Source organism: Paenibacillus sp. EC2-1 (assembly GCF_049311625.1).
In the GTDB taxonomy this organism is placed as follows: domain Bacteria; phylum Bacillota; class Bacilli; order Paenibacillales; family Paenibacillaceae; genus Paenibacillus_AQ.
In genome coordinates, this window is the sequence record NZ_CP186006.1 from 4855001 (window position 1) to 4912671 (window position 57671).

40 protein-coding genes and 1 rRNA gene (2 of these 41 running past the window's edge) are annotated in these 57671 nt (G+C 43.6%); 7 read left to right on the plus strand and 34 right to left on the minus strand.

Annotated features, from left to right (window positions below; translation table 11 throughout):
• Positions 1-23 (minus strand): 16S ribosomal RNA (locus ACK8P5_RS22950) (it extends 1531 nt beyond the left edge of the window).
• Between the two features lie 446 nt (positions 24-469).
• On the opposite strand from ACK8P5_RS22950, the gene ACK8P5_RS22955 reads away from it, so the two are divergent.
• The gene (locus ACK8P5_RS22955; protein ID WP_422658493.1) at positions 470-1729 is read left to right on the plus strand and encodes an MFS transporter; all 1260 of its coding nucleotides are present in this window, start codon (positions 470-472) and stop codon (positions 1727-1729) included.
• 79 nt (positions 1730-1808) lie between these two features.
• Here ACK8P5_RS22955 and ligA read toward each other — a convergent pair whose 3' ends face one another.
• From ligA to ACK8P5_RS23050, 19 genes are all read right to left on the minus strand, one after another.
• Positions 1809-3824 carry an NAD-dependent DNA ligase LigA gene (gene ligA, locus ACK8P5_RS22960; RefSeq protein ID WP_422658494.1) on the minus strand — a complete coding sequence of 672 codons (2016 nt, stop codon included), beginning with the start codon at positions 3822-3824 and terminating at the stop codon, positions 1809-1811.
• A gap of 36 nt (positions 3825-3860) precedes the next feature.
• Positions 3861-6185, minus strand: a complete 2325-nt coding sequence (gene pcrA, locus ACK8P5_RS22965) for a DNA helicase PcrA (RefSeq protein ID WP_422658495.1) — start codon at positions 6183-6185, stop codon at positions 3861-3863.
• Positions 6186-6362: 177 nt separating this feature from the next.
• Positions 6363-7058: a heptaprenylglyceryl phosphate synthase gene (locus ACK8P5_RS22970; protein WP_422658496.1), complete on the minus strand. Its 696-nt coding sequence runs from the start codon at positions 7056-7058 to the stop codon at positions 6363-6365.
• Positions 7059-7283: 225 nt separating this feature from the next.
• Positions 7284-8153, minus strand: a complete 870-nt coding sequence (locus tag ACK8P5_RS22975; RefSeq protein WP_422658497.1) for a phosphatidylinositol-specific phospholipase C/glycerophosphodiester phosphodiesterase family protein — start codon at positions 8151-8153, stop codon at positions 7284-7286.
• A gap of 216 nt (positions 8154-8369) precedes the next feature.
• A complete protein-coding gene (locus ACK8P5_RS22980; RefSeq protein ID WP_422658498.1) occupies positions 8370-11672 on the minus strand; it encodes an S-layer homology domain-containing protein in 3303 nt (1100 codons plus the stop codon).
• Between the two features lie 339 nt (positions 11673-12011).
• The gene (locus tag ACK8P5_RS22985) at positions 12012-13412 is read right to left on the minus strand and encodes an undecaprenyl-phosphate glucose phosphotransferase (RefSeq protein WP_422658499.1); all 1401 of its coding nucleotides are present in this window, start codon (positions 13410-13412) and stop codon (positions 12012-12014) included.
• A complete protein-coding gene (locus ACK8P5_RS22990; protein ID WP_422658500.1) occupies positions 13409-14320 on the minus strand; it encodes a glycosyltransferase family 2 protein in 912 nt (303 codons plus the stop codon). The genes ACK8P5_RS22985 and ACK8P5_RS22990 overlap by 4 nt, the downstream gene beginning before the upstream one ends.
• Positions 14321-14449: 129 nt before the next feature.
• The gene (locus ACK8P5_RS22995) at positions 14450-15379 is read right to left on the minus strand and encodes a glycosyltransferase family 2 protein (RefSeq protein ID WP_422658501.1); all 930 of its coding nucleotides are present in this window, start codon (positions 15377-15379) and stop codon (positions 14450-14452) included.
• 79 nt (positions 15380-15458) lie between these two features.
• Positions 15459-16343, minus strand: a complete 885-nt coding sequence (gene rfbD / locus ACK8P5_RS23000; RefSeq protein ID WP_422658502.1) for a dTDP-4-dehydrorhamnose reductase — start codon at positions 16341-16343, stop codon at positions 15459-15461.
• Positions 16340-17362 (minus strand): dTDP-glucose 4,6-dehydratase, encoded by a 1023-nt coding sequence (gene rfbB / locus ACK8P5_RS23005; RefSeq protein WP_422658503.1) that lies wholly within the window; start codon positions 17360-17362, stop codon positions 16340-16342. Before rfbB ends, rfbD begins: the two co-directional genes overlap by 4 nt.
• 15 nt (positions 17363-17377) lie before the next feature.
• Entirely contained in the window at positions 17378-17926 is a 549-nt protein-coding gene (rfbC, locus tag ACK8P5_RS23010) for a dTDP-4-dehydrorhamnose 3,5-epimerase (RefSeq protein WP_422658504.1), read from the minus strand.
• Positions 17927-17942: 16 nt separating this feature from the next.
• On the minus strand, positions 17943-18686 hold the full coding sequence (locus ACK8P5_RS23015; RefSeq protein WP_422658505.1) for a sugar phosphate nucleotidyltransferase: 744 nt from the start codon (positions 18684-18686) through the stop codon (positions 17943-17945).
• Positions 18687-18891: 205 nt separating this feature from the next.
• A complete protein-coding gene (locus tag ACK8P5_RS23020; RefSeq protein WP_422658506.1) occupies positions 18892-20076 on the minus strand; it encodes a glycosyltransferase family 61 protein in 1185 nt (394 codons plus the stop codon).
• 11 nt (positions 20077-20087) lie between these two features.
• The gene (locus ACK8P5_RS23025) at positions 20088-21395 is read right to left on the minus strand and encodes an ABC transporter ATP-binding protein (protein ID WP_422658507.1); all 1308 of its coding nucleotides are present in this window, start codon (positions 21393-21395) and stop codon (positions 20088-20090) included.
• Positions 21396-21410: 15 nt separating this feature from the next.
• Positions 21411-22190: an ABC transporter permease gene (locus ACK8P5_RS23030; RefSeq protein WP_422658508.1), complete on the minus strand. Its 780-nt coding sequence runs from the start codon at positions 22188-22190 to the stop codon at positions 21411-21413.
• A 31-nt stretch (positions 22191-22221) separates the two neighbouring features.
• The gene (locus ACK8P5_RS23035) at positions 22222-24081 is read right to left on the minus strand and encodes a class I SAM-dependent methyltransferase (protein ID WP_422658509.1); all 1860 of its coding nucleotides are present in this window, start codon (positions 24079-24081) and stop codon (positions 22222-22224) included.
• Positions 24060-25691 (minus strand): glycosyltransferase 61 family protein, encoded by a 1632-nt coding sequence (locus tag ACK8P5_RS23040; RefSeq protein ID WP_422658510.1) that lies wholly within the window; start codon positions 25689-25691, stop codon positions 24060-24062. The genes ACK8P5_RS23035 and ACK8P5_RS23040 overlap by 22 nt, the downstream gene beginning before the upstream one ends.
• Positions 25692-25700: 9 nt before the next feature.
• Positions 25701-26645 carry an NAD-dependent epimerase/dehydratase family protein gene (locus tag ACK8P5_RS23045; RefSeq protein WP_422658511.1) on the minus strand — a complete coding sequence of 315 codons (945 nt, stop codon included), beginning with the start codon at positions 26643-26645 and terminating at the stop codon, positions 25701-25703.
• The gene (locus ACK8P5_RS23050) at positions 26642-29680 is read right to left on the minus strand and encodes a glycosyltransferase (RefSeq protein WP_422658512.1); all 3039 of its coding nucleotides are present in this window, start codon (positions 29678-29680) and stop codon (positions 26642-26644) included. The genes ACK8P5_RS23045 and ACK8P5_RS23050 overlap by 4 nt, the downstream gene beginning before the upstream one ends.
• A 787-nt stretch (positions 29681-30467) precedes the next feature.
• Here ACK8P5_RS23050 and ACK8P5_RS23055 point away from each other — a divergent pair.
• Entirely contained in the window at positions 30468-32927 is a 2460-nt protein-coding gene (locus ACK8P5_RS23055; protein ID WP_422658513.1) for an O-antigen ligase family protein, read from the plus strand.
• A 76-nt stretch (positions 32928-33003) separates the two neighbouring features.
• Here ACK8P5_RS23055 and ACK8P5_RS23060 read toward each other — a convergent pair whose 3' ends face one another.
• The 3 genes from ACK8P5_RS23060 to ACK8P5_RS23070 form a co-directional block, all read right to left on the minus strand.
• Positions 33004-33747, minus strand: a complete 744-nt coding sequence (locus ACK8P5_RS23060; protein WP_422658514.1) for a sugar phosphate nucleotidyltransferase — start codon at positions 33745-33747, stop codon at positions 33004-33006.
• Positions 33748-33982: 235 nt separating this feature from the next.
• Positions 33983-34858 (minus strand): UTP--glucose-1-phosphate uridylyltransferase GalU, encoded by an 876-nt coding sequence (gene galU, locus ACK8P5_RS23065; RefSeq protein WP_422658515.1) that lies wholly within the window; start codon positions 34856-34858, stop codon positions 33983-33985.
• Between the two features lie 91 nt (positions 34859-34949).
• Positions 34950-35654 carry a CPBP family intramembrane glutamic endopeptidase gene (locus ACK8P5_RS23070; protein ID WP_422658516.1) on the minus strand — a complete coding sequence of 235 codons (705 nt, stop codon included), beginning with the start codon at positions 35652-35654 and terminating at the stop codon, positions 34950-34952.
• 90 nt (positions 35655-35744) lie between these two features.
• Between ACK8P5_RS23070 and ACK8P5_RS23075 the strand changes: the two genes are divergently transcribed.
• Complete coding sequence (locus tag ACK8P5_RS23075) at positions 35745-36515, plus strand: MerR family transcriptional regulator (protein ID WP_422658517.1); 771 nt, start codon at positions 35745-35747, stop codon at positions 36513-36515.
• A gap of 102 nt (positions 36516-36617) precedes the next feature.
• Here ACK8P5_RS23075 and ACK8P5_RS23080 read toward each other — a convergent pair whose 3' ends face one another.
• The 7 genes from ACK8P5_RS23080 to uvrB form a co-directional block, all read right to left on the minus strand.
• Positions 36618-39131 carry a DUF3656 domain-containing U32 family peptidase gene (locus ACK8P5_RS23080; RefSeq protein WP_422658518.1) on the minus strand — a complete coding sequence of 838 codons (2514 nt, stop codon included), beginning with the start codon at positions 39129-39131 and terminating at the stop codon, positions 36618-36620.
• Between the two features lie 566 nt (positions 39132-39697).
• Positions 39698-40786, minus strand: a complete 1089-nt coding sequence (locus ACK8P5_RS23085; protein ID WP_422658519.1) for a DNA alkylation repair protein — start codon at positions 40784-40786, stop codon at positions 39698-39700.
• Positions 40787-40954: 168 nt separating this feature from the next.
• A complete protein-coding gene (locus ACK8P5_RS23090; RefSeq protein WP_422658520.1) occupies positions 40955-42880 on the minus strand; it encodes a stalk domain-containing protein in 1926 nt (641 codons plus the stop codon).
• The gene (locus tag ACK8P5_RS23095; RefSeq protein ID WP_422661555.1) at positions 42880-43908 is read right to left on the minus strand and encodes a S1C family serine protease; all 1029 of its coding nucleotides are present in this window, start codon (positions 43906-43908) and stop codon (positions 42880-42882) included. The genes ACK8P5_RS23090 and ACK8P5_RS23095 overlap by 1 nt, the downstream gene beginning before the upstream one ends.
• A gap of 276 nt (positions 43909-44184) precedes the next feature.
• Positions 44185-44397: a hypothetical protein gene (locus ACK8P5_RS23100; RefSeq protein WP_422658521.1), complete on the minus strand. Its 213-nt coding sequence runs from the start codon at positions 44395-44397 to the stop codon at positions 44185-44187.
• Between the two features lie 368 nt (positions 44398-44765).
• A complete protein-coding gene (uvrA, locus tag ACK8P5_RS23105) occupies positions 44766-47651 on the minus strand; it encodes an excinuclease ABC subunit UvrA (protein ID WP_422658522.1) in 2886 nt (961 codons plus the stop codon).
• An 89-nt stretch (positions 47652-47740) separates the two neighbouring features.
• Positions 47741-49732, minus strand: a complete 1992-nt coding sequence (gene uvrB, locus ACK8P5_RS23110) for an excinuclease ABC subunit UvrB (protein ID WP_422658523.1) — start codon at positions 49730-49732, stop codon at positions 47741-47743.
• A 199-nt stretch (positions 49733-49931) separates the two neighbouring features.
• Between uvrB and ACK8P5_RS23115 the strand changes: the two genes are divergently transcribed.
• Complete coding sequence (locus tag ACK8P5_RS23115) at positions 49932-50729, plus strand: flagellar motor protein (RefSeq protein ID WP_422658524.1); 798 nt, start codon at positions 49932-49934, stop codon at positions 50727-50729.
• Positions 50713-51507 carry a flagellar motor protein MotB gene (locus ACK8P5_RS23120; protein WP_422658525.1) on the plus strand — a complete coding sequence of 265 codons (795 nt, stop codon included), beginning with the start codon at positions 50713-50715 and terminating at the stop codon, positions 51505-51507. Before ACK8P5_RS23115 ends, ACK8P5_RS23120 begins: the two co-directional genes overlap by 17 nt.
• An 87-nt stretch (positions 51508-51594) precedes the next feature.
• Here the strand turns inward: ACK8P5_RS23120 and ACK8P5_RS23125 are convergent, their stop codons facing one another.
• The 3 genes from ACK8P5_RS23125 to ACK8P5_RS23135 are packed head-to-tail and all read right to left on the minus strand — an operon-like array spanning position 51595 to position 54883.
• Positions 51595-52752, minus strand: a complete 1158-nt coding sequence (locus ACK8P5_RS23125; RefSeq protein ID WP_422658526.1) for an ABC transporter permease — start codon at positions 52750-52752, stop codon at positions 51595-51597.
• Positions 52745-53908: an ABC transporter permease gene (locus ACK8P5_RS23130; RefSeq protein ID WP_422661556.1), complete on the minus strand. Its 1164-nt coding sequence runs from the start codon at positions 53906-53908 to the stop codon at positions 52745-52747. Before ACK8P5_RS23130 ends, ACK8P5_RS23125 begins: the two co-directional genes overlap by 8 nt.
• Before the next feature lie 39 nt (positions 53909-53947).
• Positions 53948-54883 (minus strand): ABC transporter ATP-binding protein, encoded by a 936-nt coding sequence (locus ACK8P5_RS23135; RefSeq protein WP_422658527.1) that lies wholly within the window; start codon positions 54881-54883, stop codon positions 53948-53950.
• Between the two features lie 196 nt (positions 54884-55079).
• Here ACK8P5_RS23135 and ACK8P5_RS23140 point away from each other — a divergent pair, with 196 nt between their 5' ends.
• The gene (locus ACK8P5_RS23140; protein ID WP_422658528.1) at positions 55080-56249 is read left to right on the plus strand and encodes a sensor histidine kinase; all 1170 of its coding nucleotides are present in this window, start codon (positions 55080-55082) and stop codon (positions 56247-56249) included.
• 51 nt (positions 56250-56300) lie between these two features.
• Positions 56301-56975 carry a response regulator gene (locus ACK8P5_RS23145; RefSeq protein ID WP_422658529.1) on the plus strand — a complete coding sequence of 225 codons (675 nt, stop codon included), beginning with the start codon at positions 56301-56303 and terminating at the stop codon, positions 56973-56975.
• An 83-nt stretch (positions 56976-57058) separates the two neighbouring features.
• On the opposite strand, the gene ACK8P5_RS23150 is transcribed toward ACK8P5_RS23145, so the two are convergent.
• On the minus strand, positions 57059-57671 hold the 3' portion of the coding sequence (locus tag ACK8P5_RS23150) for a DUF3221 domain-containing protein (protein ID WP_422658530.1). Its footprint extends 500 nt past the window's final position; the window shows 613 of its 1113 coding nt (coding positions 501-1113); its start codon lies beyond the right edge, outside the window; it ends in the stop codon at positions 57059-57061.

A 57671-nucleotide genomic window follows, 5' to 3' on the forward strand; every position in this document is an offset into this window, starting at 1 on the left:
GCCAGGATCAAACTCTCCATTAAAGTTAATGAAAAGAGCGATTTGCTCATTGTTGAAGCTAACGTTACTTAATTTGACGTGTTTCATTCGTTCAGTTTTCAAGGAACTTGTCCGCTCTTCGTCGTTAACCTCTCAACGTCTCAGCAGCGTAGGTGTTTATTATATCAAGTGTCTAACTTGCTGTCAACACTTTTTTTCGACAACTTTCGACGCGTTGTAAACTTAGTTGTTTAGTTGGCGTCCGAAGCGACAAGAAATAATATACCATGCTTCTAGTTACTTATCAAGCTTTTTTTGAAAATTAATTTATATCATCATATTGTTACTTCCTATAGCACTTATCATTCACAGTATTACTCTAATAATAACTTTCCTAATCACCGCTGAAATGAATTGATTTCCAAACCAAAAGGTTTTAATGTAAATTCATCAATAAATACATAGTTACAAATAGAGAGGGGATTCTACAATGTCGGACAAACCGCTACGCCTTCGGAGGCCCGTCTCATCCACCAAGCCTTCACCTGGCAGCGGTACGGAACAAGCTACAGTGTACCGAATATTGCTGGCGATCAGCTTTGTTCATCTATTCAATGATTCGATTCAATCTGTAATACCTGCTATTTTTCCTATCCTAAAAGATAACCTTCTGCTCACCTTTACACAGATTGGCTGGATATCATTCGCCATTAATTTTACATCATCCATTATACAGCCTGTGATCGGATACGCAGCAGACAAACGACCAACACCAATACTTCTCCCCATCGGTATGTGCTTTACCTTTGCAGGTGTGTTTATTCTTGCTTACGCAGATAACTATATCCTCGTGCTCTTCTCAGTTGTATTGATTGGCCTTGGTTCTGCGACGTTCCATCCTGAAGGTATGCGTGTAGCTCATATGGCTGCAGGCATGAAAAAAGGGTTATCTCAGTCGATTTTTCAGGTAGGAGGAAACGCTGGCCAATCTCTTGCGCCTCTACTGACCCGCTTTGTGTTCGTTCCTTACGGCCAAATTGGTGCACTAAGCTTCACTGTTGTAGCTGCAGCCGGCGTTATCGTGCAGACATATGTTGCCCGGTGGTATCAAAGTATGCTGGATTCAGGGTATACGTTCAAAAAGAGAGCCGTAGCACGGATGATGGATCCCGCTCAACGCAAAAGCATTCGAAACGCCACACTTATTCTGGTTACCATCGTATTTGTGCGATCATGGTATGGCGCAGCCATCAGCAGCTATTATGCGTTCTATTTAATGGATGCCTATCAAATCTCGATTGATAACGCGCAGATCTACATCTTTTTGTTCTTGGCAGCAGGGGCTCTCGGAACTTTCTTTGGCGGTCCACTAGCTGACCGATTCGGACGCCGTAATCTGATTATGCTATCCATGATCGGTACAGCGCCGATTGCGATCGTTCTTCCTTTCGCCTCTCCTTTTTGGGCTGGAGTACTACTTGCGGTGGGCGGATTCATTCTTCTCTCCAGCTTCTCCGTTACGGTAGTATACGCTCAAATGCTGTATCCAGGTAACATCGGTACCGTGTCCGGCCTGATTACAGGCTTCGCTTTCGGTATGGGAGGCATAGGTTCACTGGCGCTTGGCAGTCTCGGCGATGCTTGGGGTATTGAAAATGTAATGATTGCCGTAGGCTTCCTTCCACTGCTCGGACTTCTTGCTTTGCTTCTGCCGAGTGATGCACAGATTGAAAAATGGTCTAGCGAATAGTAACCAAAAGCTTGATCAAAAAGAGCCTGAATCGAAATGATTCAAGCTCTTTTGCATGCCGACTTCTATATAAGACGGTTTATTCCTCGTTCAACAAGCGTACAAACTCTTCTTCATCCTCAATAACCTGGATTCCGAGCTGCTGTGCTTTGGCCAGCTTACTGCCCGCTTTTTCTCCGGCAATGACGAGATCTGTTTTCTTCGACACACTACCTGTTACCTTAGCACCGAGAAGCTCCAAACGCTCTGTTGCTTCCTCACGTGTGAGTAAGTGAAGTGTGCCCGTAAGGACGACTGTTTTGCCGCTAAAAAAGGAATCTGTACTTACAGGACGCGGCGCTTCGGGTGCTTTGGCCTGAACACCTAGCGATAGCATTCTTTCGATGCTCGCCTGTGCGAATGGATCTGCAAAATATCCAGCAATACTCTCCGCCACAATCCCACCGACATCCGGTAGACCTACCAATTCCTCAGCAGGTGCTGCCATCACAAGATGGAGATCGCGGTAGTGATCTGCCAGCATTTTGGTCGTAGATTTGCCGGTGTTCGGTATACCTAATGCGAAAAGGAATGATGCGAGATCCCGCTCCTTACTCTTCTCAATGGCATCCAGCAGATTCTGAGCTTTTTTTTCACCAAAGCGTTCCAGCTTCACCAAACTATCAAACGACAAGGTATATAGATCTGCCGGTTCACGCACATTCAGTTCCTCATACAGTTGGTTCGCTGTCTTGTCGCTGAAGGTCTCGATGTCCATCGCATCACGGGACGCAAAATGCGTAATCCGTGCAATGATCTGCGGCTTACAACCTGTCTTGTTGTTGCAGAATAAATGTGCACCACGTTGTTCCAGCGGAAAACCACAGGAAGGACACTGCTCTGGATATACAATTTCCTCACCATCATTCTCTTCCGTTACCTTACCGAGAATCTCAGGGATTACATCGTTCGAGCGACGTATGAACACGCGTGTGCCTAGTGCGAACTTAAGATTTTTGCGTTCAATGTCACCGATATTGTTCAGCGTACAGTTCTGTACCGTTACCCCGGCCAGTTCAACCGCTTCTACTCTAGCCAAAGGTGTAATTTTGCCGGTTCGTCCCACATTCCAAGTTACAGATTCAAGGATCGTTGTTGTCTCCTCGGCCTCGAATTTATAAGCCACCGCCCAGCGAGGGAATTTATCGGTATAGCCCAGCGCCTCACGTATCCTCATATCCGTCACCTTCAGGACTGCTCCATCAATCAAGTAATCGAGCTCCGAACGACGTGCTTCTATATCAGCCAGTTGCTCCATTACATCATCAAATTTCTCGAAATAGAAAATATAAGGATTTACTTTGAACCGATTGTCACGTAAAAAGTCCATCATTTCCTTGTGATTATCAAATGTGATGTCATCAGAATATCCAACATTATAAAAATACGCATTCAGCTTCCGCTCTGCCGTCACCTTCGGATTCAAGTTACGGAGCGCTCCCGCCGCAGCATTACGGGCATTCTTGAGTGGCTCGACAGCTGTCTTATTGTAGTTCTCCAATACGGACAGGTTCATAATGCCTTCACCCTGCACTTCTATCGTTCCTTCTGAGTAAGGAATCGTCAAAGGCACGGATTTAATTGTCTTCACTTGGGCCAGTATGCCTTCTCCAACTGCACCGTTGCCCCGGGTTGATGCTTGAATCAGCTTACCATCTCGGTAAGTCAGATTCAGAGTCAATCCATCAAACTTGAGTTCAAGTGCATAACAAGGTACCGGCAGGGGATTGCCTGGATTTTTTGTATTGTAGTCGTTAACTAGTCTGACCACACGATCATGCCATGTTCGAAGCTGCTCGATGTTCTGAGCTTTGTCGAGACTCCAGAGCGGAGCCAAATGGCGGTGTGGCGTAAAGCCCTTCAAAATATCTCCTCCTACCCGCTGTGTAGGAGAGTCCGGAAGTGCGAATCCAGTCTCCTTCTCCAGCGCTACTAACTGATCATAAAGAGCATCGTATTCTTTGTCGCTCACAAGCGGCTGATCGAGCGTGTAGTAGTGGTAGTTATAATTGTTCAGCTCCGCAATGAGCTTCTCCATTGTTTCCTTAAAATCCATGCAGGGACAATCCTCCTTTAATCAAATAGGCCGTAACTATTCCACCTTTGTAATGGGAGCAAAACCAGCTAACAAACGTTTAATACCTACCGGAGCTGGGAACGCGATCTGTAGTTCCATATCGTTGCCCGTTCCTTTTACAGAAACAATCGTTCCGGTTCCCCACTTCCCGTGAGCAACCTTATCCCCTGCACTAAATCCATCTGTACTTCCTGCAGATGTACCCTGACGGGATGGCGTTCCTGTTGACACCGTTACACGACTCTTCTGTGAAGTAGCAGCAGAAGCAGTGGAACCCCCAAGGGATAGATCTTTAGCTCGTCCACCCCCGAAGTTACTTCCGCCTCCACCAAAGCCACGTCCAGCATAAGAGCCGCCTACATTACCTCCACGGCGATAACGATCTTGAGCCATTTGGGTATCTTCTTTCAGCTCGTCCGGTATTTCTTCTAAGAAACGTGAAGGTTGATTAGCCGTCGTCCGACCGAATAGAGTCCGCATTCGGGCACAGGAGAGATACAACTGTTTCTCCGCACGTGTAATCCCTACATAGGCCAAACGGCGCTCCTCTTCCAATTCTTCGTTATCCGAGAAAGCACGGCTATGCGGGAATACGCCTTCCTCCATACCGATGATAAATACAACTGGAAATTCCAGACCTTTGGCGCTGTGCATCGTCATCAGCACGACTGCATCACTGCGATCCTCTTCATCATCGTTCATCGAATCGATGTCGGCTATGAGCGCTAGATCCGTAAGGAACGAAACGAGTGATTTGTCGTCGTTATTTTTCTCAAATTCCATCGTAACGGACAAGAATTCTTCGATGTTCTCTAGACGGGATCTTGATTCAAGCGTATTCTCGGTCTGCAGCTCTGTTCGATACTGCGACATTTCAAGTACTTTCTCCGTCAGTTCGGTTACAGATAGGAATTCAACCATCTTGCTCAGGGCAGCGATCATATCGTAGAACTCGACTAAAGCATTACGTGTACGACCTGCAAATCCGAGGTCATCGACAAACCGGAGCACGCCGAAAATAGATGTTCCTTTTTCAGCAGCTGCCGCTGCAAGCTTACCAACCGTTGTATCCCCGATACTCCGCTTCGGTACATTAATAATCCGAGTCAGACTAATATCATCATCCGGGTTCGAGATGAGCCGCAGATAGGCAAGAATATCTTTAATCTCTTTACGATCATAGAACTTAATCCCGCCAACAATCTGATAGGGGATATCCGATTTAATCAAGATTTCCTCTATAACACGAGACTGCGCATTGGTACGATACAAAATCGCGTGGTCTTGATAGGACTTGCCTGTCTTTACGCTTTTGGAAATTTCAGAGGTAACAAAATATCCTTCATCATGCTCGGAATCTCCGCGGAATACCTTGATCTTCTCCCCTTCGCCTTGTTCGGTCCACAAATTCTTGGGCTTACGGCCTGTATTTAGGGCAATAACCTTGTTCGCGGCATTCAATATATTCGAAGTAGAACGGTAATTCTGCTCAAGCAAAATTGTCCGTGCTTCTGGATAGTCTTCCTCAAAGTTCAAAATGTTACTGATATCCGCACCACGCCAGCGATAGATAGACTGATCACTGTCACCTACTACGCAAATGCGATGATGGCTATCTGCCAGCATACGGCAGAGCATGTATTGGGCACGGTTCGTATCTTGATACTCATCAACATGAATGTACTGGAATTTACGCTGGTAGAAATCAAGCACTTCCGGTACTTCCTTAAACAATTGGATCGTTGTCATGATCAAGTCATCAAAATCAAGCGAGTTATTACTCTTTAGACGTTTCTGGTACTCCTTGTACACTTGGGCCACAAGAGTCTCAAAATAATCTCCCGCCTTCTGTTCATACTGCTGTGGAGAGACCAGTTCGTTCTTAGCTGCACTCATCGTTGCTTGAATGGCTTTTGGCTCAAATTTCTTGGTATCGATGTTCAGATGCTTCATAACATTACGAATAACAGAAAGCTGATCGGTTGAATCCAAAATACTAAAATTAGAAGTAAAGCCAATCCGGTCAATGTCTTTACGAAGGATTCGAACGCACATCGAGTGGAAGGTGGAAACCCATATGTCTCTCCCTTCAGGTCCAACAAGCTTCGATACCCGCTCCTGCATTTCACGGGCTGCTTTGTTCGTAAATGTGATCGCTAGAATCCCCCATGGCGGAGCTTTACGTGTGGCGATTAAATAGGCGATACGGTGTGTGAGCACGCGCGTCTTACCGGATCCTGCTCCGGCCATAATGAGCAGCGGTCCGTCAGTCGCCTCGACCGCCTTCCGCTGCTCAGGGTTGAGGCGCTGGACGGCCTCGTGTATATTAATGGGCTGCATAGGTTCAGTTGCCTCCTATTTTGTGTAGAGTGGTATTACTTTTAAATAATTACAAACGATAAGAACTTTAGTAGCTTCAACTAAGTCATGAATTGAATTCTACTTCTATAGTAGAAAAAGGACTGAAAACAACTTAAACGGCTCAGGTAATTGTGCCTCAGCTACTCTTTAATATGGTTAACCTTTCACAGCCTTAACGGTCTCGAGGGCTTGAGACAAATCATCATAAATGATATTGCCTACGACAATGGTGTCCGAAACAGAAGCTGCTTCTGCTGCTTGTTCAACCGTCGTAATTCCACCACCATAAAAGAGTTGGGATTGATCTAATGATCTACGAACTGCACGAGTCGTTCCCATATCACCAAATGTACCGCTGTATTCCAAGTAAACAACCGGTAAATTCATCAGCTTGTCCGCAATCTGTGCGTAGGCCACTGCTGACGCTTCACTGATCTGTGCCTCAGCTCGGGTTAGCTTCGCAACTGTGGCATCGGGGTTCAAGACAATGTAACCTTCTGCCACTACAAGATCCCAAGGGATCATATATCCATAGCGCTCAATTCCTTGATGGTGACGTTCAAGAATCCATGTCGGATCCGGTGTGTTGAGCACCATAGGAATCATATAGAGATCAAAACCAGGGACAACTGCCTCAAGATCAGAAATCTCCTGCACACAAGGCAATTCATAACGACGTACTCGCGAGAGAAGGTCAACTGTATTCTCGTAAGTTACTCCTGTGGAGCCACCAATCATAATCGCATCTGTTCCCGACATACATAACTTATCCAGTGCATCGTCACTGATATCTTTCTCGGGATCGAGCTTAAACACATGCCTCCAGGGCTTTATCATGTCTTTCAACGTCATTCCTCCACGTTAACGGTCTACTACTAAATTAAGTCTATGATAGCCGCGGTAGCAAGTCAATTTGTGTTCGCATAAAATACGAACATTTTTATTGGTAATGGAGTAAAATCCAAATCATACTTCCTGAGGATATGAGCATCTACCTATCATTCTCATTGAATTAGAAATGTCCGCCCTACTTTTCTGCTAAATGAAAGTAGAGCGGACATTTAAAATTGAGTTTCCTTACCGTTTCAAGGTATAGCGCAAGCTATTAGCTTCTAGTTCCGGCTGCGTTATATCATCTGAATAAACACCATACACGCCCCATTTTTCATAATTGTTAACGGTGGACATGTCATTAATCGTATGTACATAAGTGGCGACATCCATTCGATTTAACTTCGCTATAAAATTAGGATTCACACGATATTCGGGCATGGTAACGGCATCGATATTATTCTCTTTTACAAATTGGGCGATATGATTAGTTGAATCTTGAGTTGCATATATCGTATAGATAATCGATTCAAATGGATACACATTCTTCACCATAGCAAGCATCGGTTCATTGTAAATCTGGACGACTACCCGATCCAACAGACTCAAATCACGTTGTTTCGCAGCAGCGACTAGTTCAGTAAACAGATGCCGAATATCCTCATCCTTCTGCTCCTTCGTGTCGGTCACAATGTATATATCCGGATATCTCTCCATCAGATCCAGAACCTTGTCGACATCCATCGGCTGATACTTATCCTGAATGGGTGTATTAATGAATTCGTCACGAGTGAGCCGTGCAGCTTGTTTATCCTCAGGCAACTTAGCATTCTGACCAAGCTGTTCTGTCATGCTCTTGGTCCACTCGTGGCGGGCGACTACCTTCCTGTCAGCACTGAGCATAAAATCAATCTCGAAAACACGTGAACCCTTCTTGTAGTTCTCAACCATGGCGTCATATGTATTGGTATAGTACTGATCTTCGATACTTCCTGTCGCATGCGCAATCAGGCGATAAGCTGTAAAGCCCTTGCGCTCGGGTTCTTCCTCGTACTGTGTATAAAGAATTACAACAATCGTGGTGAATAACATAAGTGCTGCGGCAATTCTTTTCATGATGTCCTCACCTTCCAGTCTTAGATGTCTTACACTATTGAAGTTCTGGGTTACACCTTTTTAATACTAATTAAGTCTGTGATAGATGTGTGAATCAAATAGGTGCATATAAGGGGGACTGTTTGCGATTGGTATAACGCGGTTGGAATAAAAAGAACCCCATGCTTTCATCGAATGAAAGTACGGGGCCTCGTTAAAAAGTAGTGTCTTAATGTGTTATATATATTCGATTAACAATGCAGCCAATTGATTCAAGGCTAATATCTGTTCTTCTTTGCTGCCGGTTTTCGCTTGATCTGCAGCTGCACGCGCAATGATAAGGTTTTCCGGCCTAGCGTCTTTAATTACTTCATCCGCAAACGCTATAGCCTCATCCAATAGTTGAGCAAGAGTCGGAACAATGATTGTAATGGTGTGCGACACAGAAGAAAGTGATCCACGTTCCAGTTTCACTGTTGCCGTATAACTCAGAGCAACATCACCGTCATTATATTTTACAAGTTTAATAGAATTGTTATCTGTAGCTAAATATACACTGTCTGTCACATTTGTTGGAGTATTGAGTTCCAAACTCTCGATAATAACGTTTGTATCGTTCAGTAAGGTGTTGTCGCGATCAGTTAAGTACACGGCATCTCCAACGGTTGTAATGTAGGAAACAGTTGAACTTGATAACAGCTTACCCTCTTCTTCTGAAAGCAAGGCAGCCTCAAGATCCTGCTTAATGTCCACATTATCATATAACGTTTCTATTACCTCATCACTGTACACATCGATGATTTCGGTCTTCAATGTATAGAGCCCCGCTTGTTTGAACTTCAAATCAAATTGTAGATCAAGGTCTGACACATTAAATCCGTTATCTACTGAACCGTAAACAGCTTCAATCGCGTTTGCTTTGGTAGTGAATGGGATCCGCACCCCTTCGGATGTTTTCATCTCAATGAGATCTGAATTTTCAAGTCCATCTAAGCTAAAGCGGAGATATACTTGATCTTCGGTATTGTAATAGCCAGATTGAACTCGAAGTTGTTGAGATTGATCTACCAGATAATTCCCCTCTATATATGACGAGAAATCATACTCTATCGAAGGAGGTAAATTTGACTGCGGCTCATCCTCCACTAATTGGTTATGATCTGTAAAGTTAAGCTCTGCACCGTCAACTTCCATATCAAACACATACCAGTAGAGTTCATTGCCGCTACCTGTAGGAATATGATAAGTTTTCACTGGAGAAGCGTTGCTACCGTTATAGATCTCAACTTTTGCTGATGAATTGCGCAGGGTCTCTGTTCCGTCATAACCGTTCCTAGAATAGTTATGGATATAGAACTGGTACTTACCATCAACCCTTTTACGAATGGTTGTAGTTTCTGGTCCGTAGGAATCTACATCATCATGATCCAGATCAGCGTAGAGTTCGCCTCGGTAGTAATGTTGACGATCACCAAAATAAGTATGGAATGAACGTCCATCAACTGTCGGTCCGAGCAAGTGAGAATCCTCATCACGAGGATGTTCTCCCCATGTTAGAACGATACGTATCTCGTCGCTAGCAGGTATTTTGATTGCAGTTGCATCTTCCGCCTGATTAAAGCTATCACTTAAAGAAACACCTACTACATAGGTCGTGATAAATCCTGTTTTGGTTAGTTGTCCTGTGTAAATTCCAGCAGGGAGATTTACATTATATCGTCCATCCCTATTGGTTAATACTGTAGCTACGATACTTCCTGTCGTATTACCTAACCCTCTGCGGAACTCAATCTTCATCCCTTCAACTGGGAGATCATCTACATCCGTAATCGTACCTTCAAAACCTTCAAGCTTAACATTTCCGGTTAATGCAGTTGTAAATTTGGTTGTGCCAGGTGCAGGAGCTACTTTAAGCACAAAGTTCTTCCCATAATGCTCTTTCAGTGGAATCTCATTAAATGTTAGTGACTTAAGTGAGTTGTTAAAAGAAATTCCTTCAAGAGTGTAAACCGCATCTCCAACCGTCGCAGATACATTCAGGTCACTCAACTCCAAAGCTGGAACAGCATTTGCGAATTGGAGTATAGCTTGTCCGTTAGTCAATTGAATCCGATCTATCACAGGTTGAGGTGGATTTATGTCTGAGCCTCCATTGTTATTTGATCCAGAAGAAGAACCGGAAGACGTGCCTCCACCCATGTTTACAGTAATATTATCACCAAGAACAAGATTACCTGGGCGCTGTGAGAAAGAAACCCCCGTGGCGTTGACCTGCGCGCTACCAATGCTTCCTTGTCCACTAACATTCGCAGATGCATTGAGAATAAGTGAAAGGATGGACGCCGCAGCCCCGACATTTAGGTTCGTACCTGAAGCATTACTTCCCACATTCAATTGCCCTACAGAACCCGATGCCAGTTTCACATTTAAAGAAGCTGCTGTCACATCGACAGTTTCAAACTTACCGGCCAGAGATACATTGGAACCCGCTGGAATAAGTTCTGACAGTAAAAGATCTTTAAAACCTTCACCTGTTAAACCTGTTTCCTCCAGAATAGCACCCGATTGTAGTGTAATCTGCGACACGGAACTGCTACCTTCCGTGACGATTCGGACACTTCCGTCTTTTTTGTTCACAATGACTGTTATTAATACAGAGTCAACAACATGAATACTGTTCTTGCCTCCGCCTTTAACCGTCGTGCGGCCTTTAACCGTCACTCCATTCAGTGTAACGTCACCTTCACCGACACCTTCTCCAATAATAAGATCACCTTCGATGATCATGTTCTTCAAAGTGATGTCCGGAGCGTTTATATATACTGAGCCAGAAACCTTTTCTGTTCCTGAGGATGAACCATATGTACCTGCCTTATCATAGTTAGTAACTTCCTTGGATTTAAGCTGATCAATTGCCCGATCCAACACAGTGACCGCTTCCGCCCGTGAAGCACCTGCTGAAGGTCTAAACTTACCCTTACTACCCTTCATGAGACCGCTCGATGAAACAGCACCAATCGCCCCCTTGCTCCATGTTGGACTGTTAACCGTATCTAAAAAGTCAGAAGCAGGGTCTCTTGGCTTAAGCTCCATTAGTGAGCTCAGTATTACCGCAAGTTCCTGACGTGTTACATTCCCGTCCGGTTTAAACGTTTTGTTACTATATCCCTTCATATACCCCTGAGATGCTGCTATAGACAAATCATCGTAATACCATGCCGACTTCTTAACATCACTGTAAGAAATCGATACTTTGTTTTCAAACTGGAAGGAGCGATTAATAAGTGCCGCCAACTCAGCTCTTGTAATAAGAGCATCCGGATTGATATTTCCTAATGAATCCCCTGTAATAAAGCCTTGTTCCTTCCATTTCTGAAGCGTTTCCCCCGCCCAGTGGCTAGCGATGACATTCGAGGAATGGCTCTTCTTTATTTCTCCCTTAACTTCTGAGGCGTATATACCTCCGAGTGGTGACAGCATAAGGGACAGTCCCAATGCGGTACTAATTACCTGTTTGTAGAATCTTGTTCCTTTACCCAACAGTTCTTCTCTCCTTTATTATGTGAGTTTCGATGTATTTGAGACTACGAGATTGTGAGACTATAAGACTATATATACTCACGAATCATAGTCTACAAGATCTAATACTACCGTTTCCAGTAAATAACACAAGTCCTATTTTTAAATAGAAACGAAAACATTGCCCTTTTATAGTTTCTTTTCTCATCGTTTCCTGTGATTTGTTGCTTTAGTATGTATAACAAGTGTTGTATCAACACAATGTTCGACTAATAAAAAAGATCAGCCAGAAACTCTGGCTGATCTTTTCATAACTACTTATTTATACTTATAAAAATATAAGCTTAGTTAAAATCCAGTTCAGTAAGCATTTTTAAAGCCATTACGAATGGTACGAAAAATGATTTTAATATCAAATAGGATCGACCAATTCTCTATGTAAAAGATATCATACTTGATTCGCTCTTCTATGGAAGTATCTCCCCTAAGGCCGTTACTCTGCGCCCAGCCCGTTATGCCAGGACGAACATGGTGCTTGACCATATACTTTGGAATCTCTTCACGGAACTGTTCTACGTAAAATGGGCGCTCCGGTCGAGGACCCACCACGCTCATATGACCAAAAAGCACGTTGAAAAACTGTGGCAGTTCGTCGAGACTGGTTTTTCGTAAGAAGGAGCCAAATTTGGTCCGGCGAGGGTCATTGGCGACCGTCCAGCCTGTATCTTCCACCCCCTCAGGTAACAGCTTCATGGAGCGAAATTTAAACATGTAGAAATTACGGCGGTTCAGTCCAACTCTCTCCTGCTTAAATATTACCGGTCCCGGGGACGTAAACTTCACCCCAAGATAGATACACACCATCACTGGCAAAGTAATTATGATTGCTACTAGCGAAAAAACAATATCGAACATTCGTTTAAACAGGCGGTTACCCACGAGATCCAGCGGAATATCGCGTACGTTAATCATCGGCATACCTGCGAAGTTATCAAACATCGGCCGGGCCGGCAAAAAGTCGAAGAAATCTGGAATGATGAGCGTCCGGACACCTGCTTTTTCACAGGTTGCAATAATTTCAGGGTATTTGTCGTGGGCGTTAAGCGGTAATGCCAGGACAACCTCATCAATCATCAATCGATTCAGCACTACATCCAAATCATCCACCGTGCCGACAATTGGTTTATAGCGTTTAGTGTCATCATCTTCCCACTGCTGGTAATCGTCGAGAAAGCCAATGACCTCATAACCGAGTTCAGGGTACTGTTTCAGGTTATTGTAAAAAGTTTTGCCTAATGTACCAGCACCAACGATTAGAATAAACTGCCGATTAAACCCTTTTTCACGAAAATGCTTAAGTGTCTTCTTCAGAAAGTAGCGGTATAGAATGATGCTCACAACGTTTAACACCATATAAATCGCCAGATACGCACGGGATATATTTACTTCTTTCACGAAGAACATCAAACTGAGTAATATGAACATACCAATGAAATGGGTCTGGAATATCTTTAGAAATTCATCAGCAAAACGTTTCTTCCGTTTGGGAGAATAGAGGGTTAACATAATCCCTACAATGATAGCTACTCCTCCGTAAATGAGACTCCACATCGCATAGGATTCAATAGGCAATGGCTTCTCATATGGAAACCAACCACTTTCGAACTTAACCCACCATGCCATAAGAAAAGATATCTGTACAAATATGAAGTCGGTCAACATGTATAGTTTAGTGAGAAAACCTTGATTTTTGCGGATCATAATTTCACCTCAACCTGGCGCTCAGAAGTTAAAGACTCTGCTGATCGAATGGGCTTTAACCGATTAAACAATAAGGCAAGTATCATTTTGAGTCCAACTCCAGCGTATACTGCACTGTTTACAAATATGTTATATCGATCGCGATAATGCTTACGGTGGAATAAAATCATTGCACGGTGAAATTCGTAAATAATCTTTATCGGCCGACGGCGAGCACTACCGCCTTTAAAATGTATGATATGGGTCAGCGGATAATAGTGGATACCCCACCCTGCTTCCTTGATCCGGTAACACCAATCGATGTCTTCCCCATACATAAAGAACTCCTCGTCTAGACCACCCACTTGCTCGATGGTTTCTCTGCGCACCATCATAAAGGCACCTACGAGGCAGTCCACAGGATACTCCTGATCCGGATCGAGATAGCCTAGTTGGTATTGGTTGAACTTTGGTTTATTCGGGAACAACTTACTTAGGCCAAATGCATAATAGAACGAAGCTGACGGTGTAGGGAAGCCTCGTTTGCAGGCTTTATCCAGCGAGCCGTCCGGGAGGATGACTTTACAGCCTGAAGCTCCTGTCATTGGATTAAGGTCCATAAAGTCAAGCATCATCTGCAGCGTATCTTCCAGCACTATCGTATCGGAATTGAGCAGCAATATATAACGCCCCTGGGCGATATTCATCCCCTGGTTGTTGGCTTTAGCAAATCCGACATTGTCCGAACTTGTGATCAGTGTTACCTGCGGGAATAATGAACGTATTGTTTCCACTGATTCATCTTTTGAATTATTGTCGATGACAATAACTTCATAGTCATACTCTGTCTTCGATGCCATCACCGAGTACAGACAATCCACTGTCAGCTGACAGGTGTTGTAGTTCACAATCAATATACTTAAATCCATTGCATAAATGTCTCCTGACAAAATAACTAATCTATCGACATTATAGCATATTTAGGCAAATAAAACGGTGATGTTTGGTAATACGGGTGTGGATTGGTAAAATAAAAGACGAGAATTTCCCCCGCGCCTCTAGATAAAACCTATTAAAATCAAAAATTTAAACAGCAGATTCTCCCACCGTGATTGTCTATGTAATTTACTTCTACTCATATACTTAAGCCGATCAATCACCCGAGGACGGGGAGTTAGAAAAAGATCCAACTGCTCTCTCTTCTCATGCTTTAATTGTTCACCATAGATTCTTCTGAACTCCAACGCTTGAGTATAAAGAAACTCTTTACCGTAATGCCTCCTAAAACTATTAAGTTTATTTTTCAGTTTCCCGACTAGTGAATTGCTGCCGCCAACCACATTATTTTCGTGCTGACGGTACATCATAGACGGTTGATGATCATAGATAACCTTGCCGAAAGCTGAAACCAGCAAATAGAACCACCAGTCGTGCATTAGTATTTTTTTGCTATCGACTGATTTTCCATATATAAAAAGGTCTCTCGCTAACTTGTTAATTGTGATTGTTGCTCCAACAGCCACATTTTCGTATAGTGCATTGTAGAAAGAAGGTTTTCTTAGCGGAGGCATCGGCCAGATTCCTTTAGGATTTAATTCACCATCTGTAAGTTCAGTAGAAGTGAATGCCATTGCCGGTTCATGATTTTGCACAGCGGTGTCTAGTTTGGATAATGCCGACTTCACTTTATGAGCAAGCCACACATCATCCTGATCACAGAAACAATAATAATCAGCATAAGGGTCTGATCTATTCAATAATTCGAAAAAGCTTCCCACTACACCTGAATTAGTTCCTTCAATTAGCTGGATTCGGCCAGAATATACTTGTTTCATCTGCTGAATCTTTTCAAGGGTTCCATCTGAGGATCCATCATCTCTAATAAGCACAGTTACATTAGGGTAACTCTGCTTCATAATACTCTCAATCTGTTCTGCAATATAACGTTCACCGTTATAGGTAGATAACAATACTTGAACTCTCTTCACGCCCCCGAAACCTCCCCGTAGCGAGACATTCATAATAAAAAAGCCCGATCATACAGATCAGGCTCCTTCAAAGCTGTATTTACTTCAAGTATAGTTCAGGCTTATGTTTCATATCCAGTAAAAACTGCCTTAATCCTTTACGCCAGTGTGGCAAATCCTCAAATCCATTCGTGCGGATGGACAGATGCTCCAACACCGAATTTGCTGGACGCGGAGCCGGTCTTGGGAATTCTACTGTCGTACAAGGCTCAAGCTTCGCTTGAACAGGCCAACCTAGTATTTGTTGTGCTTCTTCCATAATAGCCTCGGTAAATTCATACCAGGTGCAGGTTCCACAATTGGATGCATGGTATATGCCGTATTTCTCAGTAGCTACTAAGGCTATCAAAAAATGAGCAATATCTGCTGTGTAGGTAGGTGAACCCTTCTGATCGTGAACTACTTTAAGCATCGGTTTCTCTCTACCTAGACGGAGCATCGTTTTGACGAAGTTATTACCGTAAAGGCCAAACACCCAAGAAGTTCTCACAATAAACCACTTAGAACATAGGCTTTGAACTAGTACCTCTCCAGCTCGCTTAGATTTCCCGTAAATACCTTGCGGGTCGGTATTATCATACTCATGATAAGGCTGTTCACCTTGACCATTAAAAACATAATCCGTACTAATATATATGAGCTTTGCCCCAACAGCTTCAGCTGCAAGCGCAACGTTTCGAGTACCCACGGCATTTACTACATATGCACCATCCACGTCGGACTCCGCTGCGTCAACAGCTGTATAGGCAGCGCAATGAATAATAACCTCCGGACGATTAGCAGATATAACTTTTCTACACTGCTCCAAGTCAGTAATATTCAGTTCGTTCCGGTCGCAAGCAATAACCTCATGACCAGCTTGCCGGAATTGTAGGACTACATCTTGTCCAAGCTGTCCCCCGGCACCAGTGACGAGCACCCTCATTGCTTCTCACCTAAACGGCTGCCATATTGCTTGGATACATAGTCACGATAAGCACCGGATTGAATACGGGTCCACCAATCTTTGTTGTTTAAATACCACTGTATCGTTTCTTTGATGCCCGTCTCAAAGTTATGCTTCGGCTTCCATCCAAGCTCTTCCGTAATTTTAGTAGGATCAATGCCGTATCTACGATCATGACCCAGACGATCTTCTACAAAAGTAATCAATGACTCCGGTTTACCAAGCTCCTGAAGAATAGTTTTGACAATATGCAGGTTGGTCCGTTCATTGTTACCGCCAATATTGTATACTTCACCGTTTCTACCATGATGTATGACCAGATCAATAGCACTACAATGATCCTCTACATACAACCAATCTCTAATATTCAACCCATCACCGTAAATCGGCAAAGCCTCATGGTTTAACGCACGGGAAACGATCAACGGAATAAGCTTCTCAGGAAACTGATATGGTCCATAGTTGTTAGAACAGCGAGTAATATTCACAGGAAGACCAAAGGTCTCGTGATATGCCCTAACGAGAAGATCGCCTCCGGATTTACTAGCCGAATAAGGGCTATTGGGCTCAAGTGGTGTTGTCTCCATGAATAGTCCCGTTTCACCAAGTGAACCGTACACCTCATCCGTTGAAACTTGTACAAACTTGGTCACTCTGTACTTTTTAGCGGCATCCAAAAGAACCTGGGTACCCAGCACGTTAGTATTTACAAACACTTCAGGCTCCAGAATACTCCGGTCAACATGTGACTCCGCAGCAAAATTGACAACGACATCGATTCCTTGCTGGAAGATCCGATCCACAGCTTCTTTATCAGTAATATCCGCATGAACGAACTCATAATTAGGATTATGTTCGATTGATTTTAAATTCTCTAAATTCCCTGCATATGTAAGAGCATCGATATTGATGATCTGATAGTTAGGATGTTGCTGCAGCATGTATATCACAAAGTTGCTACCAATAAATCCGGCTCCGCCGGTAACGAGAAGTTTCATGTAAAAAGCGGCCTCCTAGTCAAAATTCAATTCCGCATCCGCGAATAACGGATGCTGACGATCCTTGTCCGACAACTGCGGTTCGCTCACCGGCCAGTCAATGCCTAATTCCGGATCATTCCATAATATGCCGCGGTCATGTTCGGGGGAATAATATTCATCCACTTTATAGAAAACTTGGGTGTTCGGCACGAGTGTGCAAAAACCATGAGCAAAACCCTTGGGGACCAATAACTGACGTTTGTTGTATTCACTAAGGATGACTCCAACCCATTGACCAAAAGTAGGTGAGCCTTTTCGAATATCCAAAATAACATCGTAAATCGCTCCAGTTAAGACTCTAACCAGTTTGGTCTGAGCTTTGGGGGCTAATTGATAATGCAACCCTCTTAAAATGCCAGGCTCAGCGGATAGGGAGTGATTATCCTGTACATAAACGTAGTTTGCCCCTATTTGCTGCATAAGGTTCTCATTGTAACTTTCCATAAAAAAACCCCGGTGATCCCCGTGTACCACAGGTTCTAGTAATAAGGCCCCTTCTACTTTTAAAGGAGTTAATTTCATAATTCCGAAACCTCCCTTATAACTTGAGCTTTCCGAATTCTTCACCAAAAATGATTTCCTGAGCCAATTCATTTGCCCGGGCCAGCGAAGCATGCGTACCAGCGTCCGTCCACCAATCCTCTAGTACATCAAAGGTAAGCTCCCCTCTATCAATATATGCATTATTAACGTCTGTGATTTCCAATTCACCCCGAGCTGATGGTTTTAATGTTTTAACAATTTCAAACACCTTGTGATCGAACATATATATTCCGGTTACAGCATAATTAGACTTTGGATTTTGAGGCTTTTCCTCAATTGATACAATCCGTTCACCTTCGATTTCTGGTACACCGAACCTGTTAGGATCACTTACTTCTTGAATAAGTATTTTCGCGCCAATCCGTTGGCCTTTAAAGTTCGCAACGTAAGGAGAAATATCATCAGCGAATACGTTATCACCCAAAATTACAACCATTTGATCTTCACCAACAAAGTGTTCGGCAAGACCGAGAGCTTGAGCGATCCCTCCAGCTTCATCTTGAACTTTATAGGTGAATGAAACTCCCATTTCTCGCCCGCTTCCAAGAAGATTAACTACATCGCCCATGTGGTCCTTACCGGTGACGATCAAGATATCGGTGATATCCGATTCTTTTAGCTTTGCCACCGAGTGAAAAATCATCGGGTACTTGCCAACCGGCAGTAAGTGCTTATTCGTAACTTTCGTGAGCGGATAAAGACGGGAGCCCGTGCCTCCCGCTAGAATGATACCTTTCATTTAAGTAATTCCTCCTTTTCAATTTTTGCATTTCAATAACACTGGAGATTTCGAATTATTAATAAAGAAGAACATTAGATAGTATATAAGAATATCTTGACTAAACCACGGTTCAATCAATGTGCTTAATCTTTAAATGCCCTCAATAGATTCGTAAATTGGTATACTATATTTAAAATAATTTTGGACAACCGTACACTCCACTCTATTTAAATTGTTTTTTTAGTTCCCTAACCGATCTCTGCTGAGAAAGTAACATACTTCTGTTATGCTTATTAGCATATATCCGAGTGAATTTTGCGAAATACCAGATATATCTTTTGATCACTGATATAAAATTAAATAACAAATTCGGGGGAACCCTCATGCCTTTGTCCTTTGCAAACTTCTTCAGATTATGGCTAATACCTATCAAGAATGGCCCAAGGCCAAAACAGACAGGGAATATCTTTACGTAAACATCAACACATGAAATATTGACATCCATAATGTTATCAATCACCATCTGGTAGCCATTCATCACCTCCATTTTATTAAGCATGATCACCTTCTGTCCTTCTTTGGCAAACAACAGATTATGTGTAATACTACCTGATACAGCCGCCATACAGTCACAATTTCTCATATAATAAATCTGTTCACTTAGTGTCAGTTTCTCAGGAGAAATAACTTTGTATCCATTCGCAGCAAACAAAGCTTGAATGTCTTCTTCCCCACGTTCTTTGTTTAACGCATCGGGGAATTTCCCCCTAGTAAAGTAAATATGTGAATATGACTCCATGCCTGACACGTTGATATTCGAGACAACAGTACGATAGATATTTTTGAATTCTTCCGTGTAGTAATTCCTTTCAATATACGAAAATTCAGGGATGATAACTGAGCGGAACTGCATCGGTGTCTTTACATCAATCAACTGCTCGTCACTAAGACCAAGCAAATGCATAAATTCCAGAAAATTACCGTGTAGACTAGTCTGCTCATTCCCCCAGTTCCAACCGCAATACGCAATTCGATACTTTTTTATATCTGGTAGAATATACCATAACCTTGAAATCTGGTCGCATATAAAGTGCCCCCAATGGCTTACAAATGGTCCCATAAACACAACCGTCTCATCGCATTGTTGCACAGATTGCTTTTCATACTCGTAAAAACCGCCATAGAGATGTCCATCCCTGGTTTGTGATTCTTTTACGAACTGACCGTTTTCTTCAAGCACTCCTCCAAGTCCCCAAGCAGTTGATGAATCTCCCTTGGCCGGTAAAATAATACCGCCCTTCACCTCTTTAACAGTTAGAGGTGTCTTTCTCAAGTAGTCTCGGGCCTCATTTGCCCTGTAAGCTTGCAAGTGTTCCTTAGATACATACAAATCAACATATTTTCCCATAGCTCTCCCTATTACTTCTCTATGATCATTCCGTCGACATCCCAAGCGTGGCGCATACTAACAACACCTGATTCATTCATCTCTTTTCCCTTTACAGATATAGCAATGATTCTTCTAATAATGTCATACTCTACCTCATTGTTCCCGTAGATATAAATATTTAGAAAATATTTTCCATTGACCAAGTTGTTATTCAAGAAACGAAACTGAATCTGTCCTTCTTTTCTGGCTTGAAACTTCATCTTTGAGTCACTTTCTGTGGAGACCTCGTAGCATGGAACTCCATCATCTCTGACCAAACCAACAGTGACACTAATCGGCGTACCGCTGTTAACACTTCGGTATGACATATTGACAGTAAACGGCTCGCCCTTATCGAACACCTGCTTGGCTTCTCCCCGAATATCAACTACCTCAACAAAAGAAATTTCCACTTCACCGTTCCCGCTTCTTCGAGCATCAGGATCGTACTGTGAGGCAATATCACGACAGGTTAGATTTCGATTTTCTTTCTTCGCTAGCTCAATATCAAGGCTGTTGTCGATAAGCATTCGATATTCCATTTCAGCTCGTAGCATCCTTGCATTCTCCATATCCTCTAAATAGCGAGGGCAAACAATGCGTGGCGGACCATCTTCCTTAATGAGCCCGCTATCAATCCAGATCGCCCGATTGCACAAAATTTCTATTTGGCTAGTGGTATGGGACACGATCACAATCGTAACCCCAGCTTCCTTCATGGCCTTGATCCGGTTAAAGCACTTAGTTTGAAATGAAGCGTCGCCCACGCCTAAGATTTCGTCTATTAGGAGAATTTCCGGATCAATATTTGTGGCAACGGAAAAAGCAAGACGCATATACATGCCTGAAGAATACGTTCTTACAGGTGCATCAATATAATTCTCTAACTCGGAAAAAGTTATAATTTCATCTAATTTGGCGTCAATTTCTTTTTTTGAGAAGCCAAAAATTGAAGCATTAATATATATATTTTCCCGACCAGTCATATCCGGGTGAAAGCCTGCACCTAGTTCGATTAGGCTGGAAACTCTCCCATTTATCGTTATTTCCCCTTCACTAGGCTTCAGGAGCTTGGAGAGCATTTTTAATGTTGTACTTTTACCACAACCGTTCTTTCCGATAAGCCCAATAATTTCACCCTTTCTTACTTGAAAGCTGATACCTTTAATAACCTCTCTTCTCTCATATTTGGCCCGCTTAATATTGGAAAGGAGCCCTTTCAGCGTTTGGCTCTTATCTGCAAATATCTTAAAGGATTTTTTCACATTTATAACCTCAATTACTACATCTTCAGACATCGTTAGCCTCCTGAATTATATCTCTTCCGCAAAACCAGACTCAAGCTTCCAGAAAACAAACAAAGCTATAATCAATTGGACTACCGCAAAACCAGCCGTCATCCACAAACTTGGCATATCTGGGATCTCCTTATAGTAGAGAATATCACGGAACGCCGTAATAACAGGGGTGAGAGGATTTAAATCCATAATAGTGGCCAAGAAACCTTTTACCATACTCGGCTCAAACAAAACCGGCGTTACCCATACCCCTGCCATTAGTAACATCTGAACAATAAACTGCACATCACGAAAATAAACTGTAATCGCCGACAAAATAATTGTTATTCCCAATGCCATTATAAATTCAATCAAAATGACTAGAGGGAGATACAGCAATGCCTCCGGATTGACTCCTAATCCACCAATAAATAATAATGCAAAAACAATGAAAAATGTTAACAATAGATTAATAAACCGTGCTATTACTGTTGAAATAGGAAGAATCTCATTGGGAAAATAGATTTTACTAACTAGACTCGACTGTCCAACGATACTGCCCGTCCCCTGTTGCAAACATTCTGTGAAAGTAAGCCAAGGCATCATTGCCACAACCAAGAATAAATAGTAATTTGGCACATCATACCGAATAACCTGGGAAAACACCAAAATGTAAACCAATATCTGACACAACGGAACAACTAAATTCCAAAAAAAACCTAGAACAGACCCCTTATATCGTCCTCTTAAATCTCTTTTGACAAGGCCGTTGATGGTCCCTCTATATTGATTAATCTCCTTCAATCTTTTAAACATACATTTCCTCCATTAATATCAGACAATCCTCTTAATCCTTGTGCTTTTCTAAATCATGTACTAACTTAACAACCCGGTTGTAGTTTGTACTTAAATCTGTCACTTGTTGATTTCGTTCTTCAAGCTGGTCTTCCAGTTGTTTGATTTGCGCTACAACCCGATTATAATGCTCACTTAAGAATCCAACTTGCTCGTTTTGATGATACAATTCGTCTTCCACTAGTTTTGTATGTGAGGAAAGAGCAGCATATTTCACCTCCAAATCAATTCCCGAATTTTGAATAATTTCATATTGGCTGAGTTGTTCAAACACCAAACATTTTTCCTCGTCCAATACTGAATGTGGCCCTTTAAAAAAGATATCTGGGATTTTCTCCAATACAGATACTTTTTCACGTGACAACCCGAAGTCTTCCAAAAGACTCATCAATGAGTAATAGTTTTTCACAGTGGAACAGGTTGTGTATAAATATCCTAAAGAGTTCAATACAGCATAATCTGTGGGGATTTGTCTGGATTCTTCCCATTCTTGATCAATGAGCGTATATCCAATATCGCTCTGATAAAGAATGTTACTTGCATTAAGATCCATTAGGCCATATCTCAAAACATAGGTAGGTTCTACATACAGCTCCTTTAGTTCATCAAGGACTGGATGATCTAACATCACAGAATCACTGATGCTGTAAAAAAAGTCTAAAAGATTCTGGATTTCAAGTCTGATCCCCGCTTTTCCATTTTTCTCTCCCGCCAGGTCGACTAATTCGGAGATTGACTTTCCTTCAATATATTCAGCTCGCCATTCGTTTTCTGACGGAGACTTTTGAACTTTGCATATTTTAATTCCGGACTTTTCTAACTTCTCGTGAATTTTTTGATAACTATTTAAATGCGCTTTCGCTCTTGAACCCCTCGGACTCTTAACAAAATTCTTGTCCTTCTTTTTAACCGATATGATTTGATAGTCTTCAGTTCTCTTTGGCTGGAATTTAGCAAATGTAATATCAGAAAACTGACTTAAATCCGTTCCGGCCTCTACCAAAAAGCTGTTTGAAAAGAATCCAAATTGGCCGTTTTTCACAATTCCAGCCATTGTTTCCTGAATAGAAAAGTTGACAGCATTCCCATAAGTATAAATAGGCAACATCGCAGCTTCGGCGTAGGAGGGTGGCTGTTCGTCCGAATAGATCACGGATGGCAATTTATAGTCCGGAAAAGGATAATAAAACTTCGTCTTGGGAAACCCACAATTTACCAACAGTTCCTCCAGTTCCTGCTTGCCATATGTTCTGACATCTCTATTTGAATATCCGCCCAGAGATACGTATGGCTCCCCCAAATGATCTTCGTTTGCTCCTGCAAAGTACTTTATTCCGTAACGGTTCTCAATTGCAACAAGCAATACGCCCTCAGGCTTTAGCAAATTCCGGATCGTTTTCAAGAAAAAGAAATCTTCTGGGTATTCCGAAAAAAAACGCCTTGCATATTCCAAAACGCCGATCAAGACAACATAATCAAATTTTTGCTCAAATGGAATGTCTGCAATATTTCCAGCGTATACCTCCAAATTCTCCCTTTCTTTGTGTCTTTCAAATGTAATTCGTGCACGCTTTTGTGACTGATCAACAGAAACGACTCTTTTACTAGAATCACACAGCGTACCCGTAATGCATCCACATCCAGAACCAATTTCAAGGACTTCTTTGTTCTGAAATGAATACCAAGCTAATATGTTTTCTCGCTCTTTTGTCGTTAAATAAAATAGACTGTCTCGCGGGTGTTCAATAGGCGTCTCCCCGCGGTAATGAGCTAAAAGTAGATCTTCCTCCTTGTCAACATACTGGTCTTTTCCAGTTGAATAATCTAAGTTCAACGTTGCCACTTTATCCATCCCTTTTTAAGTTTCTTGTTTGAATTTTGAACAACCTGCCGTCCCTCAAACTTCCCATGCTTTTCGTAATGCCACAGAGGGTTAATTCCTCCTTCTTTAATATCTGGATACAAGCGAAAATAGCCGCGTGTAGAAAACCTAGAAGACGGATCGTTGCCATCCCTAAAGCCGATATGCAAATAGTGCGCAGCAGGTTCGATATCGTTTACACGGGTCATATATTTTTTCCGATACCAACGCTCATTGAAATAATAGGAATACCTAATAACATTCAAATCGGACAGTCTGCTTTTGTCCGTGTTAACCATTTCATATATTTTTTTCAGTCCATGCCTATGAATCCACAGCAAAAGACGGATTTTTTTACTCCATTTTTTTTGTTTGATACCCTGCTCATTCTTTAAAAAAAACGAATAAGTTTTCTCGATTATGTCCTTTATATTATTAAAGTACAAATTCAATATATTGGCGGCGGATGGATTTTTGTGATAGACCGCGCTCCATTTGTGTAGAAATTTGATAATACTTTCATATGAAAGATACGCCGAATAGTGGTAGGAAAGCATCTCTGCATTAACTTGGTAGTTGAATAGGTGGTCATTGACAGATACTAAAAATGGCCCATTACCATGAGTAACCGGCATAAAAGTCGAATAAACATCAATATAAACTGCCTGAATATTTCTAGATTGATGCACCATTTCCTGAGGATAGTTTGTATCCTGCATTCGGTTGAGGATGATGGCCTTGCATCTAGAGCCAGAAAACAGCAGGTTATGGGTATTAGAGCCACTCAGTCCAGCAACGACTTCGGCTTCCTTCAGTAAAGAAACCATCGTTAATAGCGACTCATTTTCTGGGGCAACAATGTCAAATCCATTTCTACGGAAATTATCCTCTATTTTTTCCTCACCGATGGTATTACTCGCTTGCAGGTTAGTACGAGTCAGATACACCTTTCTGCTTGGGTTCGCTGGAACTGAATCTAAAATTTTATCAAATGGGATAAGAAACTCTTTAGAATAGTAAAAATTCACAGTGCTCCCCAATATGCAGGAAGCTTTAGGTACAATTATACGTTTAAACCTGGTTGGACGATCCAAAAAGACCAGATCATCTTGTTCTATTCCAAGTAAATCATGAAAAAGCTGAAAATTACCATCCGGCTTTTTATTGAGATAGATGCCAGCAAGTCGGATCCCACTGGCTTTGCAATTTTCCCGCAAGTAATACCACAGCCTATTTGTCGACTCAAACAAGAAATGACCCCAATGATAAATAAAAAAACCGTAGTAGACGACTTCCTCGTCTATATACACGCAATTATCCAGGTTCACATCAGGACATTCCGCCATCGAAAGGAGTTCATTTCCATAATCCAGCCCTTTATACAACCCGGAAGATTCCACGAATCTTCCCTCAGCGTCCAACACGCCACCACGATATCTATAATTGCCAACCTCATCATAAAAAGCTTCCGCCGGAACGATTATACCATCGTCGATCATTTCAACAGAGGGCTCCCAGCCTGGCCACATGAAGTTATGATCCATCATTTCCTGATATTGGTCTGCTGTTTCCCGGTTCAAAAACTGTAGATTATGTTCCATATAATACACCTATTCTATTGCTAGGATTGAGGATCGAATTTTGGTTTTATACTCACGAATCACTAACTCAATCCCTTCTTCAATCCCAATTTTCGGTTGCCACCTCGTACATTTCGTGATCTTTTCAATGTTGAGAACATTCTTTCTAACATCGCACTTACGACTTGAAGAATATTGAATCAACGGAGGTTTTTCCGGGCTCAGCTTTTCGATTACCAAATTTAGAATCTCATTATTGGAATATCCAACACCCGTTCCGACATTGAATATATTCTCCTTACCTTCATAATTCAGGACTGCCTCAATTGCGTCAACAACGTCATCAATGAAGATATAGTCCCGAATATTTTCTCCGTCCCCCCACATTGTAATCGGTTCTCCATGCAAGATCCGATTCAACATGATTGGAATCAGTCCCTGCATACGGCCACTAGTACTCATAAAGCCATAGGGATTGCTTAATCGCACGGTCTGATAACGAAGTCCATGCTGATTTTTGTATAACTCCAAAGTGTTTTCGATCATGGTCTTGGTGAGAGCATAACCGCAGAAAGCGTGTTTTGCGTCATCCTCCAAAGCTGGAGTTCCTCCCCCCTCCCCATACACCGTCCCACCTGACGATACGAAAAGAAGACTTGCATTCCTACCAACCATGTCTTCAAGAAGGCGAATCGTTGTGAGAACATTAGCCGATACCTCGGCCGCCAGGTTTTCCGTACCGTCCTTGGCAAACAGTGTGCTTACTAAGTGAATGATTGTATCGGCATTATCTAAAAGCGGTTCAAAGCTCTCTTCTTCTGTGAAATTAAATTTCATATAAGAAACATTCTTCATTGTCTCAAATTCCGGACTGTATGATCTATCAGCTACCAGCACATAGTTATCTTCGCTTAGCTTACTGACCAATTTCCTCCCAATAAAACCATTACCACCTAAGACTACATATTTTTTCATTTACTATCCTCCGTAAAGCGAACTATATTCTTCTCCACAACACTAACTAAATTTTCGGTGAAGATTTCTTGAGAGAAATACTGCTCGTATGTCTTCCTACCTGCCTTGCGCACATCATCCATCGTATCAAAGTTACCTATAACGTATTCTAGTTTTTCTTTCAGCTCTGATGCATTCTTACTACTAAATAAAAATCCGTTTACACCATCTTCAATGTATCGTGCCGTTCCAGTCATGTCAGAACATAACACAATTTTGGACATCATCATTGCCTCCGCCAAGACAACAGGCATGGGATCATCAATAGATGGAACAACGACACAGGCAGTCTCACGATAAATATCCATTAATTTGTCATAGGGAACTGGCCCAGATATCTTGACATTGGGTAGTTCTTTGGCTTTATTGTCTACACTCCGATAGTAAAGCTCATCACCAACTTTGCCTATCAGCAAAAAATCCGCCTTTTGCGCAACAGGCTCCGGCAACATGCTAATTGCTTCCAATAATAACAACTGATTTTTTCTTATCTCAAAAGTTGCAGGAAATAGAAACAGTACCTTTTTTCGACGGGCGGTTATTTCTTTCATGTCAACAGCCCAGTCCTTTACGCCATATAACAGCACTTCTGTATAATATTGCGGTCGACACTTTTCCAACATTTCCTGTGCGTATCTACCGCCGCAATAGACGGAAATATTGCTCTTCAAATGCCTAGATAGATAGTTTTCGAGAAAACTATATCCCGTCCCACCATCGTGGATCCACCATAGAAACGGAATATCCGAACCATTATAGCAGTTGATAAGGTTATGACTAACAATAGAGGCCACAAGTACAAGATCAAAGTTTCTCAACAAGTCGTCAATCCCCGGTGTTATGGACTTGGGTACCTCATTCGGGCGATACGCCCTGTATTTCGACAGATCCTGATCAACAATAACCGGAATACCCTCTGCCAAAATATCCCTCGAAAGGGGGCCATCCTCCGGAGAAGCTACAACTGGAAAATACCCTTGATCCTTCAAGACTTTTGCTGCCTCAAATACAACCTGCGGAGAGCCAGTCCGGGACAACTCATGACTTACAAGCAGAATGTTTCCCTTCTCACCCTTCAGTATGTTTTTAGGAAGAAGCAGACTGTTCGGTAGTTTATCGCAGTCTGTACTGTACTTCAACATGCTATCTGTAAATAAACTGTCTCTTTCCAGAACAGTATGCCACTGTTTTATGATGTACAAATATGCTCTATCTCGCGGAATGCTATATTCCACCTCAGACCTTACTTTATTAAAAAGGATACTTGTCGAAACAAAGGCACAACGGAGATTTTCATCTTGGATTCGCAAACTAAAATCCAGCTCAAAGTATCGGTTCGGAGTATCTTGTTCATTTAATCCACCAACTTGAAAAAAGACTTCTTTACGCACCGAAAAGCAATATTTGCTCAATACGCTAACTTCTCTGCTTATATGAAGAGTCAGCGCGCGGTCGTCATTACTATAAAATGACTGGCTCGGAAATGTAGTATTATACAACTCGCCGCCATGCTGACCAATCCGCCCCCCCATATAAACCGCGCTCCCTTCTGAATCGATCACAGCAGGGGATGCTGCTCCAACATCTGGAAAATCCAAAATATCCAAAAGGTGATTCAACCAATCTCGCTGTGCTACATACATATCATCGCTTAGAAAAACAAGATACTCTCCCTTGGCTGCTGCTGCACCAAAATTGTATTTTCTCGAAGTATTAAGAGGTTCATCATACGGTAAAAGAATCAGCCGTTCTCCTAATCCGGGCATTGCCTCTCTGATATCTTCTGATAATTCAGAATTTGCTATAATAACAATTTCAAAGTTAGGATACGCGGTATCCCGCAATAACTGTGGCAAACTACCCAGTATGGCAGTCGTATGGTCTGTTGCGATAATGACACTGACAAGTGGAGTTTCACTACGCCATTTGGATATAAAATCATGTCCATCGCGCTCATAGACGGAAGCTGTATAATTCATACGCCACATGTATTGGAACAAAGCCTTTACCCGATTAGATTTCTCCCGTTGGCGTACTTTTTCTGTCTTTTCCATTGCATATGTTAAATATAAGATCCGTTCAATGTGCCGAACTTTCCCTCCGCAATTAGAGAGCCGTAATGTCATTTCATAAAGTGCGCAATTATCAAATCCTTTGTCAAATTCTCCACACTCCTCTAAAGCCGCTTTCCTAAACACACAAAGATTCCCAGGGTATGAAGATCTAATCATCAACAGTGGAGACCAAGCTGGTTTAAAAAAGAAATTAAAATAGTTGTCTCTCTCATCAACATGACATTCATCCGAGAAGAGCAAGTCAATGTTCTCTCCGTCCTCCAAACTTTTTGCTGCCCAATACAGGGCGTCGGGTGTTAATTGATCACCAGGATGCATAAAAATCACATAATCACCCGATGCTTTACTCAGTGCAAGGTTGTATGCCTCCGCTTCTTCTATTTTCTGCCCGCTTAGCTCCAGCAGATGAATTCGAGAGTCTTTTTCTACTTCTCCACCCAAGAGGTTCACCCCCCGCCTGTCCTTGGCTCCCATATCAACTGCCAAGAGTTCCCACCGACTATAGAATTGCGAATGAATGGATTTTATACTCCTCTTCAACATGTTTATCTCGGCACGCCCTAGAAGCAATACGATGCTGAAGTAAATGTTTTTTTCCAGTTCCTCGGTCATTTGTCCCAAAATCGCTTCTGAACACTCCTCCTGTTGCTGCCGGAAGAGCTTACGACCAGTGTTGTCCCCCGGGATGAACACAGATCCACGGTAGGGCAGTTCCTCCATCTCTTCCCCTTCTTTTGCAACAACACCATCTAGAAGCTGACGTTTAGATGCCTTATTTTTTATTGCTTTTACAAACCCTTTCCAACCGAATTCCTTGAATATCGTGTATGCTTTTCGAAAGGCAAGCTTTCTCTTGTTTACATTAAAAAAAATTTTAAAAACATCTATTATAAAATAATAAAATTGGTTAGTTTTATTCATTGATGAACCCTCCGCTAAAAATCTTCGAAAGTACCCTTCTAAAGGAAGCAGTCCATTTGCATTCCTCCCAAGCATTTGCTAATGGTATACAATAATGGTTGCCAGTACGAAATATATAAATAACCAAATGGTTACCCGAACAAATACATCCATTGAAATAAATAAAAATATGTATGCGATTATTCATGCACCTAGAGTAATAAGTATCCTATAAGTAAAAATCAATGGTTATCAACTACTTGCTCATAATTCAAGCCTAAAAGGGGCAGCAACTATTAAAGACGAAATTATGGAAATAGTAACTAATTTGCCAATCCATCTTCACTTGATTTAAAAAGCACAAAAAATTGAAATTCAATAGTCAGGGGTGGTTCTTTAAAAAAGTAGATTAGAATAGGCGTCAAATCTAGAAGTCCAAGTAAAATAAAAAGCAAATAAATGATACACATTTATCCAAAATTGTTTCATTATTCTGCTCAAGAAGGTGACTGTTGAATGGGTAATGGTTGTCACAAGAAGGCATACACCCAGTAAGGAAAGAGTATCCTTTTAGACCTTGATTAATAAAAAGCTAAACCACCTTTTTCATACTCATTCCATTACTAGCACCTGCAACAAAGAAAAACAGTGGCATTTTAAACAACAAGTAAAAATTCACAATACTATCGCCGTGTAATCCAATCCATAGTTATTCTTTATCATTGCTTCAGAGAATGTTAACTATAGTTCCTTCTCTCAGCTTATGCTAAAATAATGTCATATCTTAGCATAAGGAGAATTGGAAACTTTGTCTAATCCAGTATACGGTAAACATGCCAAAAGGTCGAGGAAAGTCGAAAAATCGTCAGGATTTATTTGGGTATTATTAATCGGTCTTATTTTGTTTTTATCCTGGACCCCGTTCCAGACAGCACTATTTAATGGTCAAATGCTAGAGTTTGAGAAACCTATCTTTTGGGCTGCTACTCTCTCTTGTATTCTACTTTTCGTATGGATCGTCCAGTACTATAAAACCATTCAATTGGAGGATCAGCGGGATTGGCTAATGGTAGGCGTGCTTCTTCTCCCATTAACTTATGTTATTTCGTTATTCAGTGCTGCTTCTCACTATCTCGCTATGAACATGGTCATCATTCAGTCTATTTATGCCATAATGTTCATCATCGGGTTGTATCTACTCCGTGACAAAATGGGTAATAAATTAATCCAAACAACGATAATGACAATATCCTATTTAATCGTAGGGTTCGGATTACTTCATTGGTTCGGACAAGGAAAGACCGCCGGCACTATTGCAAAATGGTTCTCAAACACCGTTATGAACGGGATCTATACGAATGCTGTCATGGTTGACTCTAACGGACTACGTCTAACTTCCGTCTTTCAGTACGCTAATACATACGCCGCATTTCTGATGGCATTTTTGTTCGCGGCTATATTTTTCATCACTACATCACGTAAGTGGTACAGCCAGGTATTCCACAGCTTCATGCTGGTTCCGATCATTGTATCTTTACTGCTAACACTCTCACGTGGCGGACTTGTAATGCTACCGGTTGTATTCGTTCTCTTACTGATGTTCCTTAAGCCAGCAAAGCAAATTCTATGGATTATTTATTGTGCTATCTCAGGTGTAGCGTCGCTTCTTATCTCCAAACCTGTTACAGAGCTAGGACTTCAACTAAATGAAAAGTTTAGCAGCAGTGGCGCCCTTAAGGGCTGGGGAATCCTACTTGGTGTATCTGCTGTAGTAGGATTACTAGGATGGGTCATTCAAAGATTTATCGCTCCAATGTTAGAAAGTGGACTGAACAAGTGGTCTTCCAGAAAAAGCTCTAATCTCTGGATTCCAGTAGGGTCCGTTGTGATCGGCGGATTACTGATTCTCCTGTTCATCGGAACAAGTATAAAAAACATTCTGCCACAAAATATTGCTACCCGTTTGGACAACATCAACTTTAATCAACACAGTGTCCTTGAGCGATTCACTTTTTATAAAGATGCAATGAAAGTGGTTGCCGATTATCCAATAATCGGCGCAGGCGGAGGAGCTTGGGCTTCGCTTTACGAGCAGTACCAAAACAACCCGTATACGAGTCGTCAGGCTCATAACTTCTTTTTGCAATATTTGATCGAGGTTGGAATTGTCGGATTCTTGATATTCATGTCGTTTATCTTGTTTATATTCTACAAATATATTCGAGGTTACATGAAAGCTGATGAAGAAGGCCGCAACACTCACTTCTTGTATGTAATTATTGTGTTATCTATATTGATGCACAGTATTCTAGACTTTAATATGAGTTATGTATTCATGGGAATTCTCGTATTCCTTGGGCTCGGTGGTATGGCTGCTGTAATGGACAACAAGCCTCTAACGAAATGGAAGCTGAAAAAGAGCACCGCCAAAACCGTATACAGTGCAGTCGTAGGGATTGGCGGAATCCTTGTTCTGATTACATCAATTCGATATGTTCAGGCAAGTGACTCCGCACTGGAAGCCCGAAAGGTGGCCCAGACTAGTCAATCCTTTGAAGAGATTAAGAAACCACTGGATAAAGACTTGGGTATTCGTCCAAGCCATCCGGACTCTGTGCTTCTCCTGTCCTCTCTGTATCACTCAGTTTATAAACAGACACAGGATGAGGGTTTTTACAATTTGTCGGTTGGTCTTCTAAATAAAGCCTTGAAAGATGAACCATACAACAAATTCATGATCAAACGTTTAATTCAAGGGCATGAGCTACGGAATGAGAAGGATAAAGCTTTCGATCTGCTTGTGACTAACGCCTATAAATTCAAATGGGATATTGAATGGTATGAAAGTATTATTAACCAAGCCTTTGATATCGGCTATCAAGCACTGGGTACTGGTGAAACTGCTGTGAAAGATAAGTACTTTAAACGTGGAACAGAGGCTTTTGAGAAAGTACAAGCAGGAATTAAGCATCTCGCCACGTTGCCTGAAGGACAGTTGCAAGGCCGCGCATTTGAAAACACCCCGGAAATGATTCTTAATACGGGCAAAATGTATTTCATGACAAATCAGCCAGATCAGGCCGCAAATACACTGAAAATGGGTCTACAAGAAGATCTGTCTCAGACAACCAACCAGGACATCGCACAGTGGTATCTCGCTTCCCTCCAAAAGCAAGGGCAGAGCGATCAAGCATTATTAGATAGACTAATGCAGATTGATCCAAATGCTAAGCAACAAGTTCAGCAGTTAGCTGAACTACAATTCTAGCAAAAGCAGCTGGGCTGCTCAGTAGATTGATTCTACTTGAGCTACCCAGCTGTTTTGTTATTTACTCCTTCGCTTATTACATCTTAAGATGACCAAACTCATCGCCAAGCAAAATATGTTCCGCTAATTCATTAGCGCGCGCGAGTGAAGTGTGTGTTCCTGCGTGCGTCCACCAGCCCTGTAAAACATTAAACGTGAGTTCTCCTCGCTCAATATACGCATTATTGACATCGGTTATTTCTAATTCACCGCGAGTAGATGGTTTTAAATTCTGGATGATATCAAACACACGTGAGTCATACATATAAATACCTGTTACAGCAAAATTACTCTTGGGCACGGCTGGCTTCTCTTCGATCGAGATCACTCGGTCACCTTTAATTTCTGGAACACCGAATCTTGATGCATCATGCACCTGCTGAATAAGGATCTTGGCACCTGACGTTTGATTTTGAAACTGGTTGACGTAAGGCGTAATATCATCGAGGAATACATTGTCCCCTAGAATAACAACCACTTGATCCTCTCCGACAAATTGTTGGGCTAAGCCAAGTGCTTGAGCGATCCCACCAGCTTCATCCTGAACTTTATAAGTAAATGAAACACCGATTTCCCTGCCACTCCCAAGTAGATTAACAACATCACCCATATGTTCTTTACCTGTAATAATAAGGATATCAAGAAGACCAGCTTGTTTTAATTTCTTAATCGAATGAAATATCATAGGATATTTCCCAACCGGAAGTAGATGTTTATTGGTTACCTTCGTTAAGGGGTAGAGTCTGGAGCCCGTTCCTCCCGCTAGGATGATGGCTTTCATAATCGTTCTCCTTCCAAAACTCGAACATATTGTAAACACATGACGTAAGCATCAGTTCTCTTCTGCATCATATGGTGATTAGTCATGTCCGATGACACTCAAGCCAGTCCCAAAATTCAGACTGGAACACCTTACTTCATAAAAGAAGTATGATTAACACAGCAAAGGGCAGCCCAGGTAGATTAATATCTACTTGAACTGCCCTACTGTTTGTCTAACTCCCTGTATCAATTTATTATTGATCTTCTTGTTTAAGTACTTCACGCATGTACTTCAAAAGTTCCGGTCTCAATTCATTATGCTGCAGTGCATAATGAATACTTGTCTCGATAAATCCGAGCTTCTCTCCTACATCGTGGCGCTTACCTTCAAAATGATAGGCTAATATTGGATCTCTTCGTGAAAGCGTAGCTAGAGCATCCGTGAGCTGAATTTCTCCGTTCTTTCCCGATGCCTGTGTCTCCAAAATTTCAAAAATATCGGATGGCAAAATATATCGCCCCATGATTGCTAGATTAGAAGGAGCTTGGTCTCTCGTTGGTTTCTCTACCAAGCTAGTTGTCTCATAGATTCGGTCCGTTATTTCATGGCCTGCTGCAATGCCATAACGACCTACTTCATCCCATGGCACAGGCTGAACACCAACAATGGCCCGTTGATATAGATCATAAACATGCATCATTTGCTTTAAGCATGGCGTTTCAGACTCAACGATGTCATCTCCGAGCAAAACAGCGAAGGGTTCATCTCCAATAAACTTACGAGCACACCAAATGGCATGTCCGAGACCTTTGGGCTCTTTTTGCCTAATATAATGAATGTCTGCCATATTGGATGGACGACGCACCTCTTCAAGTAACCCCCACTTTCCTTGGGAAGCAAGGTTATGCTCCAGTTCAAATGAAGAGTCAAAATGGTCTTCGATGGCTCGTTTTCCCTTACCGGTGACAATGATAATATCTTCAATTCCTGAAGCTACAGCTTCTTCAATAATAAATTGAATCGTCGGCTTATTTACAATAGGAAGCATCTCTTTAGGCATGGCTTTCGTTGCTGGTAGGAAACGAGTTCCAAGCCCTGCTGCTGGAATGATGGCTTTACGGATCTCCATAATGGACTCCTTCCAAAGCGAACAAAGGAACATCCACGTCCACTTTTTTAGATAATTATACCAGTATTTTAGGCCTTTTTCCTAGCCTATCCTATCCAAACGATGTCAACACCACCGCAATCCCATTCATCAGCCCATGAACAATAACCGCCGGCCATATCGAATTCGTCCGTTCATACGCCCATGCAAAAACGACCCCACCCAAAAAGTTTGCCGGCATCGCATTGTATGTTGGAATATGAGCAAGCGTAAAAATTAGTGAGCTTAGTAGGATTGCCCAGCGCATTGAGAGACGTGTACGTAGCCAGCGGTATAGGAAACCACGGTAGAAGATTTCTTCATAGAGCGGTGAGATGATTGCCGCAGATACGAAAGCAATAAATACGGTAAAGAAAGTTACATGATTCTGCATTGCTTCTGTTTTGCTGTTCTCATATGTATTTCCTAGGAGATTGGTAAGCTCCATGACCAGTACACTTCCAATAATCAATACAAACGTCCAGACGAAGATGCGTCCCCAATCTTTTGCAGCAAAAGTTCTTACTCCTACCTCATCCCAAGAGAGACGTTTTGGTCGAATTGCAATCAAATACAAACCTGTCAACAGTACGATTGCGATCGTCACTCCGATCAAGGTTCCCGCGTATAACTCATCTCCAAGCCAGTCTCTGTACATAGGCTTTACTACAAACTTAATACATCCGATGACGAATCCGAATTCGAGTAACAAAAGCGCCGCACACTCTTTCCAAGTCCATGGGTCTTGTTGCTTCCAATTCTCCACATTGCTGTTCATTCTGCACACCCCTTTATCTCCTGTGATATAATTCCAGTATATTAGGTGACGGAGCGTCACCTTCAAGCATTATTTTTCAGGAGGATTCGCATGAACCGATGGACAACAGGGCAAGTATCCAAACAGAGTAATGTATCAGTCCGCACACTTCGCTATTATGATCAGATCGGACTTCTTACGCCTAGCTATAAAGATGACAATGGCCGGCGTTACTATGCAGAGGAAGATTTGTTTACCCTTGAAAAAATCATTCTCCTCAAATCTCTTTCGCTACCACTTGAGGATATTCAGAATCTGCTGGAGAAGCTGTCATTACGGCATATTCTGATCGCACATCACAACCATCTGCAAGAACAGTTGTCCTCCCTTCAGACCAGCATCAACAACACAACCTCCCTAATCAATATGATTGATCTAGATGGATCCCTTTCTTGGGAGAAGGTATCCTCTCTCGTCCAGACCGGGAAGACTAGCTCTAAGAAATGGATGGACTATTTTGAAGAGGATGAACGTCAGTTCTTAAAGCAAGCGCTCCCCAATCTAGGGAACAGTGACCGAACTACACAACAGTACATCTCATTGCTCAGACGGATCGAATGGTGCATTGAATATTCCATTGAGCCTGAGTCCGAGGAAGGCTATCAGATTGCATCCGAGCTCATTGAGGTATCGAACGAAACCTTTGGCGGAGATGAAGAGCTTATGAACAAGTTCTGGGAGGTACGGAAACAGCCGGCTGAGGAGTCTGGGTTGTATCCAATTACGGAGGATGTGCTAGAGTTTGTCGAGCGATGCATCGCTTATGCTCTGGAGATAGACAAAAGTGCAGAAGTAGGTTCCGCATCCGCTAAAGAAGATTAATCATTTCATTTGTTCTAAATCCACGTAAAAAGAGCACGATGAGGCTTGTTACCGCGCCTCTCGTGCTCTTCTATATATTCATAAGTTACGTAATCTAACTTCTTACTTCACTAGCTGTCCACGCGTTACGCCAAGCTGGTTCGTTGCTTTTAGCTTCTTCCACACCTGTGTTCCACTAATCTCACCACGGAGAGCGCGGTTGTAAAGATCAATAACCTCATGTACTTGCTCTGGCGATTCTTCTAGGAATTCCACACGGTAACTTGATACTCCAAGTTCCATGAAATTAGCCAAGTATTCTGCACCAGACTGTTCAATAGCGTTATACACCGTGTTACGACAGCCCTCATCTACACGTACCGGGTGAGACATGCCAATCCGGTCCTGAAGGGATACGCGGTGTTCTTCACAAGGACGACCACAGTTCGTAAAGTCAGTTCCTTCACTTAGGAACGTACAATACACACAGTGCTCCGTATGGAACATCGGTAGATGTTGATGGATAACGACTTCCATTCTGGACGTGTCAGCCTTGCCCAGCAGGTCAACCATCTGTTGAATGTTCAGGTCATACGACGGTGTAACTGCATCGCAGCCAGCTTCAAGGAATAAATCTACGGCTTTATGGTTCGCAATATTCAGTGAAAAGTCACCGATCAACTTCGGATGCTTCTGATCCGGGTTCTCCATCCGGTGGCGCAGATAGAAATACAGCGCCCCGGTGTTGCGCACCAGCACAGCATCTGGCTGTAAGCGCAAGATGTTGTTATGGTAGCCGTTCTCGCCTGGCATATGAATGCGCGGCGTAGCCAGCGCAATCTGCTTGCCAGCAGCATGGACGGCTTCCACCGCTGCCGGGAACTGCTTGATAAACTCGAAGTCGGCGTATATCATCTCTACGCCGGCTTCGAGAGCAGCCTGTACCTGCGGCAGGCTGCGGCACAGCGCGGTAAGCTTCGCTTCACCGCGCGCCACTGGCGTTGCTGGCTTCGCCGCATCGCCATAGACCGACACCGCCCGCTTCACATATACGGGCGGCTTCGGACGCTCGCCTGCGAGCAGTTCCACCGCACGGCGGCGGATACTGTTCAGCTCGCGCATAGGAACAATGACGTCACCGTATAACTCGACGTCTAATTGCTCTAGCTGGAACACGGTTCCGCCCAGACGGCCGAATTGCTCCTCGAGAAGCTCTCGGTTCATCGGCCGCTTCTGGGCAATCTCTAGTTCCATCTCAGAATCCACTTGGACCGTCGTGCCTTTCTGCACATCGGTCCACCACGTTGACAGCGGTTGTCCAGGACGACCGCTGACACGCACATGTACCGGGAATACCCGGTACGGTTTGTCTGTCTCAAACGTCTGACGCAGACGTTTGTCCAGTGCCGGGTCGTTTGTCTTCCAAATCCGGTCCCCTACATGCAGCTTACGCAGATCTACATCACTACGGCCTGGTACGATGTCGATAATCCAGCCTTCTTCAGCTTCACCTTCAAGCTTCACGCCTTTACGACGTACATCGTAGACACGCCCGCCTTCTTCCTTCTTCGTTGGGTCCCCAGCATCAAACACAATGCCGTCGCCACGCTTCAGTGGTGCTTCCAGCTTACATACCACACCATCACGAAGAATCTGCTCAACACGGCCCAAGTATACTCCACGGCTTTTCGGAAATGTACCTTCCACGAGCTTTTTATTATTCGTTCCATCCAAGAAACCATGAGTAAAGCCACGGGAGAAACTCTGCTGCAACTCACGTACTTCTTCCTTACTCGGTTTCGACTCATCCCCGTCAAAATACCGGTCAATCACCTTACGATATTTGCTGACTACATTCGCCACATATTCTGGAGTCTTCAGGCGACCTTCAATTTTGAAGGAAGTTACACCTGCTTCAATTAGCTCAGGCATCAGGTCAATTGCCGCCAAATCTTTTGGAGACAATAGATATGCCACATCGCCCATGGGCTTCTGTTCGCCATCGACCATAAGATCATATGGAAGACGGCAGGCTTGGGCGCATTCTCCACGGTTCGCGGAGCGACCGCCCCACATTTCGGAGGTCAGACACTGTCCAGAATAAGACACACACAAAGCTCCGTGTACGAACACTTCCATAGGCAGCTTCGCCTGAGCACCGATTTTCTGAATCTGCTTCAGATTGTTCTCACGACCAAGCACAACCCGCTCCATATCAAAAGGTTTCGTAAACTCCACTGCTTCTGGTGAAGTAATGGTCATCTGTGTCGAACCGTGGATCGGAAAGTCCGGCGAAATCTCGCGGATCATCTTCACCAAGCCGAGATCCTGTACAATTACTGCATCGACCCCTGCGTCAACACAAGCATCAATCAGTTCCTTCGCATCCTCAAGTTCATTCTCGAACACTAGAATATTAAATGTGAGAAATCCCTTTACGCCATAGCTGTGCAAGAAAGCCATAATCTCTGGCAGCTCATCCATACGGAAGTTGTTCGCACGAGCACGCGCATTAAATTTCTCAACCCCGAAAAAGATTGCATCCGCCCCATTCGCAACAGCAGCCCGCATGCAATCCCAATCACCCGCAGGCGCTAGCAGCTCTACGTCTTCTCTTCGTAAAACTTTTGTATCCATCTATATCCTCCCAAACCGGCACATGACCAGTTACTATATAATTTCATCACATTCAAGAAAAGCCTCATATCCAACATCAATAATAGATAATCTATAATTCCATCATACCCGTTATTACAACTCTAATTCTACAACTTATCCAGTGTACCAAAAGTGGGGTTATACTAAAAGCTTTTCTACGAATTGCTAAATTCGTATGGAAAGCTTACTACGGAAGCATAAGCCAAGCTTTTCTACGAATTGCTAAATTCGTAGACGAGAATCGTTTCAACAAGCACTTTAAACGGACTCGCAATCCGTTATTTGCTGTAATCCACCAATATTTCATGTTGTTGCGGACTGAGAATCCGCTATTTTTGCAAAACAAGTCTTTTCCCCGTTCATATTTACAAATAACGGCCTCTCAGGCCACGAACATGTTCATAACGACTCATTCGTTCCAAATAACATCCCCCGAGTCCGCAAAACAAATATTACGACCAGCTGGCTTAGGAGCATACGGATGTGTTACGCATCTTAAATAGTATTAATCTAATTGGGGACACTGCCTCCTCAATCACTTGCCACTATGCTTTTAATTCAAACGATACAGATGCCATACGCTTCCCATTCACCAATATATCGAGAGTATGTTCGCCAGGATAGAAACGGCGTGTGGAAATCACTTTGAAAGATTGTTTTTTCTTCACATGATGTCTTCCAGGAGCATAGGGTTTGTCAGAACACTTATATCGCTTAGGTGCTCGCTTCCCATTCGCCTTCATATATCCAATCTCATAATCAATGCGCAACGAGCGCTGTTGATCGGTCCCATTCAGTAATGTAAAGGAAAACACCAAATCCTCGCCCACTGAAATGACCTCTGATTCTACTTGAAGTCCGATCACCTCTACGATGTTCTCCTCAAGGTCCTCATAGCCAAACACAGCAAGCGCTCTTATATCTCCCTGTCTTAATAGCGTACGCAGACCATGCCTTACAATCCAATCCGTATGCGGGTGATTACCATACCACTTGCCTGCCAGCTCCAAGACCAGTTCTGGATGGTCCTTCGAAATGTCGTTCAGATGGTTCGCCACACTCTTTCGCACATACAGGGATGGGTCTTCCTTCAATAATGTAAGAATAGGTAGTGCAGGAGCAGGATCTCGAATCAGCTCTGGTAGCTGCTGTCCCCAAGGAAGACGTGGACGACTTCCTTCACTTGCAAGCCTGCGCACATGCTCACTATCGCTTTTAGCCCAATCTATCATTTGTGCCATCATGCGATCCTGATGCTGTATGATAAACGGCCGAACCGCAAACTCTGCACTCGAGTAAATTGTAAACACTTCCAGTGCCTGCATTGATTGCTCAAAATCCTCCATCCCATTCATTTCAACGAAGTCAGGGATAAACAAATACTCAATACCCTTACACTCCGGAGCCACCTCATACAAAATCCTCAATGCTTCTTCATAGGAAGGCGGCAATGTTTCGGTGAGCGCACGGGCTAAATGCCGTATACGCTGCTTAAATTCCTCCGATTCCCACATCTCATCATAGACGAGTGATTGGAACCGTTCCTTATCGAAATCGGAGTATTTCTCTTTCATTTTATCGGCAACCGAACGTACAAACGACGTTGAGAACATATCTTTTAAAGTCTCTCTCATACAGGTATCTCTTCTTCCTCTCAAGAAAATAAAGTGTAATCTCAAACTAACGCATATGGATGAAGATACAAAGAGCCAAGCAGTCGTTAACTGTTGGCTCTTTATCTATAGATACTATCCAATTTAAATGGCCTGACTTCTATTATAACATCTTATTATAGCATTTCTCTATTTGACCAATTCAAACGATTTCAATGTCTCCTCAATTGCCTCTATTTGAGCTTCGGTCGCGTTCGCATCATTTATTACAGTTGATAGCGTGTATGTCACCCCGCCGTTCTCAAAAACAATCTGTCTCGCAGTATATCCGATCCCATTCTTCTCGTGGTGCGCTTTGAAAGATACAGCAGGAACACCAGCAAATGTAATGTTCTCTGTACTCAGAAGTTTCACTTTGTTCTTACCTTTAGATGCTTCTTTATAATAGTCCTTCAGTCCACTAACCAACTCTTCCGCCTCGAGATCCTTGTCCGCTGTTATTTCAAAGTTGCCTCCAATGAAGCTATACTCCACTCGGTATGATTCAAAACGATCACTGATTGCCGTCCAATATCGAGGAACTGTAATCTGATAACGATAAGCACTTGAACTTCTTGTCGCTACCTTTGACTTGTCTATTAAATACTCTTCTTCAGCGATTCGACCAAAGTTAGCCGGAACAGCTTCGTAGTCGATATCTACTGACTCCAGCACATTCTTCCATGCCTTGGCGGTCTCTTCTTTTCCTTCTGGCACGACATATTCTAAATAGTACCTGTAGCCATTCTTTTGAACCATGACTTCATATTCCGTTGCCCATCCATCGCCATAATTGTATCGAACCTCTTGAATGAGACCCTTCTCACCTGAGATTTCCACAGGATTGGTTCCAACAATCTCATAGGACTCTGGAATAAAAACCTCACCAAGATAGCTCTTCATCTGATCAGCCCAACCGCTGAGCGTTCCCTTCGTCCCCTCCGGCGCAGTGGTGACTCTGATAGCTAGGTAACCGTCTTCCTCGTCACCGTAGAACATGTCTTGGTCGTTCACTGACCAATGAGCGGGCACACTTGCCATAATCCCGTAATCCAAATTCATAACACTGCGGAGTCCATTTTCAATCGAAGAAAGATCCTTTAGTGTCTTATCCCCTGCGTTAAATGATGGTTTAAAGGAATTGAGTAGCCCAGCGTATTTATCAAGGTCTTTATAATGAGAAGCATCTCCATCGGCAAAATAAATGCCATACACCTTATCGTTCGCATAGTAGGCCCGAACTTCCCATAGTAACCCCTCAGAATCCTTAGAAATAATTCGCGCATAAGGTACAGGTACCTGTGTCACAGTTTCACGGTCTAATACAACATCACCGGAGCTGTGAGCCTCTTTTTCAAGCTTCAGCAGAAGATCCTCTGTATCGAGCTTTACCTGCTGCTCCGTCGCATGAACCTCCAAATAGTAACGTCCGGTCGCATCCGCGAATACCGATACACTCTCATCATCTGCCCCGCCCCCGATCACCATGCCTGAAGGGTAGTTCATACTCCATTCGTAATAACTGTTACCAATACGTGTCTTACCTGCCGTGCCATCTATACTTGTGTTCGTCTGTGGCTCATCTTTATCCGTTACCCCTAGGCTGATGCTAAGCTTACCACTCTTGTCCTTAGTCACTTTAGCACCGATCCCCTCTGCTACGGAGCGCAGCGGAACCATCAGCGTTCCGGCAACCATCTGGGGCTCTATCGGTAGAACAATCTTTTTCCCGTCAACCCAAGCTGTCGTACTGCCAATTGACATGACTACAGCATGTGGTCCTTGGAGAACACGAATACGGCTGTTGCCCTCCAACTTAATCACGGTGCCAAATGCTTTTTTGAACACACCAACAGGAACCATCAAGGTACCTTGCTTGATCAACGGCTTGGCAATGGTATAAGAATTCCCATTCACTACCGCCGTACTGCTACCTTGCTTCACTGTAAGAACTCGCTTCTCCACCGAGTCTCCCCATACTGGCAATGCCAATGAGGCGCTTAATACAACAGCAGTCAGTAGTCCAGTAGATGCACGCCATATCTTTGTATGAACTGTCCGTTCTTCCTTCTTCATTACAGTTCCTCTCCTTCTGGCTCAGAAGCTGCGACGGCATCATACTCGGCTCCACTACTAAGTGTAAGTCTGCGGTTCACAATATCTCCGTCACTCTGCATTAATACATTGACCTTGGAGCCTGGCATAAAGCTCTTTAGCATTTCATTAATATCCACGTTCGAGTACACCCGCTTACCATTGATGGCGTAGATTACATCATCTTCCTTGATTCTAGCTTTTTTCGCTTGGCTAGATATAACTTTCGTAACCGTAAGTGGGTCATCACTTGGGAGTCCTACGATGGCTGACCAGCTTTCCTCCAGTTCGAGCCCCAAAGCTGCACGCTTCACTTCTCCATATTTAAGTAAATGACCAATGACATATTGAACGGTTTCTGTAGGAATGGAGAACCCCATATTCTCAATCCCAACTGCAGAAAATTTCATCGTATTTATCCCGATAACCTCACCCTTCATATTCACAAGGGGCCCACCGCTATTCCCTGGGTTAATCGCTGTATCGGTCTGTAGCAAACGATAGGCACCATCCACACTTCGATCTAGTCCACTTACGACACCAACGGAAGCCGAATTACGAAGCGAGAATGAAATGGGTGTACCAATCGCAACAACCTTCTCACCAACTTGAGCGACCTTGCTACTATCAGCAAATCGAGCAGGCTTTAGAGATTTGGCATTGATTTTTATTAATGCTATATCACTGATGCTATCACTAAGCACCTTAGTAACTTTGTATGTTTTACCGTCCGCAGTAACTACCGTAATACCTGTAAGCTCGTTCACCACATGAGCATTCGTAACAATCCAGCCATCGGATTTCAGGATAACGCCTGTTCCGTGTGCCAGATTATAACGATCTTCGCTACTTTGGGAGCTTCCCGAGGTTGTCTTTCCTATAATCCCAACAACCGACGGAGACAAGTTCTTAATCACCTGTGGAACTGGATCCTGTGTGTATGTAGGGGCACTGCTTGTACTACTTCTGGCGGACTGCGCTTCTACCTCTTTAATCGATATCGAGGACATCCCCGTACCGACCAAAAGTGAAACACTTAGCAGCGTTCCTACCATTTTTATCTTCTCAGAACTATTCATCTCTTCACCCGTTCCTCTCCCGAACGTTAGCCACACGGCTACGTGTACTCCTCAATGTACCATACGACTAAAACCCATACAATTGCTGGAAGTCCTAATTTAACTTTTTATACATCTGTAATTATGCAACTACTGTCTTTCGACAAAAAAAAAGGCGTCCACACTGTGTTAACAGCAGGACACCCTCTTATGTAACTTCTACATTTCCTAATTGGTACTGAACCAATTGGTAATCATCGCATAGTCCGAGTACAAGAAAACTAGCAGACTAACAATGCCAAAAGCAATCGCAAATTTATTTTTCTGGCGGGCAGTTAGCAACCGAACTACTCCGATAAAAATCAAAATCGTAAACAAAATCATGAAAATATCAAATGTCTTAAAATTTGAACCGGCTTCCGCAGCTGCTGCAAGGAACATTGGGACGTACCTCCTCGTGGTTTCTCGGGCATTTTCACATATCTTCCTCTATGTTATCCGCGCCCACGCTCGGATGCAAGCCCTTCATTCCAAAAAAGGTAAAAAAGTCATAATTTTTTCTCATTTTTAGCCATTTTTATCACTTGCTTCATGACTTCCTTCCTTGACCCCGTGTTTTCTTCTATAATCATTCGTGTTTTTCAAAGATTTTCTCCACCATTTCGATTTACAACACAAAAAAAGCGAAGCCTTGTGATCCAAGGACTTCGCTTTTGTTCATTCTTGAAGAGCTCCCGTCAAGTTAGATGATTACCCGTCACACAACATCACTTGTTCCATGGGTCCGCTCTCTATTATAAACATTTCACTTATTTCACTGTTGTTTCTTCTTTAACCATATTCTCTTTATTCCAATCCTCAGTCCGTTTCGTATCACGTTCTAGAATTGGCTTCAGATATTTACCGGTGTAGGATTCAGGTACTTTCACGATCTGCTCAGGCGTACCGGTAGCAATGATGGTACCCCCGCCGCTGCCGCCTTCCGGTCCAAGATCGATCAGATAATCGGCTGTCTTAATCACATCGAGATTATGCTCGATGACAAGCACCGATTCACCAGAGTCCACCAATCGATGGAGTACAACAAGCAAACGATCAATATCATCGACATGCAAGCCCGTGGTCGGTTCATCGAGAATGTACATCGTCTTGCCCGTACTACGACGATACAACTCGGAAGCAAGCTTCACACGCTGGGCTTCCCCACCCGATAGTGTCGTTGCAGGTTGTCCTAACTTGATGTACCCAAGCCCTACATCCATAAGCGTCTGCATCTTCCGATGAATCTTAGGGATATTAACGAAGAATTCCGTTGCATCTTCAACTGTCATCTCCAACACATCGGAAATATTCTTCCCTTTATACTTCACTTCTAATGTCTCACGATTGTATCGCTTACCCTTACATACCTCACATGGTACGTAAATGTCTGGTAAGAAGTGCATCTCAATCTTGATGATTCCGTCACCACGGCACGCCTCACAGCGTCCACCCTTAACGTTAAAGCTGAAGCGGCCTTTCTTATAGCCGCGAATCTTCGCTTCATTTGTCTGAGAGAAAATGTCGCGAATATCATCAAACACTCCCGTATAGGTCGCTGGGTTCGAGCGTGGTGTTCGTCCGATTGGGGATTGGTCGATATCGATAACCTTCTCGATATGCTCCAGGCCACGCATTTCCTTATATTGCCCAGGACGAACCCGAGCTCTGTTTAGGTCACGCGCAAGCGTCTTATACAGAATCTCATTCACAAGTGTGGATTTACCAGAACCAGACACGCCGGTAACTGCCGTAAAGACACCGATTGGAATTTTGACATTGATATTCTTAAGATTATTCTCCTTGGCTCCCCGGATTTCTAACCAGCGATCATCCGTCTTGCGGCGTGTACTATTCACCGGAATGAACTTACGTCCACTCAGGTACTGCCCGGTCAGAGAGTTCTCATCCTCCATAATCTCCTTCGGCGTACCTTGGGCAATAATCTGCCCACCATGGATACCAGCACCTGGACCAATATCAATAATATAGTCCGCAGCCATCATCGTATCTTCATCATGTTCTACAACGATCAGCGTATTCCCGAGGTCACGCATATGCTCAAGTGTAGAGATCAAGCGGTCGTTATCCCGTTGATGAAGCCCAATACTCGGCTCGTCCAAAATGTAGAGAACACCCATCAAGCTTGAGCCAATCTGGGTTGCAAGTCGAATACGCTGGGCTTCCCCGCCGGACAAAGTACCTGCCGAGCGGCTTAGTGTTAAATAATCGAGACCGACATTAACCAAGAAACCTAAACGGCTGTTGATCTCTTTCAAGATCAGATTCGCAATCTGTTTCTCTTTCGGTGTAAGGTCCAGACTTTCGAAGAAACGAGTCGCCTCACCGATCGATAGACTGGTCGCATAAGCCATGTTCTGCCCGTTAATTGTCACCGCTAAGCTTTCCTTCTTCAGACGGTGTCCCTTACATACATCACAAGGCTTTGAGCTCATGTACCCTTCGATATATTCCCGAATCCCTTCGGAATTAGTATCACGGTAGCGGCGTTCGAGGTTCGGGATAATCCCTTCAAACGTAACAAACGCCTCTTTCTTTTGGCCAAAATCATTCTCGTATTTAAAATGAACCTTCTGGTTTCCAGTACCGTACAGCAGTTTATCCATATGCTCTGAGCTAAGCTCACTCACCGGGACATCCCTTGGAATATCATAGTGCTCGCAGACAGACTTCAGAAATTGAGGGTAGTAGTTCGATGTGCCACCAGCCCATGCCTGAAAAGCCCCATCCTCAATACTCTTGCTTGTATCCGGGACTAACAAGTCCGGGTCAACAATCATTTCTACACCCAAACCATCACAATCTGGACAAGCTCCGAACGGCGTATTAAAAGAAAACATCCGCGGAGATAGCTCCTCCATACTAAACCCACAAACAGGACATGCAAAGTTGGAGCTAAACCGAAGCTCCTCTTGCCCCATAATGTCTACCAGAAGCTGACCACCCGATAAGTTAAGCGCCGTTTCAATCGAATCCGCCAATCGAGCTTCGATATCCGGTTTAACGACAATCCGGTCCACGACGACTTCGATCGTGTGTTTCTTATTCTTCTCAAGCTCAATATTATCGGAAAGATCACGCAGTTCACCATCGACACGAACACGCACGAAGCCCTGCTTCGCGATATCTGCGAATAAACTCTTGTGCTCCCCCTTACGTCCTGTAATCACTGGCGCAAGAATCTGTAAACGAGTCTTCTCCGGGTACTGGATAATGCGGTCTACCATCTGTTCAACGGTCTGGGATGTAATCTCAATACCATGCACCGGACAGTGGGGGTGACCAATGCGAGCAAACAACAACCTTAGGTAATCATAAATCTCCGTTACGGTTCCCACGGTGGAACGCGGATTACGGCTTGTCGTCTTCTGATCAATAGAAATGGCTGGAGATAATCCTTCAATTGAATCGACATCAGGCTTCTCCATCTGACCCAAGAACTGTCGCGCGTAAGCGGACAGTGACTCTACATAGCGGCGCTGTCCTTCCGCATAAATCGTATCGAACGCTAGGGATGATTTCCCGGAACCACTTAGTCCAGTGAGCACCACGAACTTATCCCTCGGGATCGTTACGTCGATATTTTTCAAGTTATGGGCGCGAGCGCCCTTAATCACGATATTCTCAATCGCCAAAAGTTATCCTCTCCTCACTGCTTCACGTTGCCTTACTATATATTTCTCAAGAGTCAAAATGACTCGTCTGTAGTACATCCACATCTGCACTATTCAGCCTTCAGCTCAAGTAATGCATCACGAAGCTCTGCCGCTCGTTCGAACTGCAAATTCTTCGCAGCTTCTTTCATCTCGGCTTCTAGACGCTCAATCACAGCCTGACGATCCTTCTTAGACATCTTGCCCGCTGTGCCTGTGAGATAATCCGCTTTACTCTCAGCCACCTTCGTAGCCTCGATGACATCACGCACTTTCTTGCGAATGGTCTGCGGTGTTATACCATGTTCTTCATTATAAGCTTCTTGCACACTACGGCGACGACTAGTCTCTTTGATCGCTCGATCCATTGAGTCTGTAATCTTATCACCATACATGATTACCTGACCTTCTGAGTTCCTCGCCGCACGTCCAATCGTCTGAATCAACGAGCGATCAGAGCGAAGGAAGCCCTCCTTATCGGCATCCAAGATAGCAACCAGAGAAACCTCGGGAAGATCCAGTCCCTCTCTTAGTAAGTTGATTCCGATAAGTACATGGAATGTACCCAGCCGAAGATCACGCAAAATCTGCATCCGTTCAAACGTCTTGATATCCGAATGCAAATATCGAACTTTGATTCCAATCTCCTTCAAATAATCCGTCAAATCCTCTGACATCTTCTTCGTCAGGGTTGTCACAAGAACGCGTTCATCACGTTCAATCCGGGTATGAATCTCACCAATCAGATCATCAATCTGACCTTCGGACGGTCTTACATCAATTAGCGGATCGAGAAGCCCCGTTGGACGGATGATCTGTTCCACCATTGTATCGCAGTGTTCCAGCTCATATGGACCTGGTGTAGCCGATACATAAATAATCTGTTTAACTTTCTCCTCAAACTCTTCAAACTTCAGTGGTCGGTTATCCAGCGCAGAAGGCAGACGGAAGCCGTGATCCACGAGCACCGTTTTACGAGCACGGTCACCGTTATACATAGCTCGGATCTGTGGCAGCGTCACATGGGACTCATCCACGACAATCAGCATATCGTCTGGGAAATAGTCCATTAAAGTAAACGGAGTAGCTCCTGGTTCCCGGAAAGTCAGCGGTCCAGAATAGTTCTCGATACCGGAGCAGAAACCAACTTCCTTCATCATCTCAATATCATAACGTGTACGCTGCTCCAAGCGCTGCGCCTCCAGCAGTTTGCCTTCCGCACGAAGCACTTCGAGCCGCTCTTCCAGTTCCCGTTCAATGTTGACGAGTGCTACGCGCATCGTCTCCTCCCGGGTGACGAAGTGAGAGGCCGGAAAGATCGCAACATGCTCACGTTCCCCAACAAGCTCTCCGGTCAGAACATCAATCTCTGTGATCCGTTCGATCTCATCTCCGAACAATTCTACACGTACGGCATGTTCTCCCTTCGAAGCAGGGAATATCTCTATGACATCGCCACGCACGCGGAACGTACCACGCACGAAATTGATGTCGTTCCGCTGATACTGAATATCAACAAGCCGCGACAAAATCTGATTGCGCGGCTTCTCCATACCTACCCGCAAGGAGAGTAGCAACTCTGAATACTCCTGCGGTGAACCTAAACCATATATGCAAGACACACTTGCCACAATAATCACGTCACGACGCTCAAACAATGAGCTCGTGGCAGAGTGGCGAAGTTTATCGATCTCTTCGTTAATACTTGAATCCTTCTCTATATATGTGTCTGAAGAAGGGATATAAGCTTCTGGTTGATAGTAATCGTAATAACTTACGAAATAATCAACAGAGTTGTTCGGGAAGAACTCCTTAAACTCACTTGCCAGCTGTGCAGCTAGCGTCTTGTTATGCGCAATGACCAGTGTTGGCCGGTTTAACTTAGCGATGGTCTGTGCAATCGTAAATGTCTTACCCGTACCTGTAGCACCAAGCAGTGTCTGATGCTTCTTACCTTCTTGTATCCCTTCAACCAACTCGGTTATCGCGCGGGGCTGGTCGCCCTGCGGCTGAAATTCCGACTCAATTTCAAAGGATTTCGTACTGACAACTATATCACTCATTTGTCCAATATCACCCTTATCGTCTAGAATAGGTATATTAAAGGTTCTGTCGAAATTTCCCGATAATAATATGAAGGGAAATGGATCCCTGAACATTCCAACAATAAGAATGCGTGTTCCCCTTAATTATACTCTCTTCGTTTTTTGTATGCAAACAATATATATATAACTCTTATATAGAAGGAGATGGTTCAACAACATGGACTTAACTACGATTATCGGTATAATAGCTGGCCTCATCGCATTAATTGGAGGCTTCCTATGGGAAGGCGGACATATTAGCGGACTGTTACAAGGCACTGCGGCTCTTATCGTGTTCGGCGGTACTTTTGCCGCTGTCATGATAAGCTTCCCAGCCTCCAGACTTAAGAAAATCCCAACTGCCCTCCGCGTTGCCTTCGGACGCCGTACCCGTCTACCTCAAGAACTCATTGAAGATCTCGTGCATATGGCCGTTATTGCCCGTAAAGACGGTGTACTCGCGTTAGAACAATCCTCTTCTGAACATCCCGATCCTTTCTTACGGGAAGGCATTCAAATGGTCGTCGATGGTACCGATGCAGAACTCGTTCAACAAATCCTAGAGCTTGAAATTGAAGCGACTGAGCAGAAGCATGAAAACTACGCCAAAATATTCGAGTCTGCTGGTGGATATGCTCCAACCATGGGAATCATCGGTACCGTGATGGGACTGATCCATGTCTTAGGAAGTCTGCAAGAGCCGACGCAGCTCGGTCCATCCATTGCCGTTGCTTTCACAGCCACACTATATGGTGTCGCAAGCGCTAATATTATCTTTCTTCCCATTGCATCCAAGATTAAAGCACGTGGCGAAGAAGAAATTCAGAATATGGAGCTGCTCCTTGAAGGAATTCTAGCTGTACAGAACGGTGAACACCCGCTTCTCGTGCGCAAAAAGCTTGCATCCTACACTTCTGATAGCAGTTTATCTCGCAAACCGGAGGCAAGGGGGACAACCCATGAGACAACCGATTAGAAAAAAACGTCGCAAACGGAGTAGCGGAAGCGAACAACAGGATCGCTGGATGATCACGTATGCTGATCTGATCACGCTGTTACTTATCTTTTTTGTTGTCATGTATGCGATGAGTCGGCTCGATACGGAAAAATATAAGCTCGTTACGGAATCCTTGCAATCCACTTTCAAAAGTGGAGACTCCATCCTGGAGCAAGGATCAGGTTTAACCGGAACAGCGGATACCGAGAAACATAAGAATCCCCAAACGGATACAACGGGTGAGAAAGACCCCGAGCCATTAAGTGATCGGGAACTGGCTTTCCGTAAACAGGAAGAAGAGCTCGCAGACTTCATGCAAGTAATTAAACAATATGTGCAGGATAATCAACTTCATAACGATATTTTTATTTCAGACGAGCCTCAAGGCATTGCCATCACACTTAGTGATCGCTTTCTATTTCCCCCTGGTAGGGCTGAGCTGAAAGACGGTGCTGACCCCGTGCTAGGTAAGCTCGCGAGCCTGTTCCGGGACCTGCATACGACGGTCAGCATTGAGGGCCATACCGACACCGTTCCCGTCGGTCGCTACTCTGAGTACAAAGACAATTGGGAACTATCAGGTGCCCGTGCGATGTCTGTCCTGCGTTATTTTCTCGATGTAAGCAAGCTAGACCCCAGCAGTTTTCAATATGCGGGTTATGCAGACACCCGCCCTGCTGCCGATAATGAGACGGTACAAGGGCGGCAGAAAAACCGCCGCGTTGAAATTACTGTGTTAAGACAACTGCGTAAATAAAGAACAGATAACTTATCTTATCATAAAAAAGGACGGATCCTCATGATCAGGAATCCGTCCTTTTTGTTCTACATCATTACACGATATCTAGGCATTGACACTATTCTCACTTGGCCGCAGAATTACAGAGCCCAACGCAAGCAAGATCACTGCCATTAGACCAAGGATCAACAGCGGCAGCTGTATATCCACCAGTGTACCTCCACTCGCGGCGGTTTCTACTGCTTCAATAGCCCATTTTTGAGGAACAAAGTTCGCAATCTTCTTAAGGATATCGGGCATGATGGACAGTGGCCAGAAGCAGCCTCCGAGCATGCACGTTGGTGTTATGAGCAAGGAGTTGAGTACTCCTGCATTCTGAGGATTACGGATCATACCTGCAATGGTGCTGGCGATACCCATCGATACGAGCATAAATGCTGCCAAAATCAGAAAGTGCATAAAGAATGGAATGCCGTAATCATAACCAATCACAAATCTGGAGATACATAATACGACTATGACCTGTATAGCGCCTAAAATGAAACTGCCCAGGAAATTCCCAAGTGCTATTTGGTACGAGCGAACAGGTGCCGTAAAGATGCGTGACATGGTTCGCATTTTGCGATCCTCCACGATCAACATGACCGAACTTGCGATGAGTCCCATCATGAACATCAGGGTAAAGCCCGTCACCGTGTTCAGTCCCGGCTTGGCGTATAGCCCCATATCCGTGCTAACAACCTCTAACTGATGTAGCTCCATTTGCTTCAAAACATTTTCAAGAGTAGCCTCTGGCGCTTGCTGTTTATCATCACTGCTGCGGATGACTGCCGCTGTATCCTCCATGCGTCCAATCGTTCCATTCACCGTCATTTTAACCATAAAGGATGCTTCACTGCTGGTCAGTTCAACCATTTGCACTTGCGGCTTATTGCCATCAAGAAGCTGCTCACTAAAGTTTTCTGGGATCACAATCCCAATCTTCCCTTTTTGCTGAATGATGTCCTCTTTAAGTTCTTCATCCGACTGGATCGGCTTCAAACTGTACTCCTTTGTACGACTCAATTCCTCTATCAGATGCTTGCCAGCCGGACCCGCGTCGGAGTTAACGTAAGCAATAGGTACACTCGTGGTCTCATCATTTCCAAGGAGTGCCACGGCACCTGTCACCACAGCACACGGTATGATAACGTAAGAGATCCATCCTTTTCTGCGTCCTAATGTTCGTTTAATCATCTGCCAAGCAATCGTAAGACTATGCATGGTACCCCACCTTTCGATAAGTAAGGACTGCCCCAGCTAACAAACCTAGTGATATAGCGGCCAAAGCTCCGACACTCGTCAGGATCTCTGATATATCCGCATTCAGCATCATGTGCAAAATACCTTGTAACGCCCAGTGGTTAACCGTAAACTCACCAAGCTGTCGGATAAAATCGACCGGAAGCGGAGTAAACCCTCCACTCAAGAAAGTCATCGCAACAATGAGCGCTTGGATAACCGCTGTGGCCGTTGAAGCTGATTTTGTAACCAACGCTATGATGATAGCTATCGTCATAGAAGCCAGTGTGATTAGAATGCATATTAGTAAAAGCAACCCCACATGGTCTCCCCAATTGACGCCATACAACAGACTTGATCCACCAATAATGATGATGGCCTGAATCAAAGTCACAAGGCTGCAACCTAGAATTTTGCCCGAAAAAATAGTCACATTCGAAACCGGCAACGACTGTAATCGATAGAGCGTGTTTCCTTCTTTTTCTCCCAAAAGACTATTGCTAGCCATCAATCCCGAATAGAGCAGAAACATAATTAACATCGAGGCAGCATAGTACTGAGCAGCTGTATAGACCTTTCCTTGTTCATTCAGCTTTCCACTCTCTATATAGGAAGGTCTTTCAAATGCTGTTGAGTCTCCCTTTGCAAACACTTCAGGTCCCATGATTAAAGCCTGCGCCTGCTTGCTATTGGCTTCATCCATAAATGTGCCGAGCATCGACTGAGCTATCACATTACGTGTATGGCTTTTTCCAAGGATCATTTCAAGCTGAACCTTACCACCTGAAAAAATCTGAGTTTCAAATTCACTTGGTATCACAACCGCAACATCAATTTCACCTAAACGAAGCTTACTCTCCACTTCATCACGTGTCATACCCATAGATGGAATCAACACTTCAGCAATCGCCGGCTCCTCCATAAAGGCATTTAGACTTGCTGGAAGCGAGTCACTCGTCTCAATGCCGATGAACCCCACCTTCACTTTCTCCGGGACATAATCTTCGTTGATGCCAAAAAAACTAGATAGTGCTGTCCCCAATATAAAGATCAGAATCATCGGTAGCATAAATAGATTAAATAATACGGTCCGACTCCGAGACATTCTTCTCAATTCAAACCATGCAATGGTTCTCATGTTCACAGTAGTGCCCTCCTTCTTCTCGCTTCCGTAAGATTAGTCTCGTAGCGTTCGCCCGGTCAGGCTGAGGAAAAGTGTCTCGAGATCCGGTTCTTCGCATTTGATTGTCTGAATAACGACCTCATGTTTACTGCAAATAAATAAAACATCCTGTAAATCATTTTGTGCAGATGGCAGATAGATCTCCATCTCTTTCTCATTCTGGATCACGCGGGTTATACGCGGATGCATGCTTAGCTCACTTACCACATCCTGTGTGATGCCATCAGCTGTTAGCACAATTTTCTCTTCACGAGCTACCCGTTCCCTCAGCTCCTGCTGTGTACCGCATGCAATCACATGCCCTTTATCCATGATGGCAACCCGGTCACTGATCGCAGAAACCTCTTCCATATAGTGACTTGTATAAATGACTGTAGAACCTAATTCGTTCAGCTTTCTTACCGAGTCCAAAATATGATTCCGAGACTGTGGATCGATACCAACGGTCGGCTCATCCATAATAATTAGCTTGGGGCGGTGCATAATTGCACACGCAATATTAAGCCTACGCTTCATTCCTCCGGAGAAGGTTGAAGGCGTTTCCTTCGCTCTGTCCTGAAGGCCAACAAACGCCAGAGCCTCTTCTACTCTCTCCTTCATAAGTTTCCCGCGCAGACCGTAGAGCTTTGCGAAAAAGGATACATTATCTGCAGCAGACATACTCTCATAAAGTGCAAGATCCTGGGGCACAAGGCCGATTCTCTTTTTCACTTCCAAAGGTCGATCTTTAACAGATATGCCATCAACCTCAATATGCCCCTGGTCTGATTTAAGCAATCCACAGATCATGTTAATCGTTGTACTTTTGCCAGCACCATTCGGACCTAACAACCCAAAAATCTCGCCTTCGTTTATGCTCAAGTTTAAGTGATCCACCGAAAGCTTGCTTCCATAACGTTTGACCACATCGTTCATCTGTAAGAATGTCATTATCCTTCACTCCATTCTGTTGTCCGTTGTTCTTTATCTTGATTTCATTGTACCTGGCAAGAAGCAACCTCGAAGGTAGATTAAGTCATTTCTATAGGTGACCAAAGTCACCTCCTGTCAAAACAGCTTCGTGTGATATAATGAAACCAAATTCACGCGTTTGCCTAATTTATGGAAAAAGGGAGTCTACTCACCTATGCCCCACTCTCTTGCTTCGCTTCGGTTTGGTCTTATTTTGATTCCTGCTGCAATTGGGCTCTATGTAGACGGAATCGACCATTACGACTGGTACACGGTCTTCATCCTACTATTCCTTGCACTGGCTGTGCTTGGTCGCTTCATTAAATCTAGCCCTGTGATTATTTTAGGCGTTATTGTGGAACTCATTATTGCAGGATGGCTGTGCCAACATTACGGTATGCTAATGATTTTCGTATCGATGTCGACGGCCTTGATATATCTTTTCTTATCCCATCCATTTCTCCGGTATGTTCTACTTGGCATTCATCTGATCATACTGAATGTTTCCCTTCAAGGGCATGAGATTGTATGGGTCATATCCGCTAACCTACTACTCATAATGGTCACGGTGTTTATCGGGGTTCTACACAACACTTCAGGAAGTAAAGAAGATACCCTTCGGTTATACGATGAGCTGAGAAGGAAGCATTTTGAACTCGAAGAGGCTCGGAGTCGAATGCAGCAATTCGCCCATCAGATTGAAGCTGCTGCTCAAGCCGATGAACGAAATCGGATATCCCATCAGCTTCATGATGACATTGGACACCGACTCATTCGAGTTAAGATGATGATGGAAGCCGCTATCTATACGGTTCCTCAAGATGTGAATCGGGGGATGGAACTGCTGCATCAGATTCGTGATCAACTCGGAAGCAGCATGGACGAAATGCGGTCTGCCGTGAAACGAATGAACCCAGGAAGGCAGCTGGCAGATGCCTATGCACTGGATCGCCTGCTCGAAGAAACAGGTCGCGAGACCGGTATTATAACTCGATTACGAACAAAAGGTCTTCCCTATCCGTTGTACCCTAGCCAGCAGGTTGTTCTGTACAAGAATGCGCGCGAAGCTATCACCAATGCCATCCGGCATGGACATGCTGATCAGGTGGAAGTGCTCCTTACTTATGATGATCATGAGGTATGCATGGAGGTTTCGAACAACGGGGAAGTTGCAGTCGAAGCACATACAGCTGGGAATATGCCCGGCATCGGCAAACAAGGACTCGGTCTCAGCGGTATGCTTGAGCGTACAAAAGTCATTGGGGGCACATTAGAAGTATGCCGGCAGATGCCATTCACAGTCATTACTCGCCTGCCTGTATATCGAAAAAGCGAAATTATATAGGTACGAATATAGCTGAGTAGCTGAACTACAAAAGTAGGAGTGAATGTTGAGATGATATCTGTATTGATCGTGGATGATGATCCATTTATCAGGGAGAGCTTAAAGCTTATAATCGGCATGGATCCTGAAGTAGAGGTAACTGCAACCGCGGCACATGGTGCTGAAGCCATGGAGCTCATGGGGAATGGTCTTACGATCCATGTAGTGCTGATGGATATTCGGATGCCTATATGTGATGGTGTCGAGGGAACCAGACTCATTCGGGATCATTATCCCGACGTGCGCGTGCTAATGTTAACAACGTTTGATGACGATGACTACATCGTTGAGGCACTGCAGAACGGAGCGAGCGGTTATTTACTGAAGAACATTCCGCCAGACCGTATTATTCAAGGGATCAAAACCGTTCATGACGGTAACATGCTTATCCACCCTGACATTGCGCGCAAGCTTACAGGAATGCTTCGTCCAACTACAACTTCACCGCTCGCTTGGCAGCCTCCCGAATTGGAGCAATATGGGCTGACCCCTGCTGAGAAGAATATCGTTGCTCTGATCTCCGATGGACTATCCAATAAGGAGATTGCTGGTCATCTATTTCTTAGCGAAGGCACGATTAAGAATTATGTTACTGAGATTCTCAGTAAGTTAAATCTTCGAGACCGAACGCAGATTGCTATCTTTTATTTAAAAAAGGTAAACGGTACACTGGGCAACAAGAGCTGAGGTAGGCTTAGTTCTATTGCATCAAAAAAGGAACTCTCATATGGGAGTCCCTTTTTTTATTAATGGAGTAACGATATCAATTACTACTCCACCGCTGTTGATCCCTTGGCCGCTGCAGCCCGATCATTAAACCACTTCTGAAGCTTACGAATGGAGTCTGTCTGATATATAGCATCCTCTTCGTCGAAAACGATAAAAGCGGGGAACGTTGTCACCATAAGCTCCTCCTTATAGTCTATAGCTTCCCCTTTACGATAAGGCACCCAAGATATACCTCCACTATAGGCGCCTGGTACGTATCGCCCAAAGTCCATTTCATCTTTAGGAGGCACTGCTCCTTCTTCGTAAACCACCACGGTATGGATGGTCCCCGGTCTTGCTAGCATATACTTCAATTTCTCACTTCGCGTCATCGTACCCCGGGTCACTTGCTGTGTCTGAAGATTGTTATCGTCCATGCGTTCATAAGACCAATTCTTATTCGGAATAATTTCCAATTTGTCTCCTACCTTGAGTTCAGAAACCTTTAATTTCTGACCAAGTCCATCCAAAAGTTTAGTGTCTCCATCATATGGAATGTTGATGCTGTGCATCATACTATCGATTGCTCCACGGTTGTTCCTATTCACCCAATCACTAATATTTAATGAAATAAGATTCTCCTTCATCTCAATCGAAAGTACATACCCTGTCACA

Coding starts and splice junctions, on each gene's coding strand:
- ACK8P5_RS22955 (WP_422658493.1), top strand. CDS start 470: ATGTCGGACAAACCGCTACGCCTTCGGAGGCCCGTCTCATCCACCAAG.
- ligA (WP_422658494.1), bottom strand. CDS start 3,824: ATGGATTTTAAGGAAACAATGGAGAAGCTCATTGCGGAGCTGAACAAT.
- pcrA (WP_422658495.1), bottom strand. CDS start 6,185: ATGCAGCCCATTAATATACACGAGGCCGTCCAGCGCCTCAACCCTGAG.
- ACK8P5_RS22970 (WP_422658496.1), bottom strand. CDS start 7,058: ATGACGTTGAAAGACATGATAAAGCCCTGGAGGCATGTGTTTAAGCTC.
- ACK8P5_RS22975 (WP_422658497.1), bottom strand. CDS start 8,153: ATGAAAAGAATTGCCGCAGCACTTATGTTATTCACCACGATTGTTGTA.
- ACK8P5_RS22985 (WP_422658499.1), bottom strand. CDS start 13,412: ATGATCCGCAAAAATCAAGGTTTTCTCACTAAACTATACATGTTGACC.
- ACK8P5_RS22990 (WP_422658500.1), bottom strand. CDS start 14,320: ATGGATTTAAGTATATTGATTGTGAACTACAACACCTGTCAGCTGACA.
- rfbD (WP_422658502.1), bottom strand. CDS start 16,343: ATGAGGGTGCTCGTCACTGGTGCCGGGGGACAGCTTGGACAAGATGTA.
- rfbB (WP_422658503.1), bottom strand. CDS start 17,362: ATGAAACTTCTCGTTACCGGCGGAGCCGGATTTATTGGTAGCAACTTT.
- rfbC (WP_422658504.1), bottom strand. CDS start 17,926: ATGAAATTAACTCCTTTAAAAGTAGAAGGGGCCTTATTACTAGAACCT.
- ACK8P5_RS23015 (WP_422658505.1), bottom strand. CDS start 18,686: ATGAAAGGTATCATTCTAGCGGGAGGCACGGGCTCCCGTCTTTATCCG.
- ACK8P5_RS23020 (WP_422658506.1), bottom strand. CDS start 20,076: ATGGGAAAATATGTTGATTTGTATGTATCTAAGGAACACTTGCAAGCT.
- ACK8P5_RS23025 (WP_422658507.1), bottom strand. CDS start 21,395: ATGTCTGAAGATGTAGTAATTGAGGTTATAAATGTGAAAAAATCCTTT.
- ACK8P5_RS23030 (WP_422658508.1), bottom strand. CDS start 22,190: ATGTTTAAAAGATTGAAGGAGATTAATCAATATAGAGGGACCATCAAC.
- ACK8P5_RS23035 (WP_422658509.1), bottom strand. CDS start 24,081: ATGGATAAAGTGGCAACGTTGAACTTAGATTATTCAACTGGAAAAGAC.
- ACK8P5_RS23040 (WP_422658510.1), bottom strand. CDS start 25,691: ATGGAACATAATCTACAGTTTTTGAACCGGGAAACAGCAGACCAATAT.
- ACK8P5_RS23045 (WP_422658511.1), bottom strand. CDS start 26,645: ATGAAAAAATATGTAGTCTTAGGTGGTAATGGTTTTATTGGGAGGAAA.
- ACK8P5_RS23050 (WP_422658512.1), bottom strand. CDS start 29,680: ATGAATAAAACTAACCAATTTTATTATTTTATAATAGATGTTTTTAAA.
- ACK8P5_RS23060 (WP_422658514.1), bottom strand. CDS start 33,747: ATGAAAGCCATCATCCTAGCGGGAGGAACGGGCTCCAGACTCTACCCC.
- galU (WP_422658515.1), bottom strand. CDS start 34,858: ATGGAGATCCGTAAAGCCATCATTCCAGCAGCAGGGCTTGGAACTCGT.
- ACK8P5_RS23070 (WP_422658516.1), bottom strand. CDS start 35,654: ATGAACAGCAATGTGGAGAATTGGAAGCAACAAGACCCATGGACTTGG.
- ACK8P5_RS23075 (WP_422658517.1), top strand. CDS start 35,745: ATGAACCGATGGACAACAGGGCAAGTATCCAAACAGAGTAATGTATCA.
- ACK8P5_RS23080 (WP_422658518.1), bottom strand. CDS start 39,131: ATGGATACAAAAGTTTTACGAAGAGAAGACGTAGAGCTGCTAGCGCCT.
- ACK8P5_RS23085 (WP_422658519.1), bottom strand. CDS start 40,786: ATGAGAGAGACTTTAAAAGATATGTTCTCAACGTCGTTTGTACGTTCG.
- ACK8P5_RS23090 (WP_422658520.1), bottom strand. CDS start 42,880: ATGAAGAAGGAAGAACGGACAGTTCATACAAAGATATGGCGTGCATCT.
- ACK8P5_RS23095 (WP_422661555.1), bottom strand. CDS start 43,908: ATGTCCTCGATATCGATTAAAGAGGTAGAAGCGCAGTCCGCCAGAAGT.
- ACK8P5_RS23100 (WP_422658521.1), bottom strand. CDS start 44,397: ATGTTCCTTGCAGCAGCTGCGGAAGCCGGTTCAAATTTTAAGACATTT.
- uvrB (WP_422658523.1), bottom strand. CDS start 49,732: ATGAGTGATATAGTTGTCAGTACGAAATCCTTTGAAATTGAGTCGGAA.
- ACK8P5_RS23115 (WP_422658524.1), top strand. CDS start 49,932: ATGGACTTAACTACGATTATCGGTATAATAGCTGGCCTCATCGCATTA.
- ACK8P5_RS23120 (WP_422658525.1), top strand. CDS start 50,713: ATGAGACAACCGATTAGAAAAAAACGTCGCAAACGGAGTAGCGGAAGC.
- ACK8P5_RS23125 (WP_422658526.1), bottom strand. CDS start 52,752: ATGCATAGTCTTACGATTGCTTGGCAGATGATTAAACGAACATTAGGA.
- ACK8P5_RS23130 (WP_422661556.1), bottom strand. CDS start 53,908: ATGAGAACCATTGCATGGTTTGAATTGAGAAGAATGTCTCGGAGTCGG.
- ACK8P5_RS23135 (WP_422658527.1), bottom strand. CDS start 54,883: ATGACATTCTTACAGATGAACGATGTGGTCAAACGTTATGGAAGCAAG.
- ACK8P5_RS23140 (WP_422658528.1), top strand. CDS start 55,080: ATGCCCCACTCTCTTGCTTCGCTTCGGTTTGGTCTTATTTTGATTCCT.
- ACK8P5_RS23145 (WP_422658529.1), top strand. CDS start 56,301: ATGATATCTGTATTGATCGTGGATGATGATCCATTTATCAGGGAGAGC.